This is a genomic window from Chryseobacterium ginsengisoli (assembly GCF_039542325.1).
GTDB lineage: Bacteria > Bacteroidota > Bacteroidia > Flavobacteriales > Weeksellaceae > Chryseobacterium > Chryseobacterium ginsengisoli.
Genome location: NZ_BAABHX010000002.1, coordinates 749728 through 807398 on the forward strand (window position 1 = coordinate 749728; position 57671 = coordinate 807398).

A 57671-nucleotide genomic window follows, 5' to 3' on the forward strand; every position below is an offset into this window, starting at 1 on the left:
TTACAGAAAAGAGCTTCGGAAAAATATCATTCTCCACTGAAATGGACAAATGCTGTTTGTTCGCATCCAAGAATTGAAGAAACTTATCTTGAAGGAGCAAAACGAAGAGTAAAAGAAGAACTGGGAATTGACGTTGAGCTTTCAGAAAAATTCGATTTCATTTATAAAGCGGATGTGGGAAACGGACTTTGGGAGCATGAATTAGACCATGTTTTTGTGGGAACCTTTGAAGAAGAATTTCATTTAAATAAAGATGAAGTGGATGAAGTAAGATACATTTCCCTTGAAGATCTGGACAAAGAAATGTCCGAAAACCCTGGAAACTTTACAGAATGGTTTAAGATCATTTTAGAAGAATACAAACACCATTTTTAAATTGATGAAGAAAATAATTCTAACATTATCTTTTTTTTTAGGATCTTTTGCATGGGCTCAGTCGGTTCCGACGAAAGTTTATGAAAACGACAACTACTCCATTACTCTTCCCGAAGGCTGGAAAGTAACGAATGACAGCGACATCATTAATATTTTCCCTAGTAATCAGATCGGGGCGATCACAATTTCAGAATATCACGACCTGAATCTTCCGAAAACGGAAACCAAGAAATTCATTCTTGCGCTTTATAAATCTTCCGACGACGAAAAGAAGATTAAAAGTAAAAGCGGCAAAAAAGGCTACACAGAATATTTCTACGAATATCTCGACGAAAAAGAAAAGTTATTCTGGATCACAAAGGTTTTACAGAAAGATAAAGATTTGTTCCTGGTTACAATAAATTGCGAACAAAAATACTGGAACGGAAATTATGTAAAGCTTTTCAATGAAGCTTTTGACAGTTTTAAAATAAAGAAATAGAAATAAAATTTAAATATGAAGAAAACAGCATTGTACGACAAACATGTTTCTTTAGGAGCTAAAATCGTACCTTTCGCAGGATTTGATATGCCTGTACAATACTCAGGAGTTACTGAAGAACATTTCGCGGTAAGAGAAAAAGCAGGTTTGTTCGACGTTTCTCACATGGGACAATTTTTCATCGAAGGTGCAGGTTCTAAAGAACTTTTACAATTCGTTACCACAAATAATGTAGACGCTCTGGAAAACGGAAAAGCTCAGTATTCTTGCCTTCCAAACGAAAACGGAGGAATTGTGGACGACCTTATCGTTTACAAAATGGAAGACGATAAATATTTCGTGGTTGTAAATGCTTCAAACATTGATAAAGACTGGGATCATATTTCAAAATACAATACTTTCGGGGCAAAAATGACGAATGCTTCAGATGAGATGTCATTATTGGCAGTTCAGGGCCCGAAAGCGACTGAAATTCTTCAGAAGTTAACAGAAACTAACCTTTCAGAAATTCCTTACTATCACTTTACAGTTGGTTCTGTTGCTGGAGTAAATGATATAATTATCTCAAACACAGGTTATACAGGAAGCGGTGGCTTTGAGATCTATTTCAATAATGAATCTGCGGAAAAACTTTGGGACGCGATTATTGAAGCAGGTAAAGAAGAAGGAATTATTCCTTGTGGATTGGCTGCAAGAGACACTTTAAGACTTGAAAAAGGATTCTGTTTGTACGGAATGGATATCGACGATACAACTTCACCCATTGAAGCTGGATTAGGCTGGATCACTAAATTCGATAAAGATTTTGTGTCTAAAGATACTTTCGCAAAACAGAAGGAAGAAGGTGTTACAAGAAAATTAGTTGGTTTTGAATTAACGGATAAAGGTGTTCCAAGACACGATTATCCTGTTGTAGATGCAGAAGGAAACGTAATCGGTAAAGTAACTTCAGGAACTCAGTCTCCAATGAAAAAGGTTGGATTAGGATTGGCTTATGTCGATAAACCTTACTTCAAACTAGGTTCTGAAATTTTCATTCAGGTAAGAAATAAAAATATTCCTGCAAAAGTGGTGAAAACTCCTTTTGTATAGTTGAATATTCTTAAAATAAAAAAGCCGCCTTGTCTATATTGATAAGGCGGTTATTTTTTAGAAACCTTTTTTAAACCTCAATTGGAAATATATTTTACTTTGGATGCGCCATTTTCAATATTAAGGTTTAGTCTTTCAATTAAAAAACGGATATCCTGCAAAAAATTATTCTTCAGATATTTCTTTATTATATCATGTATCCCATATATTTTTTGGTAAAATTCAGGATTTTTCACTAATTCGGCTTCCAATTCTAGCAACTTTAACCGTAAAGATTTTATTTCGATAAATTTGTCATACTCTTTCCAAAAATCCAATAAGGTCAGATCAAGCTGTAACACCTTTTCAATTTGTCTTAGCAATCGTATTTCATCATCAAGTACATCAATAGCATCTTCACCTGTTATCACCGTATTTAATCCGTTTCTATGATCGAAATCGTAATAGCGTATCAATTCCGAATATTCAGATTGAGGCTCTTCAACATCAAAAACAAAATAAATTTCCAAACCTAAGCTCATTACTCATTCACACCAAAAAATTCCTGCAAAGCTTCAACATTTTTCTTATCATTCCCAACGAAAATTTTATCATCTGTGATAAAAACAGGGCGCTTCAAAAAAGTATAATGATCTAATAATAATTCCTTGAAATCCTTTTCTGTTAAAGACTTTGCATCCAGTTCTCTTAATTTAATTTGAGTAGATTTTTTACTGAAAAGCGACTCGTAAGATTTCGTTTGTTTGTACATTTCTTCCAACTCTTCTTTTGTGATCGGCTCTTTTTTAATCTCGCGAAGTTCCCAATCTGTAAGGTCGAATTTTGCTAAAATTTTTCTGCAAGTGTCACACGTATTAAGATAAAATACTTTTTTCATTATTATTTTTAAGTCTGTTATTAATTAAAATTCATCTTCATTCAACTTTCGGACTTCAAAAGTAGGATTTAATCCATTATTTTGAAAATTATTAAATACCTTTATTCAATCAAATTTTTAGTGGAAATGGAAAACAAACCTATTACTTTTCAGTTTATTTCGGAGCCTTCGGATGTCAATTATGGAGGAAATGTACATGGAGGAAGTGTGATGAAATGGATCGATCAGGCAGGTTATGCATGTGCAACGACCTGGAGCGGAAATTATTCCGTAACGGTCTACGTTGGTGGAATACGTTTTTATGAGCCTATTAAAATTGGGGAAATTGTAAAAGTAGAAGCACAGGTTATTTACACAGGTTCTTCGAGTATGCATATTTCGATCAACGTTTTTTCGAGAAATCTAAAACAGCCAAATTTCGATAAGAAAACTCATTGTATTATTGTTTTTGTTGCAGTTGATGAGAATGGTAAAAAACTTCCTGTCCCAAAATGGATTCCCGAAACCGAAGAAGAAAAACAACAGGAAAAATATGCAAAACGTCTGATGGAATTAAGAACGCAGATTGAAGACGAAATGAAACCTTTTTTATAGAATGCAGCGAAAAGACTTTCTCAAACTTTCTTCTTTAGGATTTTTAGGTTTGTATTCTTGTGGAATATCAATTTTTAAAAGCAATAAAAAAACGTTGGCAATTCAATTATATACAGTTCGAGACGCTGTTTCAGAAAATCTGGAAAAGACTTTGGAACGATTGGCAAATCTAGGTTTTACAGAATTAGAAATCTACGGTTATAGCGGAACTTTTTTTGGAAAAAACAGAAATGAATTTCAAGCTATTCTAAAAAATGTTGGTTTAAAAGTCATCAGCTCACATCACACCACCGGAATTCTTCACAAAGAGCAGGGAACTTTATTAAACAATTGGGAAAAATCTGTGGAAGATTTACAATTTGTCGGCTCAAAATATATGGTCTGTTCTTATCTTTTTCCGGAAGAGCGAACCATTGAAAATTATAAAAAACTTCCTGAATTACTTAATAAATCTGGAGAAATAACGAAAATGTCAGGAATCCAGTTTGCGTATCATAATCATGATTTTGAATTCGAAAAGTTTGATGATCAACAAAATATTTATGATTTTATCCTAAAAAATTCTTCATCAGATTTAGTTAAAATGGAACTTGATTTATATTGGATTTCCAAGGCTGGAATTGATCCGTTAATTTATTTTGAAAAATATCCGAAAAGGTTTCCCTTGTGGCATGTGAAAGATATGAAAGCCGAAACAAAAAACTTTGCAGAAATCGGAAACGGAACCATTGATTTTAAAAGAATTTTCGAAGCCAGAGAAAAAGCAGGTCTTGAGCATTGGTTTTTGGAACAGGATTCCAGTAATAAAGATATTTTTGAAAGTATCAAAATGAGCCGTGATTATATCATGAAAAACGATTTCTATTTAAAATAATACCTATATTTGTATCAAAGGAAATGGTGTTCTTCCTTACCCAACCGCTTTTCAAAAGCTGATGACGCCTGATTAAGAGATTATTAACAGTAATTTGATCAGGAATATTATGTCTAAAATTCAACGAAACTTTAGCTCAAAAACAAAACTTCACACAAGATTTTTCTTCAGAAAATATCCGGCTTTACCATATATTTTAAAATGGCTTTCTATAAGTCTTATCATCGGAGCATTAGTAGGAACGGCTTCTGCAGGCTTTTTACAGTCTTTGGAATGGGCGACAAATTTCAGAGAAAATCATATTTGGTTGATTGTTTTTCTTCCGCTTGCAGGTTTTTTGGTAGGGCTTTTATATTATTATTTCGGAAAAGATGTAGAAGGCGGAAATAATCTACTGCTCGAAAATATTCATGAGCCTAAGCAAATTATTCCTTTTAAAATGGCACCTTTTGTTTATTTAGGAACAATTATCACTCACTTTTTCGGTGGTTCAGCAGGTCGAGAAGGAACAGCTTTACAAATGGCAGGTGCAATTGCGGATCAACTGACAAAACCTTTTAAACTTGATCAAAATGAAAGAAAAATATTAATTATTTCTGCCATTGCAGCAGGTTTTGGCTCTGTTTTCAGGACACCTTTAGCCGGAGCCGTTTTTGGTCTGGAAGTTTTTTTAATCGGAAGAATTCGTTATAATGCGATTTTTCCAGCATTTGTTTCTGCAATTCTGGCAGACTGGACAACAAGTCTTTGGAATGTAAAACATACGCATTATCATATCGATTTTATTCCAAAACTTGAATTTTTGCCAATTTTATACAGCATTTTAGCAGGAATTGCATTCGGAATTTGTTCAGCTGCTTTCAGTAAACTTATTCATTGGATGGGTTCTGTTTTTAAATTAGAAATAAAATATCCTCCGTTTCGTCCTGTTATAGGTGGAATTATTGTTGCAGTCGCAGTTTTTGCGATGGGAACAACAAGATACATTGGGTTGGGAATTCCAACAATTTTAGAATCTTTTGAAAAGCAACTTCCACTATACGATTTTGCTTTAAAAATGATTTTTACAATAGTTACGCTTTCGGCTGGTTTTAAAGGTGGAGAAGTGACTCCTTTGTTCTTTATCGGGGCAACTTTAGGAAGCGCTTTGTCGTTATTTATTCCTCTTCCGTTTTGTCTATTAGCCGGAATGGGATTTGTCGCGGTTTTCGCAGGGGCAACCAATACTCCACTCGCTTGTATATTGATGGGAATTGAATTATTTGGTGCAGAATGTGGAATTTATATAGCCATTGCCTGTATTGTATCTTATTTGTTTTCAGGAAATAACAGTATTTATACGAAACAGAAAATCGGGGAAGCAAAAAACAGGAGATTTGAAAGTCTTAATGATAAAAGTTTTTCAGATCTGTAATTCAGGTATTTACAAATCTTCCACATCTTAATAAATTACAAAAACCTTCTGGAAGGTCCCAAAAGGCTTTTGCGTATTAAATGTGGAAATGTTTATTTCTAGTTGAAATAATTCTATTTGATTAGCAGGTAATTACCTGCGGACAAGCAATATAAGATGAGCAATACTTCGGACCTGTAACGGCTCCTGTACAACTGCAGCCGCATAATGACAAATCTGGAGTTCCAATTTTTCCAACTCCTCCAACGATGTTTTTAAGATCGTCTTTTCTAAGCTTCTTAGCGTTTTTTAAAATGTTGTTTTGCATTGTGATTTGATTTAGATTATAGAATAGTTTGGTGATTTTTCAAAGTTAAACAAATATTAATTATTCAACGCATAATTTAATATTAAATTTTATAATTTGTTTATTTCATTGAACTTATTAATATTATAACGCTGAATTATGTATAAATATTTCTTAAACAGTCATAATTATTCTGTAAATTCTAAATCCTTATCATGGGTTTCAGAGATCGTTAATGACGAATAAAAAGCCAAACCAAACACAATAATTCCAACAATGGCAGCACTCATAATCACCGAAACATCTTTCTTAAAAAAGTCAAAAGCAAATATCATCACAGGGACCAATCCACGAACCATATTCGGAACAGTAGTCGTTGCCGTATTTCTGATATTTGTCCCAAACTGTTCGGCAGCAAGCGTCACAAACATTGCCCAATAACCTGTTCCCAAACCTAACCAAACACAGAAAATATAATATTTTGTCTCTGAGTTTGTATTTCCAAAAAGCATAATGGCAACGCCGACAATTGTAAAAGTCAACATATAGAAAATTGCCATTTTACGGGATTTTAAAAGATGAGAAATGAATCCACTCGTAAAATCTCCTATAGAAATTCCTACATAAGCCCACATAATTGCTTTTCCCGGACTCACGCTTTCAATCCCCATTTCAGGAGCAAATTGGTTGGCTAAAACAGCTAAAATTCCAATACAATACCAAGTTGGCAACCCGATAGCAATACATTTTAAATATCTTATCAAACGATCTTTATTCGTAAAAAACGAAAGAAAATTTCCTTTTGAGACAGATTCATGTTCAATATTTTTATAAATCCCAGATTCGGAAACGCTGATTCTTAAAAACAATAAAAGAATACCTAAAACTCCACCTATGATGTATGAAATATTCCAACCTCCGGCTAATTCTACGGTTAACTGAGCAACAACGGCACCCATTAATCCAAAGCCTGCAACAACTGAAGTTCCAATTGCCCTTAAATTCTTCGGTAGACTCTCAGAAACAAGTGTAATTCCGGCTCCAAGTTCACCGGCAAGTCCAATTCCTGCAATGAATCTTAAGCCTGCATATTGATATACTAAATGTTCTTTTGGAAAATAAGGTAAAAATCCACAAGCAATATTTGCCAAAGAATATACTAAGATCGAACCAAATAAAACGGACAATCTTCCTTTTTTATCTCCGAAAATTCCCCAGAAAATACCACCAATCAATAAACCGATCATCTGAGCATTTAAAATAAATGTTCCGTCGACATCTGGATTTAAGCCTAAAGCCTTTAAACTCGGAATCCTCACAATACCAAACAAAAGAAGGTCGTATATATCTACGAAATAACCTAAAGCCGCAATAACGACAGGAATAGAAAAAATAAGTCTCATTTTTGAAGATAGAGAAAGTTCTTGCATTTTGGATTTTTAAATTTTGCTAAAAATAAAAAACCTTTCAATTTCTTGAAAGGTTTTTATGAATTATCTTTTTTCGATTATTATCTCGCAATATTCACAGCTCTCGTTTCTCTGATCACCGTTACTTTCACTTGTCCTGGATAAGTAAGTTCGTTTTGGATTTTTTCCGAAATGTCGTAAGATAACTGAGAAGCAACTTCATCATTTACTTTTCCACTTTCTACCATTACTCTCAACTCTCTACCTGCCTGAATTGCATAAGCTGAAGATACTCCTTCAAAGCTTAATGCTGCAGATTCAAGGTCTTTTAATCTTTGGATATAAGATTCCAAAACCTGTCTTCTTGCTCCCGGTCTTGCTCCTGAAATTGCATCGGCAACCTGAATAATTGGAGACAATAATGAAGTCATTTCAACTTCGTCGTGGTGAGCTCCGATTGCGTTAACAACCTCTGCATTTTCACCATATTTTTCTGCCCATTGCATACCTAATAAAGCGTGAGGAAGTTCAGATTCCTGCTCCGGAACTTTACCGATATCGTGTAAAAGACCTGCTCTTTTAGCCAATTTTACATTTAATCCTAGTTCTGCAGCCATTGTTGCAGCGATATTTGCTACCTCTCTCGAGTGCTGTAATAAGTTTTGTCCGTAAGATGAACGGTATTTCATTCTACCTACGATTTTGATCAATTCCGGGTGTAATCCGTGGATTCCTAAATCAATGATCGTTCTTTTACCAACTTCAATAATCTCCTCCTCGATCTGTTTTCTTGTTTTTTCTACAACTTCTTCGATTCTTGCAGGGTGAATTCTACCATCTGTAACCAATCTGTGAAGTGATAATCTTGCGATCTCTCTTCTTACCGGATCGAAACATGATAGAAGAATTGCTTCCGGAGTATCATCAACAATAATTTCTACACCTGTAACTGCTTCCAAAGCACGGATATTTCTACCCTCTCTACCAATAATTCTCCCTTTTACCTCATCAGATTCAATATTAAATACTGATACTGAGTTTTCGATAGCCTGCTCTGTTCCGATTCTCTGAATTGTCTGGATAACGATTTTTCTCGCTTCTCCTTTTGCATTCAGTTGAGCTTCTTCCATAATGCTCTGAACGTGCGCCTGAGCTCTTGTTTTCGCTTCTGCTTTTAAAGATTCTACCAATTCAGCTTTTGCTTCTTCTGCAGAATAATTAGAGATTTTTTCTAAAATTTCAACCTTTTTAGCTGTAGCAGTGTCTAATTCCTGTTGTTTTCTTTCTAAAATTTCTGTTTTTTTAGAATAATCTGCAATTTGCTTGTCCAGATCTTTTTCAAGTTTTCCTGTCTTGCTAAGCTCGTCATTCAACTTGTTCTCTTTATCCTTCGTTCTCTTTTCTATCTCCTGCATTTTCTTTTCACGAGCTTGAATATCTGCATCATGCTGAGATTTTAGCTCCAAGAATTTCTCTTTAGCCTGAAGGTTTTTCTCTTTCTTTATGGATTCCGCTTGTACGTTAGCTTTTTCTATAAGGTTTTCGGCATTCTTTTTTGCATCATCAATGATGAATTTTCCTTTAGTATTCAATGAGCTTTTAGAGAATAAAATCCCCGCTACAGCACCGACTACTAAACAAACAACGCCGATTATAACTTCTATCATAATTTATATTGAGTTTTAATTGTATTCATATCCTTTTAATTTTTTACATAAAAAAGCCCACAATAATCCAGGGATTGAGAGTAAACTCCTAATCAACACGATTTGAACTGATTTCCACTGTCTGTAATCCGGAGAACCGGCACGCCATTCACTGGACATTTGTTCGGTAATTGTTTAGCGTTGAGTTTACCTTAAATGTGTTAGAATTATTGTAGGCAGATCTGTTGGGAAAAAAAATCTATTTCCCTATTTTTCATTCAGCGATTGATTAATTTGTGTTAATCTTTCGTTGGTAGAATTTATTGTTTTATCGTAGTTCATAGACACCACTTCCGCATTGGTTCCCAATTTAAGGGCACACATTGCCAAAGCATCCTGTTTGTCTCTCACATCGAAGTTTTGTTCAAAATCTTTAATCATACTTTCAATCTGCTTCCCTACTTTACGCAAAGTTTCTTCCTCTGCTGCCGGTACGTTCAGCGGATACACCCTTCCTGCAATGTTGATGGTTATTCTTCTTACCTCCATTATAATCCACTGTTTTGAAGCTGCGCAATACAGAAATCTACTTCTTTTACCAATCTGTTGATGTGATTTTTCATCAATCTGTTATGCTCAGGATTTCCTGATATTGCTGAATAAAGTTTTATATTTTTTTGTTCTTCTGCTAATACCTGACTTTTTTTTCTTTCCTCATCATATTTCTTCTTCAGGTCTTCATGCTCAATACTTAATTCCGAGAACTTTTCAGTAAGATTTTTATAATTCTTTTGTAATAATAAAATCTTTTTTTCTAATTCTGAAAAATTATTTTCTAAATCTTGAAGCATTTCAGGTTTTGTATATTCTAACTATTAGCAAAAATAACAAAATATTAATACTAACAAAAATAAAACGGTCTATATTTTGACATCAAATAAAAAAGGAGACACAAAATGTATCTCCTTCTTGTATTTATAAGCTATTTTCTTATTCAAATTTCAATACGAAAAATATTGCTCTTGTCTGTAAAGTAGACATTGCAGAAGTCCAGTATGGAGGTGTAGTCGCATTATCTGCCACAATTTCATTATTCATAATGAATGTCCCTCTTACTGCAGGAGTCAGTTTAAACTTATTAAAGTAAAACTGGATTCCCATTTCAGCAGACCAAGCAAAGTTGTGTGTTGTTGATCTGAAAACCTGCTGCATGTTATCATCAGTAGAATCTGAATTCGACTGTAGATTTACGATATAGTTCACACCGGCTGCAACGTAAGGTCTTGAGTTGTACCATCTGTTTCCGTGGAATTCTAACAATACAGGAACGTCAACCAACGTAGTTTTGATCTCTCTTACTCTATCTTTTTCCGTTAACGGCATTGGAATAAAAGCATCGTTCGTCAAAGTACCTGCAGCATACTGGTCATTTGATTGTGTGTTGAAAGTCAACTGTCTCTGACCAAATTGTAACCCTGGTTCTAATCTTAAATCCAAGAAATCATTCAGTCTCCATTTTGCGATCAAACCCGCCCCGAAACTGTAGCTTTCTTTCGATGTAACAAGATTCTGATTATTATTCATACCATATCTAGGATTCAAAACGATACGGTAGTCTAGTCTGTTACCATTCAAATAAAAACCCCAACTGAATTTTTGCTCATCAAAGTCTTCCAACTTATCCATTCTGTTACGAGTTCTGAATTGCGCGTTTGCTAAAACTGCAACATTTACTGAGGCTAAAACCAGTGCTTTTAATAAAAATTTATTCATAGGTTACTTTGTTGCTTTATAAATTGTGGCTATACCTAAACTAAGTTTTTTATATTCAACTTTTTTAAATCCTGTATCTAAAAGAATTTGTCTCATCTTTTCCCCGAAAGGAAAAGCATTCACGGAATCCGGAAGGTATGTATACGCCCTGTTATCTTTGGAAACCAGTCTGCCGATGGCAGGTAATATATTTTTGAAATAAAACATATAAAATGGCCCTAAAAACCCCTCAACCTTTGAAAACTCCAGTATGTAAACACTCTTGTTATCCTTAACTACTCTTCTTAATTCTGCCAAACCTTTGGTAAGGTTTTCAAAATTCCTTACTCCAAATGCAACGGAAACAGCATCGAATCTATTGTCCTCGAAAGGCAACTTTTCTGCATCCCCCTTTTGCATGGAAATTTTGCCGTCTAATTTAAGTTTTTTTATTTTAATAACGCCAACATTTAACATTTGTTGCGATAAATCTAAACCAATTACTTTTGAACCTGTTCCCTTTTCAATCGTAATTGCCAAATCTCCCGTTCCTGTAGCCACATCCAGCACTTCCTGCGGATTATCATTTTTCATCCATTTCACCAAAGTATTTCTCCATAAAACATCAATTTTCAGAGATAAAACACGATTCAGAAGATCGTATTTTGGTGCAATATTGTCGAACATATCCTCTACCTGACTCTTCTTTGTAGCTTCAGAATTGTAGGGCGTAATTTTAGTAATATCTTTTGTCAAAACTTAAAACTTGTAATATTCTTTATAATAATTAAGGTAATCCTGTTTTCTGAAGATCTTTGATCTCGATTCTACCTGCTGAATGTTTTTGATCACTTTATCATAATCCTCATCCACATTGTAGTAAAAATCATCAGTAAATAATTTATTGAAGCGTCTTGCCGCTCCAAAATATGCTTTTCCGTCGATCACAGTCTTATCAAGCGCCAAAAGTAATGAATCTTTTTTAAGATTGTATCCATAATATTGATCATTGATATAATAATCCTGATGTGCAATATTAATTAAACCACGAATTTTATTCACTTCAAACGCAGAATCGAATAATAATTTTTTATTCTGGTCAAAAACTTTAATAGAATTTTTTCCTTTATTCAAATCTACAGGAACAGTCTGCCCTCCTGCAATAGTTCCTTCGGAGCCGTCATTTATTTTATAGTAAAATGTATTGGGAGTAGGATTATCTACCACATAAGAGTTCTTTTTCGCTAAAAAAAGGAAGTAGATCCCAAAGGCAACGATAAACGCCACAACTGCAATAAGTAAGCCTTTTAAGGACGGGTTGTTTTTCATAAGATTGTAAAGTACAATTTTTGCAAATTTAATAATATTTTTAATTCTTCGTTATTAATATTAATTATTAACTTTGCATCTTTAAAAAAAATCATATAAACGAATGCCGAATACGATCATTATTGGTTCTGGATCTTATCTTCCCAACAGGATTATTGGAAGAGACTTTTTTCTTGATTCAGAGTTTTATTCAGAAGACGGAGTGAAGATTGATAAACCTGCAGAGGAAACTATTGCAAAATTTGTAGAAATTACAGAGATAGAAAACAGGAGATTTATTGATGAAGATCTTTCAAATTCACAAATCGGTTACGAGGCTGCAAAGATTGCTATTGCAGACGCGAAAATAGATCAGGAAGAATTAGATTATATTATTTACGCAAGTAATTTCGGAGAAGTTACTGTAAACGGATACGCCGACTTTATGCCGACAATGGCTGCGAGAGTAAAGAACAAATTAGGTATCAGAAACAGAAAATGTATCACTTATGATATGCTTTTCGGATGTCCTGGATGGGTGGAAGCTATGATTTTGGCAGATAATTTAATCAAAGCTAAAGTTGCCAAAACTATTTTGGTAATCGGCGCTGAAACTTTAAGCAGAGTAACTGATCCACACGACAGAAACAGAATGATCTTTGCGGACGGAGCCGGAGCGGTAGTTGTAAAAGCGACTGATGAGGAAAATGTAGGAATCATTGCTCACAATACAATCTGTGACAACGGTATCGAACTTGATTATTTGGCAAATGGTCCTTCAATCAACAAGGATTCTGACCAGACTCGTTTATTTGTAAGAATGCAGGGTAGAAAAATATATGAATACGCTTTGAAAAATGTTCCTGCAGCTATTAAAGAAACTATCGAAGACGCAGGTCTTTCTATTGAAGATATCAACAAAATTTTGATTCATCAGGCAAATGCTAAAATGGATTATGCAATGATCGAAAGACTTCACAAGCTTTATGATGTGAAAGATTACGACCATTCTGTTTCTCCAATGACGATCCAAGACTTTGGAAATTCGTCTGTTGCAACAATTCCTACCATGTTTGATTTAATAATTAAAGGAAAAATGGAGGGTCAAACGTTTAAAGAAAAAGGTAACATTGTAATGACTTCGGTTGGAGCCGGAATGAACATCAATGCTATCGTTTACAGATTTCCTTAATAATATTAATTTAAAATATAAAAAAAGCACAGGGAAATAATTCTTTGTGCTTTTTTTAAACTTAATTATGCAAAGAAATTTTTTAATAATTGCGGTTATCTTCCTTTTTTTGGAAGTTTATATTTATCAGGCAATAAGAACTTTAACGGATAATTCCTGGATAAGAACCGGCTATTGGGTTGCTTCTTTACTTATTTATGGATTTTTCGCATACGAAATTATGCATTTTCAGAAGTCCGACAGAAGTACCGTGAGAATGCAAATAACCATTTCCTTATTTCTGATTTTTATTTTGCCTAAAGTTTTCATCGTTTTATTTTTATTAATTGATGATATTTTCAGAACGGGAAGTTATCTGATAGGATTCGCAAAACCGACAGAAAACTTTTTTCCGGAAAGAAGAAAGTTCTTAAGCTTGGTTGGATTAGGTTTGGGAGGCGTTCTTTCTGCCCTTTTCATCGATGGAATCACTTTTGGAAAATACCGTCACAAAGTGAGAAGAGTAAGAATAAACTTTACCAACCTTCCAAAAAGTTTCAAAGGCTACAAAATCATACAGATTTCAGATGTCCACAGCGGAAGTTTTTCTGATCCGAGTAAATTGGAACACGCGATTAATTTAATTAATGAGCAAAATCCTGATTTGGTTTTATTTACGGGAGATATGGTGAATAATGTAGCGGAAGAATTCAAACCGTTTATTCCACTATTTTCTAAAATAAAAGCGAAAGACGGGAAACTGGCTGTTCTTGGAAATCACGATTATGGTGATTACATAAATTGGGCTTCACCTGATGCGAAAAAACAAAATCTTGAGACATTAATCGACTACGAAAGACAAGCCGGATTCGATATGCTTCGAAACGAACACAGAATTATCGAAAAAAACGGCGAAAAATTATACATTCTTGGCGTTGAAAACTGGGGATTGAAACCTTTTCCACAATTCGGAAGATTAGACGACGCCTTAAAAGACGTTCCTAAAGATGCTACAAAAATATTAATGAGCCATGATCCCACTCACTTCGATTACGTTGTTAAAAAGCACCCAACAGACATTCATTTGACACTTTCGGGTCATACACACGGAATGCAGTTTGGTCTGGACTTGAAAAATGTAAAATGGTCACCGGTTCAGTATAAATATCCAAAATGGGCGGATTTATATGAAAGTGAAGGAAAAATGCTTTATGTAAACAGAGGCTTTGGAGTTTTAGGATATCCTGGAAGAGTTGGTGTTTTGCCGGAAATTACGCTTTTTGAATTGGCTTAGTTTAAAATAAATTGCGGTGGGTTTAAAGATATTTTTCAGAAAATATTTCGATAAGTGTATTTGAATCAACCGCATTTTCATCAAACCTTGTTAAAACTTCACGAACTTTAGGATATTCGTCTATAAATTCAAGGTTTTCGATTTCTTTTAAATTAAAATCATTCATTATTTTCCTAAAGAATTCCTCACCTACACCCCAGTATTTTATATACTTACTTTCGTCTACAAATATTTCTACAAGATTTTCATCATCATTATAAATCAATCCGAAATTGATAAAAGTATCCTGCGTAAGTTCTTTTTTATATTTACTTATAAATTCTAGTATCTCTGTTTTTTCATTATAATTTCCATAATTGAGATCAAAATCAATATGCCCAAATAAAACAGCAGCAACATCAGGAAGTGTTTTTGATAAAGCTAGAATTAAATTCCAAAGATTAGAATTATCTATATTTATTTCACAATAAAATTTGAAGCCAATCAACTCATTTTCAGCACTATTTTCATTTAATTTAAATGTATAGCCCTGAACGATATTTGCAGTTTTACATTCCTCCCATCTTTTTAAAAGCGAAGGATTATTAGGAATTTCATCTCTATTTAAAAACCTTATCGTTTTTGGTAATTCTAAATTAGATTTCATAGTTAAAATATATAATCTTTCATACGAGAAGTAGCCATCTCTTTCTCGTTGATCCAACTAAGAAGGGCATCTAATTTGTCCTCCATTTTTTTGCCCGAATTCAATCTTCTGTAAAAAGGAATATCAAATCGATATTTCTTAAAATCTGTAAACTGCCAAGAGTTTAGATAAATCAAAACAAACTCATCTTTCTTCAGCGTTTCAAAAACCATACTCTCATAATAATCCATTGGCAACATCTGAAACACAAAATCATTATATGGCAACTGACTGTAAGGAGAGATACTTTCAGGAACGATACTCAACCCATCTTCTTCGTTGATTTGTGTATCTCTTTTTAGGCGTTTAAACGGGAAAAGAATATTCGCATTATCGATGTTTGAAACATAATTAAATTCCATTAATTTCAAACTTTCTTGAGGCAGCTTAAAATCTTTTTGTCGAATTCCGCGGATCTGTTTTTCCAATAATTCCTGAACGAATTTCTTCGCATCTTCAATTTCCTGAAGACTGGAATTTTTATTATAAAAAGCAATTTCATGCCCTTGAGATGAAATTGCTTTTAATAGATTTTGAAGTTTTTCTACGATGGAAATTTCCACAAAAAAACTTGCTTTTGTATCGTGAATATCTAAAATTCTGAGAATAGCTTTCGTATTATCAATTGTGGTTTTCATCCTTTCTTCAACAGAAATTTCCACTCCATTTTTGCACTCAGCTTCAATCTCCACAATATTGAAAGTCAGCAAAACCATTTAAACTTAATTTTAGATAAAATTTATAATAAATTAAAAATCAGATGTTAAAATAATAATTAATTAAATATTAACTTTAAGTAATTAATTTTTATCTAATTTCACTTTAAGATTCTTGATCATATCTTTCGTCATTTCAGAAATTCCGAAATCGTAAGTCAATCCCCAGTCTTTTTTCGCTACAGAATCATCAATTGAAGCCGGCCACGAATCTGCAATCTGTTGTCTGAAATCCGGTTTATAATCAATCTCAAAACCTGGAATTTCTTTCTTAATTTCTTCCGCCAATTCTTTTGGAGTAAATGACATTCCTCCCAAATTATAAGACGAACGAACCGTCAAACTTTCTTTTGGAGCTTCCATTAATTTCAATGTTGCGTTGATCGCGTCGTCCATATACAACATCGGCATTCCTGTGTTTTCAGAAATAAAACTTGTATATTTTCCTTCTTCAATGGCTTCGTAAAAAATCTCAACAGCGTAGTCAGTTGTTCCTCCACCTGCAGGAGTTTTCCATGAAATCAATCCAGGATATCTTATACTTCTTACATCTACTCCATACTTGTCAAAATAATATTCGCACCATTTTTCACCCGCCATTTTAGAAATTCCGTAAACAGTAGTGGGATTTAAAACAACATCCTGTTCCACATTTTCCTTTGGAATTCCTTTCCCGAAAACAGCGATAGAACTTGGCCAGAAAATCTTTTGAATAAGCCCTTCTTTCGCCAATTCACAAAAATGAAGAAGAGGTTCAAGATTAAGTTTCCATGCAAAAATCGGCTGCTTTTCTGAAGTACCCGACAATAATGACGCCAAATGATAAACCGTTGTGATCTCATAATCTTTGATCACTTGTCTTACCAATTGCGTATTCGTAACATCCATTCTTTCATAATGTCCGGCAGAAGTGATTCCTTTTTGCCATCTGTCAAGCCCTGAAGCAACAACATTGTCCGCTCCTTGGATCTCAACAAGTCTGTTTGTAAGTTCGGTGCCGATCTGTCCTAAAGCACCAGTAATAAGTATTCTTTCCGTGTGGGATTCCATTTTTCTTTTTATTAGTTGATCGAAAGCAAAAATAAATATTTTAAAGCCTATCTTAAAACAAAATTGTAAATTCGATTATAAAATTTGCAAATGAAAAAGATTATTATTTCACTTATTCTATTTTCTCACACATTTTCAGCACAATACACTGATATTAATATTGTAAAAGAGGTTAAAGTTAAAAATAAAGGTGTCGTTGTTTCCGCACATCCACTGGCAAGTGAAGCGGGCGCAAAAATCCTGAAAATGGGAGGAAATGCTTACGATGCAATTGTCGCCACACAATATGCTTTAGCGGTTGTTTATCCACAAGCGGGAAATATCGGCGGTGGCGGATTTTTGGTTGGTGTTAAAAATAACGGTGAAAAATTTACATTAGATTACCGTGAAACTGCTCCACAAAAAGCAACTCACGATATGTACGTTGATAAAAACGGAAAAGCCAATACAGATCTTTCCCAAAACGGAAGATTGGCAGTCGGAGTTCCAGGAAGTGTGGCGGGATTTTTTGCTACATTGAAATATTGCAAACTTCCTATGAATCAATTAATTCAACCTGCGATTGATTTGGCAGAAAAAGGATTTGCCATAACTGATCAGGAAGCCGATTTACTAAATGCGAGTAAAGAATATTTCCAAAAACACAATCAATCCACAATTGTTTTTATTAAAAATATGCCGTGGAAATCGGGAGATATTTTAGTTCAGAAAGAATTAGCAGAAACTTTAAAATTAATTCAAAAATCAGGGTTAAAAGGATTTTACGAAGGAAAAACTGCCGAACTTCTGGTTTCTGAAATGAAAAAAGGAAACGGAATTATCACTTTGGAAGACCTTAAAAACTATAAAGTTGCAGAAAGGAAAGCCTTGGAATTTAATTATAAAGGAAATAATGTAGTTTCGATGCCTTTGCCTTCAAGTGGCGGAATTTTATTGGCTCAAATGTTGAAAATGGCGGGTTATGAAAATTTAGAAAAATATCAGCAAAACTCAACAAAAGCGGTTCAAATTATGGTCGAAGCCGAAAGAAGAGCCTTTGCCGACAGAGCCGAATATATGGGTGATCCGGATTTTATTCAAGACAAAACATCTTACTTAATATCTGATGAATATTTAAAAAATAGATGGAAAAGTTTCAGTTTTAATAAAGCAACTCCAAGCTCAGAAGTCGGGAAAATCATTAATCAACCTAAAGAGTCTACACAAACGACCCATATTTCCGTGATTGATAAAGATGGAAATGCTGCGGCTGTAACTACAACATTGAATGGATTATACGGTAGTAAAGTCGTCGTTTCGGGTGCCGGATTTTTCTTAAATAATGAAATGGATGATTTCTCCGTAAAACCAGGTGTTCCGAATATGTTCGGAGCTGTCGGAGGTGAAGCAAATTCTATTCAGCCTAATAAAAGAATGCTTTCATCCATGACTCCGACAATTGTTCTGAAAAACGGAAAACCTTATATGGTTGTCGGAACTCCAGGTGGAACTACGATTCCGACATCTGTTTATCAATCGATTGTAGATATTGTTGATTTTAAATTGAATGCTAATCTTTCCGTTAATTCTCCTAAATTCCATCATCAATGGCTTCCTGAAACCGTTGCTTTTGAAAAGAATTTTCCTGAAACTACCATTAAAGATTTAGAAAAATTAGGCTACAAATCCGAAAAATGGAATCAAATCGGAAGAACGGAAATGATTTTGATTGATGATAACGGAAATATTCATGCTGTTGCAGATGGTCGTGGTGACGATTCTGTGGCAGTTGAATGATTTAAATAAAAAGACATTATTAATAATGCTTTGAAAACCTCAGCATGACATTTCTAATACTAACTGTTTTAACTATTGACAGTATTTTTATAGCGTTGTCATGCTGAGCCTGTCGAAACATCTTAGAATAAAAAATAATTAAAGATTTAATTTCAGCGAGGCTTTCAGCCCCGCTGAAACTTTTCATGACTTCTATCATGTTTTAAAGCAAATTTTATTAATTTTCGCACTTTAAAATCCAATCTCTTTTGAAAACAAAAAAATTCTACCAACAGATTTATTTTCAGGTCATCATCGCAATTATTGCGGGGGTTCTTTTAGGCAGATTCTTTCCTGAATTGGGCGAAAAAATGAAACCTCTCGGTGACGGATTCATCAAATTGGTAAAAATGATCATTGCTCCCGTAATTTTCATTACACTGACTTTAGGAATCGCACACATGACAGATTTGAAAAAAGTAGGAAGAATTGCCATAAAAGCGATGATCTATTTTGTTACTTTTTCAACTTTAGCTTTAATTATAGGATTGATCGTCGGAAACATTCTACAACCCGGACACGGCTTAAATATTGATCCGGCAACACTTTCGGGAGACGTTTCACAATATCAGCAAAAAGCCCATGAAACAACTTTGACAGGTTTTATGATGAATATAATTCCCGAAACACTGTTCAGTCCGTTGGTTGGTGAAAATATTCTGCAGGTGCTTCTGGTTGCTATTTTAATGGGAGTTTCATTAGTTCTGACAAAGGAAAAGAGTCATAAAGTAACTGAATTTTTACAGGATCTTTCTACTCCAATCTTTAAAATTGTGCACATGCTGATGAAATTAGCCCCAATCGGAGCATTCGGAGCAATGGCTTTTACTATCGGAAAATACGGACTTCACTCTGTTTTAAACTTAATATTTTTAGTAGGAACCTTTTATATTACTTCTGCCCTGTTCGTGGTTTTAGTTTTGGGCGCAGTTGCTTGGTATAACGGTTTCAACATATTCAAATTAATGTATTACCTGAAAGAAGAGCTTCTTTTGGTTTTAGGAACAAGTTCATCAGAATCTGCACTTCCGGGAATTATGGAAAAACTTGAAAAAGCAGGTTGCACGAAGGCGATTGTAGGTTTGGTTGTTCCAACAGGATATTCTTTTAACCTTGATGGAACCAATATTTATATGACTTTGGCTTCATTATTTATCGCCCAGGCTTTAAATATTCATCTTCCGATCGAGAAACAGATTATTTTACTTTTAGTAGCTATGTTAAGTTCAAAAGGAGCAGCCGGAGTTACAGGAGCCGGTTTTGTGACTTTAGCCGCAACTTTAGCTGTCGTTCCCGAAATTCCTATTGCAGGAATGACTTTGATTTTAGGAATTGATAAATTTATGAGTGAATGTCGTGCTTTAACAAACGTTATTGGAAATTCTGTAGCAACTGTAGTCGTAGCAAACTGGGAAAAACAGTTGGATAAAAATCAATTACAATATTGTCTGGATCATCCGAATGAGATTGAGAAAAAATTGGAAGTTTGATCTTAGAAATTATATTATTTTTCAGATGCTTCGAGAGCCTCAGCATGACATCGCTAAAAACAAACTGCAAAAATAGTTAGTATTAGAAATGTCATGCTGCGGCTCTCGAAGCATTTTGAATTATTATTTTAATGTTTATATTTTTGTTTTAACTTAAATTTTGCAGACAAATATCCTAGCCCCGATTGTAGAGGAAATCCTTTTTTGAAAAAAAAGATTGCAACGAAAAGCGGGAAATAGCTCCTGAAAAAATGATGAATAGCTAATTTTTAATGACCAATAATAGATTCTTCCTTCGTCAGAATGACAATATAACTGAATCGTTTTGAAATTATATCAGAATAGTTAAACTTGCAGGCTGTACTTTAACGTGAATTGGTGATTTTATTTTGTTGAATTCGCCATCGAGATGCCAGTTTTTGGTATTTACCTTGAATTCTATTTCAGAAACCGGAAGATAAGTAACGTAATCGTCGTCTTTCAATTTTTTTGTGAACATTCTGAATGCAAAAAGCGCTGAATACGTCAAAGGAAATTTTTTCACCAAAACCATATCGACCAAACCATCACTTTTGCTTGCTTTCGGAGCGATGTATGCATTGTTTCCGAATTGACGTGTGTTGGCGATATTCAGCATTAAATATTTGCCATTGTATTGCTGATATTGTTCATCAAAGAATTTAACCTTAATCGGTTTATAATTGAAGAATGTTTTCAGGGAAACTTTAATGTAATTTTTGAATCCGCGATCTGTTTTTTCGAATTCTTTTACCACTTTTCCGTCAAATCCGGTTCCGGAAACGTTGATCGAAAGTTTATCATTAACCGTGAAAGTATCAATCTTTCTGGAATTTTTTGCTTTAATTTTTTCTAATAATTCATCAAGATTCTTACTGAATTGCGTCTCATTGGAAAAGCCATTTCCGGAACCTGCCGGAAAAATAGCCAGGATCTTTTCTGTATTGATCAAATTCTTTGCAACGGTTGAAATTGTACCATCACCTCCGATCGCCACAAAAATATCTACATCATTAAAATGTCTCTGAATAAACTCATCCGTTCCGGGAATAGATTCTGAAATGTAATACAGAGGATCTTTCACCTTAGTTTTCAGTTCATTGAGAAACGGCTGATAGTTTTTCTTCGCCGAAAAAGGATTGATGATAAAGGCTACTTTTTCCATTGTTACAAAATTAAAAAATGCTTCCACATTTGGAAGCATTAATATTAATTAATTTTCATTCTTTCTTTAAAATCTGTTTTTAAATTTTCAGATAAATCATCCCACGAAATCGGAACAATAATATCTCCAATGTCATAATTTTCAGAAATCTCGTTCATATTGTAATGAAAGTACAAGTTATTATCATCAAAATAAAAGTTTTCCGTCACAGGAATATTTGCTGATGACAAAATTGCATAACCTTTCTGATCATATTTTTTCATCTGCTGCATCATTGTTGTTTTTTCCAGATTCGTCTTTAAAAGTTTCGAAATTTCTTCTTTTGAAAGCGATACAATATCAGAAAGTTTCAATTTTTTATTATTTCTAAGATCAAAAACCCTTTCCTGATAATGATATTGGTCTTTTTCTCCTCCTTCAAACTGATTGTTATAATATTGAATATAGAGATAATCGTTTTTGTTCATTTTAAGATCCATCTGCGAAACATATTGCCAATCATCCTTAGATTTTATATTTGAAAGTTTTTTTGATTTAAGCTGACCATACAAATTCTTCTTTTCGTCTTGTAAAAATTTCTTTAATCCTTCTTTTGAATAATCGATGATGTTTTGACCCGAATAAATCTCTTTCAACAATTTTTTATTTTCCAAATCCGGAAACCAAAGTAGTTTCGAAGAATATTTTATCATCAAAGAATCGGAAATTTTTAAGGAATCTTCTTCAATTACTGAATCTATCTTAAGATTGGAATAACTGTCGGCTGTCGAATTTTTCTTTTTTACTCCAATCTCTTTACAGGCAAAGGTTATCATGAGCAAAATAAATATCCATACAAAATAAGGTCTTTTCATCGATTATGTGTCTAAGTGAAGTGTTCCTTATAGATCTCAAAAAATGTTCCAACTCATTAAAAAAGCTCCCAAATCGGAAGCTTTATATTGTATCTAATTGATATTCATTCTCTTTTTAAATTCAGGAGTTAAAGTTCCTTTTAACTCTTCCCAGGAAATCGGAATTGTAATATCTCCTGCTGCAAAAGCTGTGATTTCGTAAGGACTGTAATGAAAATACAGATTTTTATCATCAAAATAGAAATTTTCCGTCGCAGGAATTTTATCAACAAGAAGCATTTCAGAATTATTTACTTTCCCATTTTCGTCGGTTGTACCACTGTTGACGTTATTAATATTTTTCATCAGCAATGTTTCGAGTTTGTTTTTCGGCATCGAAGTAATATCTTTTAGCTCAACTTTTTTATTATTCTTTATATCAAAAACCCTTTCCGAAAAACCATAATTATCATGTGCTCCTCCAGAATAAGATCCCCACGAATATTCAATATGCATATAATCATTCTTGTTGAAAACAAGCTCCATCCCTGAACTTTCATACCATTCCTGTGCAAAGCTTATATCTGAAATCCAATCTTTGCTGTCATTTTTAATAGATGTAAAATAGTCTGTTTTATCTTTCTGTAAAAATTTTTCCAAACCTTGTTTAGACCAGTCTTGATTTCCTTTTATTTTAAAATAAATACTGTCTAAAAGCTGTTTATTTTTTATCGTCGGGAAGACTAATAATTTAGAATCAAATTTTGCAGTCAGAGAATCTGCAATTTTCGTAGAATCTGCAATATTTACAGAGTCTACAATAAATTTTTCGGGTTCAGAAATTTCAACTTTATCAGAGCTTTGAGTATTTTTTTCAGTCTTATTACAAGCCGAAATAGCCAATAATGAAGAAAGTGCCAAAACCGCAATCGTATTTTTCATAATTTTAATTTTCCTTCTTATATACAAAAACCATTCAAAAAATGAATGGTTTTATAAATATTTTGAAATTTTATCAACTTTCTTATTTCTTCACTAAGCTAATTACCTGATTTTCCTGTTTTGAAGCCACTCCCCAAATCTGTTTGAATGCAGGATAATATTCTTTCGGATAATTCGGACTCAGAATCTTCGTTGTAGAAGTAGCTTCCAGTTTATTTCCTTTCTGCTCTACAATATAGCTGTATTCAATTTCCTTATCATCGGTAACGATTTTTTTGCTTTTCGGCATTTCTTCGATTACATAACCTTCAGGAATTTCCAAGATAATTTTCTTAACTCTGGTGAAAGGTGAAGTAAAATCGATCATATATTTTCTTTCCTCAGTCTGATCAAACTCATTTGAATTTTTATTTAAAAACAACATCGGATTGATGATCATTTTCTTCCCTATTTTATCAATCAAATTCTCAGAAGAAAATTTCATTGTACTTTCAAAATCACCGTTTTCCAAAACTTTAGAATCAATATTTGTAAAATCTATAGCGAAGTTTTCTTTATATTGTTTCTTGTATTTATCAGCATTATCATCATAATTTTCTTTTGCAAACATTGCATAAGTTCCCGTATCCTTATCAGAATATGTTCCCGAAATGCTTCCGTCATCATTAATTTTCGCTTCAGCCGTTAAGTATGTAAAACTTGTTTTAGCATTTACCATCGATAATTGCTGAACTTTTTCTTTATTAATTAAAATACCAAACTGATTCCAGTCTCTCGGAGGCAACTGATCCATCGAAGATTGCTTTGCTGTCGCGTCATACAAATGAAAACCGTCTTTTGTCTGGATTGCAGCAATTACTAAGTTCATGTTAGAAATATTCGGAGATGCAATATTTATCAAACCGTTGCTTACCGTAGAAATCGTCAATGGATCCGCTTTAATTCCTGCTTCACGAAGCATCATTACAAGAAAAAGATTGATTTCCGCAGCATTTCCAGTCTTTGTTTCGAGCATTTTTTTGATGCCGTCTTCAGTGTATAGTCCTCGGTCTTTATTCCATGTGAAAGTATTTTTAACATAATTGAAAATGGCATTTGCTTTCTCAATCTCGTCAGAAATTCCGGCAATATTTGCAGGCATATTTTCTTTTGCCAGCTTGGTTTTCTTTAATTCTCCTCCAAAATCATCATTTTCATAAAGTCTTTGTTTCACCTGTTCCCAAGATGAAGAATATAGTTTCAGTTCTCTAAAATTCGTTGAATGAAGTTCTGCACTTATTTTTGTCCTGTAATTTCTGTCATTATTTACAAACTTTTCAGCTTTGAAACCCTTCAAATTTTCATAACCGAATCTGTATGTTCTATAATTCATCCCATACATTGTTTTTTCGTCAACTTCCCTGTATTTTGGATTCAAAAACCCTGTGTAATTAACGTTATATGCAATATTTGACGGGCTGTCCAAAACATATTCCGTATATAAAGAAGGCGTATCGGATTCAATAAGAATTTCAGGAATAATGAATAAAAAAGGTGAAGTTACCTCATATTGATATTCAATGACAGAGCCGTTTTTCACGTTTGGAAAAGCAAATTTTGTAATTGAATAGTTTTTACTTTCCTTACTTTTATATTTCGAACTTTTATCAACTTTTGTTGCCACAGAAGCTCCATTTTCCAGATTATAAGTAAAAGCTTTAATCTTCGAAATCGTTTCCTGATCGCTTCCGCTCTGATACAAAGGAATTTCAAGATTCAACCAATCTTCCGCTTTATCTTTATCGTAAATTTTGATTCTATAAAAAGCCTTTTTGATAAGATTTCCTGTATTATAATCAATATTAAAATGTAAAGATTTATATAAAATTTCCGCCGGTGCATTTTCATCCAAAGCCGATTTTTGCTTTGACAAATCTGCCTCATTGAATTTGGGAGGCTCTAGAAATTCATGCTTTTGTGCATCAATAAAGATAAAATTCATTGAGCAAAAAGCAATCAATATTATTTTTTTCATGTTAAATTTTAGAAATTAAAATTTTTGAGTTGTCGATATTAATTGTTTTTTTTCTGAAATTGATATAATCGTTGTATTTTTCTTTCGGATAAAGACCTTTATTAATTCTTATGGTTCTGTTTACCTTTAATTCTTCTCCATTTTTCACAAAACTTAGTTTGTATGTGCCGAATTCAGAATTAATATTAACATTTTCCGGAAGTTCTTCAATTTTAAAATTTTTAGGAATCGCAAAATTGATTTCATATTCGTCTTCGAAAGATTGTCTTAATTCAAAAGGTAACTCCCTGTTTTCTTCTGTTTTATAAACATTATTTGAATAGATCGGAACCGCTCTGAAAATAATACTACTTCCTGCATTTTTAGAATAATTGTTTGCTTTAAAATCAAGATCGAATTTCGCAACCGCATTATCTTTATCATTCAGGAAATTTTTCATTTCAACTTTTTCAAAATGTAAAACGTCCAAGAGGTTTTTCACAGCTTCATTCCTTTCTTTCGGAGACATTGTCGCCAAAACCAGATTGTTGTCGTACTGAATCCCCGTAAAAGAAAAATTGCCTTCCCCGGAAATGCTGTTATCTTCGTTAAGATTGATCTTAAGAAACTGTTTTTCTTTACTTTGATCGGCTGTATAAACCGGAGTATCAATCAATTCAATTCCATTTTTTCTTATAGAAAGTACATTTCTATCTGTCGTACTATAACTTAAATGGTTAAAAGCAATCTGCTGAGAAGTGTTTTCCAGCCAAATATTTCCCTTTTCTGTCGGAACCATCAAAATTACATGATTTCCTCCCATTTTTGGAAAATCTTTATCAAATGAAACAGGCGAAGAACTCGAATTTATCACCGAATAATACGAAGGAATTCCTGCCTCATCCAACAACGTTTTCATGTAATTGGTCAAGCCTTTACAATCTCCATACCCTTTTTTCTGAACTTCATCCGGAAGCATCGGTTGCCAACCGCCAATTCCCAACGCAACGAAAATATATCTCGTTTTTGTCTGCATATATTGATAAAGTTTTTTTACTTTTTCTTCAGTTGTCCCCTGTAAGTTCAAAGCTGCAACTTCGGCTTTAATGGAAGGCGTCGACAAAGAAACAGGCTGTAAAATACTGCTATAATACCAAGATCCAAAGTCACTCCAACTATTGATATTTCCCTGTTTTCCTTCTAAATTGAATTTCGTTAAGGCAAAACTTACTTTTGGTAAAATTTTTACAGGTTGAGGAACCAAAAAGGCATCATCAATCGCAGAAACATTTTTATAGCTGTAAATTCTTTCTCCTGCGCTATCACTTTCTGTAGCCGAAGCGTAATTGTATTTTGAAGGATAGGTTTTTGTTTTAAGTTCGATTCCTGATTTGTTAATTATTTTGAGCTGAGCTTCTTCCAGCGAAATATTAGCTGATCTGAAAGGCACAAAATCCGGCAGAAAAATAGTATTTTCATCACTAATCTGGTAAGAAAATTCGACAGTGTAAGGATATTGAGTCGGAGTGTACGACAAAGCCATTATTCGATGATTCGAGTAAAATGTTCCTTGATTATTATTAGCAAAATCTCCAAAATCAGACTTAGAATACGATTTTATTTTTTTTCCTGATTCGTCATAAATATTAACTTTGATATCCGAGATATTATCTCCTTTCTCATAAGGAATCAAAACCTGTGCATCAGAATCCCCATCTTTATTAAGAACTGTAGTTACCGTATAATATTGATATCTTATATCATCAATCTTATTGATCTGAATTGTCGTAAAATCTTTTCTGATAACCGCATCCGCATTTTTTTTCAGATTTTCAGGAATCGCAGAAGCTGGGAAGCTTTGAGCGTAATACAAAGAAGCCATCGAAAGCGCTCCAATACAAAGTATTTTCATCATGGTTATTATAATTGAGCAAAAATAATGAAAACATAATCTATATAAAAGTTAAATTTTATAGAAAAAGGCTTCAAAAAAATGAAGCCTATATCGTTAAATTTTAACCAAACTTATTACTTGATTTTCGCTATCTGAGATAATTTTCCAAATTTGTTTGAAAAATGGATAATATTCTTTAGGATAATTCTGACTTGCAACATCTATTTTTGAAGTAACAATAAGTTTATCATTTACAACTTCAATATTATAATTGAATGATATTTCTTTATCATCTGTCTGAATTTTTTTCGGCTTCGGAAGATCAGCAACTTTATATCCGTTTGGAATTGTAATCTCTACTTTTTTTTCTCTGGTAAATGCCGAAATAAAATCTATCTGATTTTTTCGCTCTTCTTTTTGATCAAATACTTCATTTCCCACATTAAGAAATAATAAAGGATTGAAAATAATCTTGTTTCCTACAATATCTATTAGACTATTACTAGAAAATTTCATATTAGACTCAAAATCTCCGTTAGTAAGTAACTTTGATTCTACATCTTTTACGTTTGTAGCAAAATCTGTTTTAAAAGATTGATTGTATTTATCATGATTAATATCATATTCATCATATGATTCAATCGCGTATAAACCATTTTCTTTTTGACTGAAAGTTCCTGTGATCTCAGAATTATCAAGATTAAGATTTGCTTTAATAACTAGATCTTTTTTGCTAATATTGATATTTGAAAACGATAAATCTGTTCCTTTTTTATCTTCTAATAGAATTCCGAAATCATTCCAATCTCTTTCAGGAAGTATATTTACTTTAGAATTAAAAGATGTTGCATCATAAAAATAGATTTGGTTATTAATTTTGACAGAAGCCAAAACCATATTCAAATTATTTAGATTTGGAGATAGTATATTTAATACTCCATTATCAACCGTAGAAATTAATAAAGGATTTGCCTCTAATCCAGCATCTCTCAAAAGTGCAATCAATGTCAAGTTTACATCCGCAGCATTTCCTGATTTTAATTTTATAAATTGCTTCAAACTTTGACTGGAAATAATACCATATTCTTTATTCCATTTATAATTATTTTTCACAAAACTAAAAATCTTATTTGCTCTTTCTAAAGGGTCATAGAATTTTTTTATTTCATCAGGAATTATATCTTTAACATTACTTTTTAAAAATCCACCAAAATTATCATTATTCTTTAGTCTATCAGCTACTTTATTCCAGTTTTCGGCTGTATCATAAATGAAATATTTTGTTGTATATTTATTTAATTCGGGCTTTAATCGGGTTTTATATCTATCACCATCTTTTATAAATAATTCTGTTTTTGAAGATGTCAAATTTTCATAGCCGAAACGATAAACATTAAACGCTCCCCCTACATGTTCTTCAGTATTAATGAGACTGTATTTTGGTTTTATAACATTTGATCCTGTACTATTAAAAGTATATGTCATCGTATCTGGATATTCAAAATTATATTCTTGGTACACAACAGGAATATTATATTGTAATTGGTATGCTAAATTAAAAATATTGTTAATTTCTAGTTTATAATTGTATTCAATTACGGATCCATCTAGAACGTTTGGAATAGCTAATTTGTAAACTTTTAATCCTTTTACAAAATTTTCTTTCAGTTGTTCTCTCTTATCAATTATTGTTTTTTCAACCTTGTTATTTAAATAGTTATAAACTATTACTTGAAAGTCTTTAATACTTTCCCCGTCTCTTATAGGAATTTCAATATTTAACCATTCTTCAGAATTTTTTTTCTCATAAATCTTAATTTTAGAAAAAAACTTTTTTTCAACCAAACGCTCAGGAGAAACAATATAACTTATACTATTATATAGAATTTCAGCAGGTGCATTTTTTTCAATTGTAGAATTTACTTTTTTCAAATCTGCCTCATTGAATTTAGGATAAGACATAAATTTATGTTCTTGTGAAAAACATAAGTTGAATAAGAGTATAAAAATAGGACTTAGTTTTTTTATTGATTTCATAGTTTATCGAAATAGTTGTGTTTAAGATTTTTTAGACATTAAAATTTTAGAATTATCTGCATTTAGAATTTTTTTTCTAAAGTTTATATAATCGCTATACTTTTCTTTAGGATAAATACCTTTATTTATCTTTATGGTACGTTTTACGATTAATTTGCTTTCTTGTTTCTCAAAAGTTACCTGATAAGAACCAAATTCAGAATCTATATTCCCATTTTTCGGAATCTCTTCAATATAATAATTTGGAGGTAATTCATATATAATTTCTGATTCATCAGAATATGAAAGTTTGCTTTCAAAAGGCAATTCTCTGGTTGAATCTTCATGATAAGTACTTTCTTTATAAATTGGCACTGCTCTGAAAAGGTAACTACTTCCTACTGGTTTTGAATAATTTAAGGCTTTAAAATCTAAATTAAAATCAATAACAGCTAAGTTTTTATCATTATTAAAGTCCTTCATTTCAATATTTTCAAAATCCAATGTAGAATATACTTTCTTCATTACATCTGTTTTATCTTTTTCAGGAAGTAATAAATACATCAAATTAAAATCATACTGAGCTCCTTTATAAGAAAACTTACCTTTTCCTGTAATTGACTTATCCGGATTTAATTGAATATATAAAGCTTGCTTTTCTTTATTTTCTTCAGCTGAAGAACTGGGCGTCTGAACAATATCAATTCCATCAGGTTTTACCATAAGAACATTTCTATCAGTCGTGCTATAACTCAAATGATTAAAAGCAATTTGTTGAGATGTATTTTCCAACCAGATATTTCCTTTTTCTGTCGGAATAGTTAAAATAACGTGGTTTCCAGCCATTTTTGGAAAATCTTTATCAAAGCTGATTGGTGAAGAATTAGAATTAATAATAGAGTAATAAGATTTTATTCCAGCTTCAGTCAAAAGGGTTCTCATGTAATTAGTAAGTCCCTTACAATCCCCATATCCTTTTTTTTGAACTTCGTCAGGAAGCATCGGTTGCCATCCTCCGATTCCCAACGCAACAAAAATATATCTTGTTTTGTTTTGCATGAATTGATATATTTTTTTTACTTTTTCTTCGGTTGTTCCTGACAAATTTAAAGATGCTATTTCAGCTTTAATTTGTGGCGTAGAAACAGAAACAGGAGTAAGTAAATTTTGGTAATACCAAGTTCCAAAATCCTTCCACGATACTATATCTCCCTGTTTTCCTTCAAGATTAAATTTATCCAATGAAAAACTTACTTTTGGTAGTACTTTTTGAGGACTTGGAACCAACTGTCCATTATCTATTGCTTGAATATTTTTATAAGTATACATTTTATTTTCACCATTTGATTTTGCATCTACCGAAGCGTAATTAAATGGTGACTCATATACCTTTGAACGAAGATTAATACCCGATCTATTTGTAATACTATAGTTGCTTTCTTCCAACGCAACATTATATTCGTAAAATGGAATAAAATCAGGAATAAAAACGGTATTTTCATCACTTAGTTCATAGCTAAATTCCACTGTATAAGGAAAACTCGAAGAGGTAAACGGGAGAATAAGCATTCTGCTATCCGAATAAAAAGTTCCTTGCGGATTTGCTGCAATATCTGTAAAATCACTTTTAGAATAACTTTTTATTTTTTTCCCGGATTCATCATAGACAATAACTTTAACATTAGATACATTATCACCTTTTTCATAAGAAATTCTAGGTATAGAATAAGGAATTGCATCTTTATTAAGAATTGTCACAATAGACGATTTTTTATAAACTATATCGTCTATTTTATTGATTTCAACCGCAGTACTTTCCTTTCGGATTACAACACTTGCGTTTTTTTTCAAATTTTCCGGAATAGAAGAAATGGGATAATTCTGTGCATAATATAATGAGCCTATAGTTAAAGCTCCAATACAAAGTATTTTCATCATAGTTATTAAAATTGAGCAAAAATAATTAAATCTTAATAACTGTTAAAATTAATTTTTATTGTTTTTGAAAATATTTCATAAAAAAAGACTCCATTTCTGAAGTCTTTTAATTTTATATGTAAGAAATTTAATTATGCATCGATCTTAGCATATTTAGCATTCTTCTCGATAAATTCTCTTCTTGGCGGAACCTCATCTCCCATCAACATTGAAAAAACACTGTCTGCTTCTACTGCATTGTCAATCGTTACCTGCTTCAAGATTCTGTGCTCAGGGTTAAGAGTTGTTTCCCAAAGTTGTTCAGGATTCATCTCTCCAAGACCTTTATAACGTTGAACCTCAACGCCTTTTCCATCAGGAGACATTTCTAAAGTAAATTCTTCACGCTCTTTTTCGTTGTAAGCATATACTTTTTTGTTTCCTCTCTTTAATAAATACAAAGGTGGTTGAGCAATATAAATATATCCGTTCTCAATCAATTCTTTCATATATCTAAAGAAGAATGTCAAAATCAATGTAGAAATGTGAGATCCATCAATATCGGCATCGGTCATGATAACAACTTTATGGTATCTTAACTTAGCCATATTCAACGCTTTACTATCTTCTTCTGTTCCTACAGAAACACCTAAAGCCGTATAAATATTTTTGATTTCTTCGTTATCATACACTTTATGAAGCATTGATTTCTCAACATTCAAAATTTTACCTCTTAACGGAAGAATAGCCTGAAAAAATCTGTCACGACCTTGTTTTGCCGTTCCACCTGCGGAATCTCCCTCTACAAGGAATATTTCAGATTCTGCCGGATTTTTTGATGAACAGTCAGATAGTTTACCAGGAAGACCGGAACCTCCCATTGGAGATTTTCTCTGAACCATTTCACGAGCTTTTTTCGCAGCCTGTCTTGCTTTTGCAGCCAAAACAACTTTCTGAACGATAATTTTCGCTTCATTAGGGTTTTCCTCTAAGAAATTAGTCAACATTTCACCTACAATCTTATCAACAGCACCAGAAACTTCGGAATTTCCTAATTTTGTCTTAGTCTGTCCTTCAAACTGAGGTTCCATTACTTTTACAGAAATCACGGCTGTTAATCCTTCACGGAAGTCATCTCCTGTAATTTCTACTTTTTCTTTTGCTGGAAGTCCAAGTTCATCAGCATACTTTTTCAAAGTTCTCGTTAAAGCTCTTCTAAAACCTGCCAAATGCGTTCCACCTTCATGTGTATTGATATTATTTACATAAGAGTGAAGATTTTCGTTGAATGATGTATTGTAACGCATCGCAACTTCAACAGGAATATCATCTCTTTCACCTTCCATGAAAATTACATTTTCCATGATAGATTCACGGCTGCCATCAATATAGGCAACAAATTCTTTTAACCCACCTTCAGAATGAAAAATTTCTGATCTGAAAGACCCATCTTCCAATTTTTCTCTTTCATCTGTAAGTGTAATTGTAATTCCTTTATTTAAATAAGAAAGCTCTCTTAAACGAGTTGCCAACGTATCATAATTATAAACCAATTCTGAGAAAATAGTATCATCCGGCTGAAAGAACTGCTTGGTTCCTCTTTTGTCGCTGTGCCCTATTTCTTCAACCTGAGTTTGTGCTTTTCCTTTAGAATATATTTGCTGATAAACGTTTCCGTCTCTGTAAACAGTTGTAACCATTTCGTTGGAAAGTGCATTCACACAGGAAACCCCAACTCCGTGAAGACCTCCGGAAACTTTATAAGAATCTTTATCAAATTTACCTCCTGCTCCGATTTTGGTCATTACAACCTCAAGAGCGGATTTTTGTTCTTTTTCATGGAAGTCAACGGGGATACCTCTACCGTTATCCATAACTTCAACTCCGTTTCCTTCCTTAATAGCAACGAAGATCGTGTCGCAGTATCCTGCCAAAGCCTCGTCAATAGAGTTATCTACTACTTCATAAACCAAATGATGGAGACCTCTAACTCCCACATCACCAATGTACATTGAAGGACGCATACGTACGTGCTCCATCCCTTCCAATGCCTGAATACTACTAGCTGTATATTGTTTCTGACTCATATCAAATATTAAAAATCTTGCTGTATGCAAAGACTTACAAATATCGTGATTTTTTTCGAGGTATGAAAGTTAAAATATGTCAAAAAAAGATAGATTTTTCCACAGAAATCGGAAATATTTTATGTTAAAAAATATCAAAGTTAAAGCCTATTATTTAAATCCATACTGTTGTAAATCATACCGAGCATCTCTAATTTATCCTTACCTTTATTACACAAAAATTGATATTTATGGACGACTTTCTTGCAGCTCGTGCACAAATGGCGATGTCACTCGGTTTTCACATCATTTTCTCTTGTGTTGGTATGGTAATGCCTTTTCTGATGGCTTTCGCTCACTGGAAATATTTAAAAACAAAAAACGAAGTTTACAAAGGACTCACAAAGGCTTGGAGCAAAGGAGTTGCCATTCTATTTGCTGTCGGTGCGGTTTCCGGAACGATGCTTTCTTTTGAGCTTGGACTTCTCTGGCCAAACTTTATGAAACATGCAGGTCCGATTTTCGGGATGCCTTTTTCTCTGGAAGGAACAGCATTTTTTATTGAAGCCATTGCCATCGGATTCTTCCTTTATGGATGGGACAAATTCAACAAATGGTTTCATTGGTTTTGTGGATTTTTGGTTGGCTTAAGTGGATTAGCTTCCGGAATTTTAGTTGTTGCAGCAAACGCTTGGATGAATTCACCTGCCGGATTCGATTATGTTGATGGACAATATTTAAATATAGATCCTATTAAGGCGATGTTTAATGAAGCTTGGTTTCCACAGGCTTTACATATGACGGTTGCTGCTTTTTGTGCGACAGGATTTGCGGTTGCAGGAGTTCATGCTTATTTAATTATGAGAAAAAAGAATGTTGAGTTTCATACGAAAGCATTCAGAATTGCAGCCGGATTTGCATTAATCGGAGCATTCGGAGCTCCTTTAAGTGGTGATGTTGCTGCAAAATCCGTTGCGAAAAGACAACCTATAAAATTAGCTGCAATGGAAGCTCATTTTGAAACAGAAAAAGGCGCATCTTTTGTAATTGGCGGAATTCCCAACGAGAAAAAAGAAGAAATAAAATATGCTATAAAAATTCCAAAGGTTTTAAGCTTTTTAGTGAGTAATGATTTTAATTCTGAGGTTAAAGGATTAAAGGATTTCCCAAAAGACGAATGGCCTCCAATTGCGGTTGTACATTATGCTTTTCAGATCATGATTTTCTTTGGAGTTATAATGATTATTATAGGAATGGTTTATTTATATGCAACATTTTTCAAGAAAGAATGGCTCACTAAAAACTGGCTTTTAAAGACATTTTTATTCGCAACACCTTTTGGATATATTGCTTTAGAAGCAGGTTGGACAGTAACAGAAGTTGGTCGGCAACCTTGGATTATTTATGGAATCATGAGAACTGCAGACGCTGTAACGCCGATGCCGGGAATTCAATATTCGTTCTACTTTTTTACAGCAATTTTTGTTTCATTATCATTAATAATTGTGTTTCTTTTGAGAAGACAGATACAGATGGTTCCGAAACTGTATGATCCGACCGATGCTCAGTTTAACTCTAAAAACAAGAAGTCATGATTTACGTAGTTATAGGTTTTCTTTGGCTGTCGATTTGCCTTTATGTGATTTTAGGAGGAGCGGATTTCGGAGCTGGAATTGTAGAACTTTTCACAAAAAAAAGAGCACGTGATAAAACAAAGGAGATCATGTATGAATCTATTGCTCCAGTTTGGGAAGCAAATCATATGTGGCTGATTATTGCCATTGTAATTTTATTTGTCGGTTTTCCTGAGATCTACACTACTCTTTCTACATATTTACACATTCCGCTGGTTTTGATGTTAGTAGGAATTATCGCGAGAGGAACGGCATTTACATTCAGACATTATGATGCTGTAAAAGATGATTGGCAACATGTTTATACTCAAATATTTTATTTTTCCAGTTTGCTGACTCCATTTTTCTTGGGATTAATTGCTGCTGCAACGGTTTCACATTCTATCAATCCAGATGCGACGGGATTTTTAGATTTGTATATTTTCAGTTGGCTAAATTGGTTTGGTGTTACAGTTGGATTATTTACAGTTTCAATCTGTGCTTACCTTGCTTCAGTATTTGCTTTGAGAGAAACAACCGACCGATTGCAATTAGGTTTAATGATTAAAAAATCTAAACAAACAATGATTTTTGTTGTCATTACAGGACTTTTGGTATTTACTACAGCTTATCTTTCAGATATTCCTTTATTAATGTGGGTTTTCTCGAAACCTTTAGGAATCATGGCTACATTTTTTGCAACCATTTGTTTATTATTGATTTTAAGAGCAATGAATCGTCGAAAATTGCTTCCTGTGAGAGCTTTAGCGGGGTTTCAGGTGATTATGATTTTGGTTGCAGCAACGTATCAACACAATCCGAATATTATTTTATTTGGAAATGGTCAACATCTTTCATTATTAGAACATGTTGCAGCTCCGAAAACAATTTCAGCTTTGGGATGGGCTTTGATGTTGGGTTCTTTATTTATTCTGCCGTTTTTGTTTTATCTGATGGCTTCATTTAGTAAGCAGAGAAGATAAATTAACTTTAAAATTGTCTTAAAAATAAGTGATTTCAGATAAAGAATATAATTTGCAGGATTTTGAGATGATTAGTCTTGAACCTTATGTTTACAGACTTTTCAAAAATGAAGATATACTTTTAATGGAAGTTACCTGCGGAAGTCATGGTTTGTGGCAAGTATGGATCAAACTTAATGAAGAAGAAACTTTGCTTTATAAAAATGAAGGAGAGCTTGGTCTGAAAAAAACAGCAAAATTATTCTCCCAAAATTGTTATAATCCGATTTACCACAGAAGATATATAAAGGTTAATGAATAAATTAAAAATTCTATTTTTTAAGCAAAACTATTTCAACCCTTCTGTTTTTGATAAAATCGCCTTCGCCACGTTCCGGATAAGCAATAGGATTAAGATGTCCTTGTCCGGTTGCTTTTATTCGCTTCGGATTTATTCCCTGTTTTTCGAGAAATTCTTTGATTGCGTTTGCTCTTGTGAATGAAAGATTGAATGTTTTTAAATCAAGATCTTCCCCATCAAAATTATCGTAATCACAACAAATATGACCTTGTAATTCAATTTCCATTGTTGGATTATCTTTTAAAATATTAGCAAGTTGAATTAATACTTTATCACCTTTCGGAAACCACACATGACGACCTCCGACAAAATTAACATTGGGAAGCAAAAAAGTATCCTTCACTTTTATCTGAGAAACACTTTTACTAAAAAAACTGGCAAAAGATTTTCCTGATTTTATTTCTTCTGCAGAAATTATTTTATCTATAAATATATCTACCCTTCTGTTCTTTCCGCGAAGTTCTTCTGTACTGTTGTCATTGATCTGTTTCTCTTTACCTAAACCTATAACACTTTCCAGTTTTATATTATTTCCGACCTTTTCCTGTAAATACTTATTGACTGTATTTGCGCGATTTTCAGATAGTTTTTTATTGTAGTCTGAAGTTCCTGAGATATCACAATTTCCGAAAATTCTAAATTTTAAATTACTTTTTAAATGAGTCAGGCTATCTAATTTTTTTTCAGATTGCTTATTTAGTTTATAGCTGTTATATTCAAAATAAACAGAAGTAAGCATTTGTGCTTTAAAACTGGCACAAAAGAAAATTAATAACACAAAAATTTTCATCTTATTTAGTTTTTTAATAAACGGAAAACAAGCAGAAATAGTTTGTCATATTTTTGAAAAAGTTCCGGCGGAAGCTTCGCTTCCGCCGGAACTAAATTATATTGAAATGATTAATTTAAACCAATTTCATCAAAACATTTTCGTCGATTTTTTCAACTTTTACCAAATTATTTTTAGTTAAAGTTTTTGAAGCTTTGTCCCATTTCTTTCCTGAAAGTTTAGATTGATCTTTCACTTCAACAAGAGAAATTTGTTCTCCTGATTTTAATATTTCAAGAATTATTTTTTCATCTTCACCTAATTCAATCTGAGGAACAGTTTTCTCAGGCTTCATTTGAGGGAAGAATAATACTTCTTGAATTGATGCATTATTCGTTAAGAACATAATTAATCTGTCCATTCCGATTCCCATTCCTGAAGTTGGTGGCATTCCGTACTCAAGAGCTCTTAAGAAATCTTCGTCAATAAATTGTCCTGCTTCATCATCTCCTTTTTCAGATAATTTCAGCTGATCTTCAAAACGTTCTCTCTGATCAATCGGATCATTAAGCTCAGAATATGCATTCGCGATTTCTTTACCGCAAACCATTAATTCAAAACGCTCTGTAAGACCTTCTTTGCTTCTGTGTTTCTTTGTAAGAGGTGACATTTCAACCGGATAATCTGTAATGAAAGTCGGCTGAATGAAGTTTCCTTCACACTTTTCACCAAAAATCTCATCGATTAATTTTCCTTTACCCATCGTTTCATTCACATCAATTCCGATAGATTTAGCAAAATCGAACAATTCCTGTTCTGTTTTTCCTGTAATATCGAAACCTGTATATTTCAAAATAGCTTCTGTCATAGAAACTCTTGCGAAAGGCGCTTTGAAGCTTATTTCCTGATCTCCAAATTTCGCATTTGATGTTCCATTTACCTGAATTGCACAGAATTCCAACAATTTCTCGGTGAAATCCATCATCCAGTTGTAGTCTTTGTAAGCTACATAGATCTCCATTACGGTAAATTCAGGATTGTGCGTTCTGTCCATCCCTTCATTTCTGAAGTTTTTCGAGAATTCATAAACACCGTCGAATCCACCCACGATCAATCTTTTCAGATATAATTCGTTTGCAATTCTTAAATATAAAGGAATGTCTAAAGCATTGTGATGCGTAATAAACGGTCTTGCCGCAGCTCCACCAGGAATCGATTGCAAAACAGGCGTTTCAACTTCAAAATATCCTGCATCATTAAAGAAAGTTCTCATCGCGTTGAACAATTTTGTTCTTTTTACAAAAACTTCTTTTACATGAGGATTCACCAATAAATCGACATAACGTTGTCTGTATCTTAATTCCGGATCTGTGAAACCGTCGTGTACTACTCCATTTTCATCGGTTCTTGGTTGTGGAAGCGGACGTAAAGATTTAGTTAAAATAGTAAAGTTTTTAACCAAAACCGTCTTTTCACCAACTTGAGTCGTGAACAATTCTCCTTCAATACCAATAATATCTCCTATATCTAAAAGGTGTTTATAAACTTCATTATACAAAGTTTTGTCTTCACCTGTACAGATCTCATCTCTGTTAAAATACACCTGAATTCTGCCTGTAGAATCCTGTAATTCAGCAAAAGAAGCTTTCCCCTGAATTCTTCTTGACATTAATCTACCTGCAATCTTAACCTGTTTATTATCAGCGAAATCCTGTTTTATAGATTCTGTAGTATCTGTAATTACGTATTCATCTGCAGGGAACGCATTGATTCCCATTTCAACAAGCTTGTTCAGCTTTTCTCGTCTAATGATTTCTTGTTCTGATAATTGCATTGTATCTATTTAAAATAACGTGCAAAAATAGTGAATTTTGAATTGATGGTCAACGGCTTTTTTCAGAAATCTCATTTATTTCATATAAAATTCAATTCAGAGGATGATTTGAATTAAAATTATGAAAACCAATCTTTACGATTTTATTGAGGAACAAAAGTCCAAGCTAATATTCTGCTTATTTTCTGACCTTGAGCCATATCAATCGTTTTGATTTCTACTGCTTTTAGTTTTTTCAGAAGCGAAGTAAGCTTAAACAAATTATCTTTTTTTGAAACCAGACAGGTAAACCAAAGAACCTGTGACGAATACAAAACACTTTCATTGATCATTTTTGAAATAAAAGCCAGTTCGCCACCTTCACACCACAACTCAGATTGTTGTCCACCAAAATTAAGTAAAGGCTTTTCTGTTTTCGATTTGTTAAGATTTTTTGTTTTTCTCAGATTTCCCTTTAAAGCAGATTCTTCAGAATCATGAAAAGGAGGATTACACATAGAAAATGCAAACCGTTCTTTTGGTTCAATTATATTTTTAAATATATGATCAGAATTTGATTGAAGCCTTAATTCTATTAAAGATAATAAATCAGGATTATGGTCTATTATTTTCTGAGCATTTTCCAAAGAATCTTTATTAATATCCGTTCCCAGCATTTTCCAACCATAAGATTTACCGGCAATTAAAGGATAAACAAGATTTGCCCCTGTTCCAATATCTAAACCTTTTACGGAAATACCTGTTGGAATTTCATTCTGCTGTTCGGCTAATAAATCAGCAATATAATGCACATAATCTGCCCTACCCGGAATTGGAGGACAAAGATTATTCTCGGGAATATCCCAGCTCTTCACATTATAAAAATGCTGCAATAAAGCTTTATTAAGTAATTTTACGGCTTTCGGAAGACTAAAATTAATCGTTGCCGTTTGATAAGAATTGATAAAAACATAATGTTTCAGTTCCGGCACACAAGAAATAAGCTTATCAAAATCATAAGGATCACGATGCAGATTTCTTGTGTGTAAACTGGATTTTTCGGTAGACATTTTCTATTTTTTCTTTAATGTCAGAATATATTCTACCATTTTTTTTGCATCTTCTTTAGACACTTGAGGATGAGCAGACATCGGAACGCCTCCCCAAACTCCACTTCCGCCTTCTATGATTTTGGAAGCCAACAGTTCAATATCTTTATCAGAATATTTACCTGCGATTTCCTGATAAGAAGGTCCTACCATTTTCTCATTTACCGCGTGACAGCCGGAACAATCAAGAGTTTCAATAATTTGATCTCCCATAAGATTGCTTTTTGCAGACTCTGAAATTGTTGTTGTTTCAGAAGAAGTGGCGTCAACCGGAGTATTTTCTTTTTTAGAACAGGAAAAGATCAGCAAACCGAAACATCCTGTTAAAAATAGTTTTTTCATTATTTTTTAGCCTCTGCAGAATCAGTTTTAGGCGCTTCAGTTGCCGGTGCAGGGGTTGCAGCAGGTGTTTCTGTTTTTTTAGCGGTAGAATCTACTACAGTTGGAGCATCCGGTTCAGGTAACATTGTGTTGCTGTCCTGTAAATCATGATTAGGCTTTTTTGAGCAGTTAACCACTAATAAACCTCCGATAAATGCTATTGCTAATACTTTTTTCATTGTTTTCTAATTTGCTGACAAAAATATAAAAAATAAGCTTTCAACCTTATGATAAATATCCATTTTAAGTATATTTTTATTTAAATTTCCTAATTCAGAATAATTATATTTAAGAAGCAATCTATTTCTGAAGAATGGGCTGAAAATCTTTCTCAATAAAAATTTAAAACCAATCTTTATATAATTGTACCTGAAATAAATATTTTAAGTTTTTTTATTTTCGAATTTTTTGCTTTTTGTATTAAAAAAATATTTACATTTGTCCTATGTTTAATAAGAGCAACAATAATTGGTGGTGGCTTTCAAACTCTTCGTCGGGTCTGAAGTTATTGTCATGTTGTTAATTTATCTACATCAGGAATAATAAAAATAATATATAAAGACTTTGACGGATACCGTTGAAGTCTTTTTTTGTTTAAATCAAATTTTAAAATAAACTGCAAATGTTCAGTAAAAAAATAAAAATAAAAACCGTTTCCAAAAAAACATTGGGAGATCTTCAGACCCCGATGAATATTTACCTGCAGATTCGGGATAAGTTCAGGGATACGATTCTTTTGGAAAGTTCTGATTCCAAAAATATTGACAATAATTTTTCTTTTATTGCTGTTAACGCTGTTGCAGGAATTGAAATTAAAAATTTAAATGAATTTGAAATAAAGCTTCCCCGAAAAGAACCTATCAAACAGTTTATTATTGAACATAAAATAGCAGATGTTTTCGAAGAATTTTCCAATATATTCGAATGTGAAAAGACCAATGATCCTGTAGAAGAAACCGCACAAAGTCTTTTCGGATATACAAGTTTCGAAGCCGTTCAGTTTTTTGAAAATATAGCATTCAAAGCACAAAGTCCGGAAGTTGAAATCCCGATTCTTCGTTACAGATTGTATCAATATGTTATTGCCATCAATCATTATAATGATGAAATGCATATTATTGAAAACCAGATTGAAGATGTAAAATCGGAACTATATTTATTGGAAAGTCTGATTAAAAATCAAAATTCAGTTATTTATCCTTTCGAAAAAAATGGAAAAGAAACCTCCAATATTACTAATGAAGAATATATTGATCTTGTAAAAACGGCTCAAAAGCATTGCATGAGAGGGGATGTTTTTCAATTGGTTTTAAGCAGAAGGTTTGAACAGAAATTCAAAGGTGATGAGTTCAATGTTTACCGTGCTTTGAGAAATATCAATCCTTCTCCATACCTTTTTTTCTTTGATTACGGAAATTATAAATTATTTGGTTCAAGTCCTGAAAGTCAATTAATTATTAAAGATAACAAAGCAACAATGCACCCGATTGCAGGAACTTTCAAGAGAACAGGTCATTTTGAAACTGATTTACAATCTATTGAAGAATTAAAAAATGATGCAAAAGAAAATGCGGAACACACGATGTTGGTGGATTTAGCCAGAAATGATTTAGGAAAACTGGGCAAGAATGTAACGGTTACAAAATTAAAGGAAATCCAACTTTTTTCTCATGTGATACATATGGTGAGCGAAGTTACAGCCGATTTACCGAAACAAACAAATCCTTTTGAAGTGGTTGCAGCAACCTTTCCGCAAGGAACTTTAAGCGGTGCACCAAAACATAAAGCTTTACAGTTAATCAATAAATACGAAAAAGATTCCCGTGGATATTATGGTGGTTGCATCGGAATGATTGGATTAAATGGAACTTGTAATCAGGCAATTATGATACGAACTTTTTTAAGTAAAAATAATACGCTGTATTCTCAAGCCGGAGCCGGATTAGTTGCAAAATCTAATCCTGAAAGCGAATTGCAGGAAGTCAACAATAAATTGAATGCTCTGAAAAAAGCAGTGGAAAAAGCGGAGAAATTGGTTGAAAATTATTAATAATTAAAACAGAAAAAAATGAACAACAATATAAATCAAACAAAAGTCTTAGTTTTCGACAATTACGACAGTTTCACATACAACTTGGTTCAAATTATTGAAAGAATTTTAGATATAAAAGTTGATGTCATGAAAAACGACGAAATTACTTTACAAGAAGTCAATAAATACGATAAAATCATTCTTTCACCGGGTCCCGGAATTCCTGAAGAAGCCGGAATTTTACTGGATTTGATTAAAGAATATGCTCCTACGAAAAGTATTTTGGGCGTTTGTTTGGGTCAACAAGCCATTGCAGAAGCTTTTGGAGGAAGTTTAATCAATCTTTCTGAGATTTTTCATGGAGTGGCAACTTCTACCGATTTTGTAAAAAATGATACTAAGATTTTCAAAAACCTTTCTAGCGGAATGGAAGTCGGAAGATATCACAGCTGGGTTGTAAATCGTGAAGATTTTCCCGAAGAACTGGAAATCACAGCGGTAGATAAAGATGGAATGATCATGGCTTTGCAACATAAAACATATGATGTTCATGGTGTTCAGTTTCATCCTGAAAGCATTTTAACTCCACAAGGAGAAATTATTATTAAAAATTTTCTTCTGAATTAATTAAAATCTTTAAAATTTTCACAAATGAAAGAAATCCTGGAATATCTTTTTAATCATCATACTTTGTCAAAATCTGAAGCAAAGGCGATTATGATTGAAATTGCTCAAAATAAATTCAATTCTACAGAAGTTACGGCTTTTATGACCGTTTTTCTGATGCGAAATATCACTTTGAAAGAACTTGAAGGTTTCCGTGAAGCCCTTCTGCAAATGGCAGTTCCCATGAATTTGGATGCAAGTGATGCTATCGATATTGTCGGAACTGGTGGTGATGGAAAAAATACGATAAACATCTCAACATTATCAAGTTTTGTCGTTGCCGGAGCCGGACAAAAAGTAACCAAACATGGAAATTACGGTGCTTCAACCATTACCGGATCATCCAATGTTTTGGAAGAATTAGGTTATGAATTTAAAGTTGATTCAGACAGATTACAAGATGATCTTGAAAAAGCCAACATTTGTTTTTTACATGCTCCTTACTTTCATCCGGCTTTGCAGTCTGTTGGTACATTGAGAAAATCTTTAGGTCTCAGAACTTTTTTCAATTTGCTCGGACCACTTGTGAATCCTGCAAAACCTCAGTTTTCAATGATTGGGGTCTATAATTTGGAAATTGCGAGAATTTATCAATATTTATTACAAAAAGACGACCGTCACTTTATTCTTGTTCACGGAATGGACGGTTATGATGAGATAAGTTTAACCCATGACAGCAAAATTATCACAAAAAAAGGTGAAGAAGTATACTCAACTGAAGATCTAGGTTTTGATTCTATTACTCATGAAAGTATAAAAGCTGGCGAAACGCCTCACGAAACAGCAAAAATTTTCAGAAATATTCTTCACGGAAAAGGTACGGAACAACAAAATTCTGTGGTTTTGGCAAATGCTTCCGTTGCGTTGTATCACACGGATAAATTTGGCAGTTATGACGATTGTCTTTTGTTGGCTCAGGAAAGTTTATACGGAGGAAAAGCTTTAAGAAGTCTGGAATTGCTTTTAGAATAACGGATTATGATTTAAAATAATTGCGCCTCTGTCATTCAGAACGAAACGCAGTGAAGTGAAGAATCTATAAACACAACCATTTGATGAAAACAATAGGAACTCATAATTATTATGTGTACATACTGACAAACTACAATAAAACTGTTTTATATATAGGTATGACTAATAACTTAAAAATTAGACTGCATCAACATAATAACCCAACAATAGAAGATAAAATACATTTTACAACAAAATATAAATGCTTCCATTTAATTTATTATGAACATTTTCAAGATGTTGAACAGGCAATTTTTAGAGAAAAACAAATTAAGGGATATTCAAGAATGAAAAAAGATAAGTTAATCCATGATTTTAATCCGACTTGGAATTTTTTGAATGAAACGATCGAATAGATTTCTCATTTCACTCCGTTCCATTCGAAATGACAATACGAATGTCTTAAAAAAAAATGAAAATGAATATTTTAGATAAAATCATCCAAAGAAAAGCAGAAGAAGTTTCAATCTCAAAATCAAAAACTTCTGTTCAGGAATTGAAGGATTCTGAGTTTTTTGAAAGAAAAACTTTTTCATTAAAAGAAAATATAAAAAGTAAAATCGGAATTATCGCTGAATTTAAAAGGCAATCTCCATCGAAAGGAATCATTAATGATAAAGTTTCACCTTTGGAAGTTGTTTCGGCTTATGAAAGTTTTGGAGCAAGCGGAATTTCAATTTTAACGGATAAAGATTTTTTCGGAGGAAATTTTGAAGATATTTTAAGTGTAAGAAATGCTATAAATATTCCGATTCTGCGAAAAGATTTTATGATCGATGAGTATCAGTTTTATGAAGCAAAAAGTATCGGAGCTGATGTTGTTTTACTGATTGCAGCTTGTCTTTCACCTCAACAGGTTCAGGAATTTACAGAGCTTTCTCATGAATTAGGTTTAGAAGTTTTACTGGAGATTCATACGGAAGAAGAACTGCAACATTTTAATCAAAAAATAGATTTGGTTGGAATTAATAATAGAAATTTAAAAGATTTTAAAGTTGATTTACAGCATTCTGTGAATTTGAAAAACCAACTTCCAAACGATGTTTTGTCCGTTGCAGAAAGTGGAATTTACAATATTGAAGATTTTAATTTTTTAAAGGAAAAAGGGTTCGATGGGTTTCTGATGGGAGAATATTTTATGAAACATGAAAATCCGGGTAAAAAATTCGAAGAATTTCTTTCAATCTAGCAATATAATAGTTTATCAATTTAACAATGAACATACAACAACCAAAACTCAAAGTCTGCGGTTTAACAAGATTAGATCAAATTCAAGAATTAATTTCTATGAATACAGATTTTCTTGGTTTTATTTTCTATGAAAAATCGCTCAGGTATGTTTTGAATCATTTGAGTTTGGAAGAAATTTTAAAAATTGAACATCAAGGAAAAGTTGGAGTTTTTGTCAATGAAAGTATTGATAAAATTGTTGAAATAAGCCAAAAAGCTAATCTGAATTTCATTCAGCTCCATGGTGATGAAGATGAAAATTTCACTCTTGAATTAAGAAAAAAATTAAATCCTGAAATTGAAATTATTAAAGTGATAAGAATTGGAGTCCAAAAATCGGAACAAATTCAAAAGACAATCAACCAGCAATCAACAACGATCAACTATTTATTATTTGACACAGATTCAACAGCTTTCGGAGGAACGGGACAACAATTTGACTGGAATTTATTAAACGAAATAGAAATTCCTCTACCCTATTTTTTAAGTGGCGGAATTTCTTTGGATAACATTCATCAACTATCAACTATTAAACATCAACCTTTTTCTTTAGATATTAATTCTAAATTTGAAATTGAACCTGGAATGAAAAATTTAAACCAGATTGAAAAATTTAAAGAATTATATATCGTGAAAAATTCAGAGGAAATTCTTTGAGAATTCAACAAAAAACATAAAAAAAACAAAACATTGAAAAAGTATTATTCGAGAAAACTCAAGCTTTTAAGACTTAAAAATTTAAATCTTGAGTCGTTAAGAAAATCTGTTCGCAGAGCTTTATTTTCTCAAAAATTCGAAAACGAAAAAGTAGAGAATTTGCACAAACTTGTCTCCGAAAATGACAGCAATATAGAATATTGGTATCTTGGTGGTCTATTGAGTGATTTCATTGATATCATTAAAAATTTCAACCAAAATGATGTTGAATATTTTTTCGAAACCATTCACTATTGGGACAGCTATCATTTGGTTGTTATTGCAGATAAATTACTTGACAGCAATGTAAAAGCCAGTGTAAAATATGATTTTGGAATCGTCTATTGTAAGATTTTTTGTCTGTATGAGAAATTTGATTCTTATTTTTTAATTGATAATCTGGAGATTGCTGTTAAAATGTATGATTCTAAATTAGACTTAACTATTTTAATTGATCTGACTACAAAAATTCAGTTATTATTTCAGAACGAACAGATCAACAAACAACAATTTGATTATAACCTTTCATTTATAAATACATTACAAAATGAATTATAAAAACCCCGATGAAAACGGATATTACGGAGAATTTGGAGGTGCATTTATCCCCGAAATGCTCTATCCAAATGTAGAAGAATTACAAAAAAACTATCTTGAAATTATTGAATCAGAAGATTTTCAACAGGAATATCAGGATTTGTTAAAAAATTACGTTGGACGGGCAACTCCTTTATATTTTGCAAAAAATTTAAGTCAAAAATATAATACTCAGATTTACTTAAAAAGAGAAGATCTCAATCACACCGGAGCTCATAAGATCAACAATGCTTTGGGACAGGTTTTATTGGCAAAACGACTCGGCAAAACTAGAATTATTGCAGAAACCGGAGCTGGACAACACGGCGTTGCAACCGCTACAGCCTGTGCTTTATTAGGTTTAGAATGTATTGTTTACATGGGCGAAATCGATATTCAGAGACAGGCTCCAAATGTAGCGAGAATGAAAATGTTGGGCGCAACAGTCATTCCTGCAACTTCAGGTTCTAAAACACTGAAAGATGCTGTAAATGAGGCATTAAGGGACTGGATTAACAATCCAATTACAACACATTATGTGATTGGAAGTGTGGTTGGTCCGCATCCTTTTCCCGATTTGGTAGCGAGATTTCAGAGCATTATTTCAAAAGAAATTAAAGAACAACTTTTCGAACAAGTAGGAAGACAAAACCCTGATTATGTGATTGCCTGCGTTGGTGGGGGAAGCAATGCAGCAGGAACTTTTTATCATTTTGTAGATGAAGAAAACGTAAAAATCATTGCCGCAGAAGCTGGAGGTTTTGGAATTGATTCCGGGAAATCGGCAGCGACAACTTTTCTGGGCACTTTGGGTGTTTTACATGGAAGTAAAAGTTTGGTTATGCAGACAAAAGACGGTCAGGTTATTGAGCCTCATTCGATTTCTGCAGGATTGGATTATCCGGGAATCGGTCCTTTTCATGCCAATTTATTTCAAGAAAAACGTGCCGAATTTTTCAGTATTAATGATGATGAAGCGTTGGAATCTGCCTTTGAATTGACAAAATTGGAAGGAATTATTCCGGCTTTGGAAAGTTCTCATGCTTTGGCGATTTTAGATAAGAAAAAATTTAATAAAAATGATGTTGTTGTCATTTGTCTGAGCGGTCGTGGTGACAAGGATATGGAAACGTATTTGAAACATTTATAGAATAATTTGGGCGATAATTTCCGTCTTCCACTCCCGCTTTTTTGTTTCGCTTTGCTACACAAAAAGAGCTCCGTTCAAGCCGGATCGCACATTTGACTTAGAAACAACCTTTGTCATCCGAAGAATTGAGGAAATCTAAATATTTTATAATTAAAGATTTCTCACTACATTTTATTTCGTTCGAAATGACAGGATTAAAAAGAATTTTAAAATGAAAAAACTCAACATATACTTCACAGCGGGAATTCCACAATTGGAAGACACTGCCGAAATCATAAAACTTATACAAGATTCCGGAGCGGATATGATAGAAATCGGAATGCCTTATTCTGATCCCGTTGCAGACGGACCAGTCATTCAAAAAGCTCATGAATTAGCTTTAAAAAACGGAATGACGATTGAAAAACTATTCTCTCAATTAAAAACCATTAAAAACGAAATAAAAATTCCTTTGATTTTAATGGGTTACATCAATCCAGTTTTAAGTTTCGGATTTGAAAATTTCTGTAGAGAATGTTTTGAAAGCGGAGTTTCGGGATTAATTATTCCGGATTTACCACCTATTGAGTTCGAAAAAAATTATCAGAAAATTTTAGAAAAATATAATTTAAATTTCACGTTTTTAGTAACTCCGGAAACTTCAGATGAGAGAATTTTATATTTAGATTCTTTGAGCTCAGGATTTTTATATGCTGTAAGCTCCTCATCTACAACAGGAAATGAAAATGCAGTTTTAAAAAATGAAGACTATCTTTCAAGATTAGCTTCTCTTCAACTTAAAAATACTATCATGATCGGTTTTGGAATTAAATCAAAAGAAGATTTCGAAAATGTGACCGAAAAAGCAGACGGCGGAATCATAGGAACTGCCTTTGTGAATATTCTACTGCAAAATAGAGATTGGAAGAAAAACGCAATAGATTTTGTCCATTCTATCAAAGCATAAAAATCACTAAATTTGTGTATCAAAAAATGGTATGAACACACATCAGAATAAAGTAGTAGAATTTGAAGATTTAGGCGTAAAAGAATATCAACCTTCATGGGATTATCAGGAAAAACTGATGAAAGATATTATCGATACCAAAATAAAAAATCGCGATTTACCTGCAGAACAACATATTACAACTTCCAATCATTTTCTTTTAGTGGAGCATCCTCATGTTTACACGCTTGGAAAAAGCGGTCATGAAGAAAATATGCTTGCCGGAATCGATAAACTAAAAGAAATCGACGCGACTTTTGTAAAAGTAAATCGTGGCGGAGATATTACCTATCATGGTTACGGACAAATTGTCGGCTACCCTATTTTAGACCTTGAAAATTTCTTTACGGATATTCATAAATACATGAGAAATCTGGAAGAAGTGATCATCAGAACAATTGCAGAATACGGCTTAAAAGGAGAACGTTCTCAAGGTGAAACCGGAGTTTGGCTTGATGTAGGGAAACCTTATGCAAGAAAAATCTGTGCAATGGGGGTAAAAGCTTCTCGTTGGGTGACTTTGCATGGTTTTGCATTGAATGTAAATACAGATATGCGTTATTTTGAATACATCATTCCTTGTGGTATTAAAGATAAACAGGTTACTTCTTTAAAAAGAGAGCTGGAAAGAGAATTGACTCCCGAAGAAATGGAAGATATTAAAGCTAAGATCAGAAAACATTTTGTGGAAGTTTTTGAAGCGGAATTGGTAAATAAATAAATCTTTTCAAATGTCTCAAAGTTTTGGAGATCACTTAGAAATCCCTCTCAAAACAAGGATTTATTTAAAAGTTTCAGCTATATTATTTATTGGTTTTATAATTCTTCGTGAAGTTTTTTATGGTGATGAAATTAGAAGAAAGATGTTGTTGGATGAAAGGCGAAACGCTACTGTTGTGGATATTTATAGAGATAGAAACGAACACAATTTTACCTTTGTAAAATACTCTAATGGTAAAAAAGAACTTTTAGATTTCCAATATAAAATTGGAGACTCTGTCTCGAAAAAGAAAGGTGATTCAATTGAATATATCTTCAGGAACAAAAAAATTATTAAAAATAATTGGCTTAAAAATTATCTAAAAAAATAAAACCATTGTAAATTACAGTGGTTTTTATTAATCAATAAAATATACTTTGAAAAACTTTATAATCTTCATCATTACATTTTTTACCTGCAGCAACTTCTATTCTCAAAACACCTACGCATTTTTCGGATCTTTTAATAGAGATAAAAATTTAGAAGGAATTTTCGTTTACGAATTAGACACAATAAGCGGAAAATTATCAAAAATCACGACTTTTAAAGGTATTTTAAATCCGTCTTTTCTTACCGTATCTCCAAATGGAAAATATGTTTTTGCTTGTACAGAAAGTAAAACTGAGAATGGCGGAAGTGTAAGCAGTTTTGAATTTAATCCTGGAAAAAAATCTTTAACCTTTATCAATAAACAAAAAAGCGGTGGTGAAAATCCCGTTTATTTAACGGTTCATAAAAACGGAAAATGGTTGGTTAATGGAAATTATACAGAAGGAAGTGTTTCTGTCTATCCGATTTCAGAAGACGGAAAAATTGAGCCTTATGTTCAGAATTTTCAATTCTCGGAAGGAAGTGTAAACCCCGACAGACAGGATCGTTCTCATATTCATTCGACGGTTTTTTCTCCTGATTTTAAGTATATTTTTCTGCCCGATTTGGGCTCAGATAAAATCCGAAGCTATCAATTTGAAACTGACAGCAACGAACCATTAAAAGCATCAGAATATCCTTTTACTCCGACAACTTTAGGAAGCGGACCGAGACATTTTACCTTTCATCCCAATGGAAAATTTGCTTATTGTATCGAAGAAATGGGAGGTGCAGTAAGCGTCTATTCTTACGAAAATGGAAAACTGAATAATCTTCAAAGAATCAATACACATTCCGAAAAATATAAAGATGATTTTGAAAGTTCTGATGTTCATATTTCGCCTGACGGAAAATTTTTGTATGCTTCCAATCGCGGAAAGGAAAATAATATTGCCATATTTTCGATTCAAAACGACGGAACATTAAAAACAATTGGCTATCAATCCGTAAAAGGAAAACATCCGAGAGTTTTCGGACTTGATCCTAGTGGAAAATTTTTAATTTCAACAAATGCAGGAACTGGAAATGTCGTTGTTTTTAAGAGAAATTCTGAGACAGGATTATTGAAAAAAGTTGGTAAAAAGATTAAAATTAAGAATGTTTCTTGTGTGCAGATAAGAAAATATTAGTTAAAATTATCTCGTCACAGAGCCACTTTTCTTAAAAGCATCAACAGACTGATAAGAATCATTCTTCTCCTTTTCTTTTTTATCTGAAATTAAAATCCCGAAAAGATGATCGATTTCGTGCTGGAAAATCACAGCCGTAAAACCTTCCACAATTTCCGAATACTTCTGTCCTTTCAAATCAACATATTCCAACTGAATTACTTTACTTCTGTAAAACTGATCTCTAAATTCAGGAATCGATAAATCACCTTCCGGACCAAGATTCTGTAGTTCCGACCTCCAAACAATGACAGGATTGATGAAATATTCTAAAGGTTCTCCTGCCTTATCAAAACGCTGAACCCAAATAATTTTTCTGTTGATTCCCACTTGCGGCGCTGCAATTCCTACTCCACCGTCGGTTGCCGTGAGAGATTCCTTCATTCTTTTAACCAAAATTGCTGCATTTTTATCAAGCGGATCGATTTCTGTGGAAAGACTTAATAATGTTTTATGTTGATTTTCATCCGTCGTCTGATAAATCGGCAATGCAGAATTCTTATCGCCTTGATTGATGATTGAAATTTCACTTGAAGTCAGTTTCTGAGCATTGATAAAACCGATGAAAAGAATGAAGAGAAAGGATAATTTTTTCATTTTGAATAAAAAATATAAACAAATATAGCCAATGTCTTTTAAACATAAAGTTTGTCATTCTGACGAAGGAAGAATCTATTTTACATTTAGTAGATTCTTCACTACGCATTGCTTCATTCTGAATGACAAACTTTTCGCATAAAAAAAAAGCTAAAGCCCGTTTATATTTATAGAAATATCATATTTTCTAATAAGTTTTCGTCATATCAATCGGAATAATCAGATTGAAATCTGTCGGGATATAATCTTTTTCAGGAACTTTTAATTCAGGATCTTCTGTTTCAAAAACAGAAATGACTGCCATTTTCAGGTTCGGATTTTTCTGTTTAATATACCAATAAATTCCGCCGAATTCTTTGCTATGATAATTTCCGTTGTAATGAATAAAGGTTTTTCCAGCCTGAATATTTTTCAGGATAGATTCCGCCATTGTTGCATCTTTTGTTGCCTGAGCTGAAATAAAATTCATCACCTTTGTTCCGTCTGCGTGATCACCCATCATGGTTTTCATTTCAGGATAACCTGGAGTGTCCAACGTTACTTTTATGGGCAACTGAGCGATGTAAGTTTTCTCTTTTGCAGATAAATTATTCAAAGATTCCAACCCTTCTTTTGAAGTTTGAGAAGCATATTTTCTGGGAATATTCGTTGCGATGAAATTCAGTTTTTTATCTTTAGCAAAATCAACCAACGGTTTGTAATCTGTTGTAAAATTATTCCATAAACGCGCTGAATCTTTCAATGTTTTTGCATCAAATTTTCCACTTAAATATTGGTTTAATTGAGACTGATTATCTCTTTCAAACATTTCTGCTCCCAAAATAAGCTGTCCATTTTTTTGAGCAAATAAAGCTTCCGTAATTTTTAACTGAAGCCAATGATTGATCGAACTGTTATGATTTTCGCCAAAGAAAACCACATCATAATCAGCCAAATCTTTGACTAGTTTTTCAGTTTTAATTTCCTTTCCTTTTTTATCATAAAATTGATAGGCTTTGAAATTCTGCGCACTTAATGAACAGAAACAGACAAGCAATATCGCTATGAAAATATTTTTCATTTTTATTTTAATTTATTTTTTAAACACAGATGACAAGAATGTTTTCACAAATATCACAAATATACTTTATTTAAATATTTTGTAAAAAGGCTTCGAGAACCTCAGCCTGACATTGTAGATATTAAATTATTACTTAAATCCTTAAGAAAGATAGTATTAGCGTTGTCATGCTGAGGCTCTCGAAGCATCTAAAACAGTGTAAAACAATTTAATAAAAAAGCCGCCTTGAAGAAACAAAACGGCCTTATAAAAAATCATCTAACTATTTATTTTTCCAACTCAGCTACAAGATCTTTCCATTCTTGTAACTCAGGAATTCCGGGTTTTCTTTTTCCGAAGAACTGAACGATGAAATCACCTTCTTTGTTGAATACTTCGATAGCTGTAACTTCTCCGTCTTCAGTTGGTTTTTTCACGATCCATGCTTCGGCAATTTTCGTGACATCAAGGTGTAAGTTGAAATCAGGATCCATTACGTTGAACCATTGTTGGTGCCACATTACTTTTTTCACGTTTCCTGTATGGATCTGGATAATTCCTCTGTTTCCTACGAAAATCATGATCGGAAGTTCTTTTTCAGAAGCATCTTCCAAAACATTTACCACTTTTGCATTGTCGATTTTCTGTGTGAATCCTTCCGGAGCCAATCTCAAAGCCTGAGTTCTGCTTACTCCGAATTTTCTCGTCATCATGAAGAAATCGTGAGTATCTTTCAATTCCGCCCAAGCTTTTTGGAAACCTTCAACATCAATTTCAGAATCAGCTTTTTCAGGAGCTTTTGGAGCTACCGTTTCAAATTCGAAAGCAGGAGTCTGATCTTCCGCCTTGAATTTTTCAACAATTGTATCAAATCCAGCTTCGTTGCTGTCTTTTGTTAAATAAATTTTATGAAGAGCCAATCCGTCTTTTCCGAAGAACTGTAAGCTTTTTCTATCACCTTCCACTACTGCAAAAGAAAATTTCCAATGATTAAGGAAAATTCTCAAATCAATATCTTCACCTACGAAAAGTTGTGCATGAGGACTGCTGAAATCACCATTAAGGTAAGTTCCTTTTCTCTCATGAACACACTCGTCATTACGTGTAAGAGCCATTACTTTTCCTAATTGCTCAACATCCGTTAGAATATCTTTAAATTCAGGTTTAAGAACTGTAACGCCCTCTCCTACGTTTGTTGCCAATAATTCTGCTTCGCTTACGCCAAGCTGTTCAGCTGCATTTCTAATTCTCAAATGCGGATTTTCAGCTTTCAGAGCTTCCCATTTTTCCTTCAAATCGTTTACTAATGTGCTCATTATTTTATTTTTTTATGGTTAAAACTGTATAATTTCTTGTAATTGTTTCGTCTCCTGTTTTACTTTTCACCTGTTCTTCTTTTTCGGATATTTTCATTCTTTTAAAATAACTTTTAGAAACGGTTTGCTCCATTTCATCCGTATTATACAAAGTAAAATCGAACTGCGTGAAAGGTAATTTTTCCATGAAATCCCTTTGTCCAAAAGTCAGAACAAAGGTTCCATTGTCTTTCAGAACTCTGTAGATTTCATTCAAATATTCAATCGGTTGCTCCCAGAAATAAACCGTGTTTACGGTAAATATTTTGTCGAAAGTTTTATCTTCAAAAGGTAATTTTGTTCCTTCATACAAAACAAATTCAGCATGATCTTTAAATTCTGCATTTAATCTTTTGGCTTCATTATGCATTGTTTCGGAAATATCAATTCCTGTATATTTTACGTTTTGAGCTTTATTTAAAATACTTTTAACATGACCGGCATTTCCGTGACCGATCTCAAGAATCGTTTCATCGTCTTCTATTAAAAGTGTTTTAATGCTTTCCAGCGTCATTCCGATGTTGGTCGCATTCATCATTTCGCCGATCTCAATTCCTTTTTCTCCTTTCGGATTGGCAAGATTTTGAGCTAATATTTTTAAATCTTCTTTCTCCATATTATCCAAAAATAATCATTGGGTTACTAGTGATCGGATGGTCGCAAATGGTACACGGAAAGTTGTATGCTTCACTAATGTTTTCTGCAGTAAAAACTTCCGTTGGCGTTCCATATGCGGAAACCTTCCCCGATTTCATCAATAAAATTTTATCTGCAAATTGTGCTGCCAAATTCAAATCATGAAGAACAACAATCGCAGAATTAGCTTGTTTAGTGAAATTTTTAATAATTTCTAAAGCTTTATACTGATGTTTTATATCTAAATTGTTTAATGGTTCGTCAAGAAAAACGAGTTTATGGGCAATTTCGTTCTGTAACTGTGCCATCACTCGCGAAAGATGTACACGCTGTTTTTCACCACCCGACAAAGTATTATATTCTCTGTCTTTCAAATGATAAACATCCGTTTGATACATCATATTATTCATCGCTTCATGGTCTTCCTGTCTCGGCTGAGCATCGAAATACGGATAACGTCCCATCATTACGACATCTTTCACCTCAAGCGGAATATCATTGCTGTTGTGTTGAGAAAACTTCGATTTGTGTTTCGACAGATCTCTTATTTCCCAATCTCCAATGTTTTTATCTTTAAATAAAATCTGATGTTTAGATTTCACTTCATTCGCTAAAACACTCAATAAACTTGATTTTCCGGCTCCATTCGGACCTACAATTGCTAAAAATTCACCGTAGCCTAAATTAACATCCACAGAATCCAGAATATGGAATTCTTTGTGTTTATAACTGATCTGATGCGCCTTTATCATTACAATGATTTTTTAAATTTAATTAAGATCGCGATAAAAATAGGTCCTCCCATTAATGCTGTTAAGATTCCGATCGGCAATTCCGAAGGCTCTACAATACTTCTGCTGAATGTATCTGCAGTTAATAATAAAATACTTCCGCAAATCGCTGACAAAGGCAAAATAAAAGCATAATTTGATTTAAATAAAAGTCTTAAAATATAAGGTACAATAAGACCTACAAAACCAATCGTCCCCGAAAATGCGACAGAACTTCCCACCATTAATGCTGTAATAATAATGATCTGTTTCTTTAATCTTTCTACATTAATTCCTAAATGCTGTGCATCTTTTTCGCCCAACATCATCGCGTTCAATGCTTTGCCTTTTGGAAGTAAAATGATATAAGAAATGATTAAAACAATTCCTAAAATAATGTTCTTTGTCCATGTTGCAGCCGCCAAACTCCCTAAATTCCAGAAAGTTAAATCTCTCAACTGATCGTCTTTTGAAATATAGATCAAAAAACCTGTAATTGAGAAACCGATTGCTGTAATCGCAACTCCGCTCAATAACATCATAACAACGTTGGTTTTTCCTCCACTCGTGGAAATCCTGTAAACCAGCAACATTGATAATAAAGAACCAATAAAAGCAGAAATACCTACCAATGAAAATTGTACGGCTTCAGGAAGATACTGTTTGAAATGTCCTCCTAAAACAATCGCAATAGCAGCAAGTAAAGTCGCTCCCGACGTCAATCCTATTAAATCTCCTGTCGCTAAAGGATTTTTGAACAATCCCTGCAAACCTGTTCCTGAAACGGCAAGCATACTTCCGATAAGAATTGCCATGATAATTCTGGCTGCTCTTACGTCCCAAACTACATATTTATCACTCAATGATAAACTCTGATCTCCTTTAATTACTTTTCCTAAAACTTCAAACGCAGATTTACCACCAAAGTCATAAACCCCTGTATTAAGAGACCATACTGCTATAATGACAAGCAGTATGGCACTTATTGTAATGTAAAAGTATAATTTACTTTGTGCTTTCAACTAAAAGTTTGTTTAATCCTACTGCAGCCTCTCCTAATCTTGGTCCGAAACCAGAAATTAGACCTCCATCCATTGCGATGATCTTTTTGTTTTTACCTGCGTTTGTCTGAAAAACACCCGGCATTTTTAGTGCGCCTTCGTTACCTCCTGCACCTTCTAATCCGCTTGTGAAGAAGAATAATACATCAGGATTTGCTTTTACAACTGCTTCTGGAGTCAATGGTTTGAAATCTTCGAAATCAGTTACTGCATTTTGGCCACCTGCAAGACCAATCAATGCATCCATCGGAGTTTTTGTACCTGAAACCATCAACATGTTTCCTCTTGCGTAGATGAACAATACTTTTGGTTTTTTAGCAATTGGCTGAACTTGTTTTAAATCAGCATCGATTTTATCATTAAGTTTCTGATAATCTGTATTTCCGATCGCTTTTGCAACGTCTGCAATTAATTTTTTAGTTCCGTCAACCGTAAATTCCTGCTTAAAAGTCTCAGTTTTGATTCCTGAAGCCTTGATTTTCCCCATTAATTCAGGGTTGATGTCTTTATCAGAAGCTAAAATCAACGTTGGTGAAACTGCCATAATTGGCTCAATCGTCATTGATCTCATGTGACCTAAATCTTTAGCCGTAGCTTTCAAAGATTCCGGATAAGTACTTGTAACATCGGTTGCAACGATTTCTTTTTCGTGGCCTAAAGCAGCTACGATTTCTGTAATTCCGCCATTAAGTGTTACAATTTTATTATTAGATTTTGGTGTTTCAGAACTAACTTCTGTTTTATTTTCAGTTTTAGCACCTTCTTCTTTTTTGCAAGAATACACTGCCATAAGAACAGAAGCTGCAAGAATGAATTTTTTCATGATATACTATTATTTGACTTTATAAAGGTTTGTATTCGAACTGAGGTCTTCCTCTTTCGCCTGTTGTGCTTGTAAGTCTTGTGAATCTTAATTTGAAGTAATATCCTTCCGCATCTTTAATAATATAAAAACGATCACCGTAAACCTCAAGACCATTTGTCCCTACAGGATTTCTCCAGTTTGCACCGATAATACGCTGATTATTGTAAATAAACTTAGTAGCATCAATATCCGAAGCTTTAAAATTATTGTAAGCTTCGATTCCAGAGCCCGGTGAAGGAATTACCACTTCATAAGCTCCTACTCCCCCAACATTATTGGTTGTTACGAAATCTGCATAGATATAACTTCCGGCACCTGTAATAGTATTTGTAAACACTGTAAAACAGATATCCCATTTCTTTCTTTCAGGCTGAATTGTTACTTCTTTATTATTTTTTAAGCTGGCAAAATTGAAATTATAGGTAGAATTTTTAGCAATTGTTAATTCTTTATGTGATGTAGCTCCCACTTCTGCATACTTTACCATGTATCCGTCACCAGATCTTACAATCTGAACCTTCAT

At 33.1% G+C, this 57671-nt stretch carries 59 protein-coding genes and 1 riboswitch (2 of these 60 only partly in view); of the genes, 25 read left to right on the forward strand and 34 right to left on the reverse strand.

The window, feature by feature from the left end; all coding sequences use genetic code 11:
* The 3 genes in view from idi to gcvT are tightly spaced (at most 15 nt apart) and all read left to right on the forward strand, a layout consistent with a single transcriptional unit that may run on beyond the window.
* Positions 1-375, forward strand: partial view of an isopentenyl-diphosphate Delta-isomerase gene (idi, locus tag ABD940_RS08430; RefSeq protein WP_345202316.1) — the 3' portion only. It extends 135 nt beyond the left edge of the window; the window shows 375 of its 510 coding nt (coding positions 136-510); its start codon lies beyond the left edge, outside the window; the stop codon is at positions 373-375.
* Positions 376-379: 4 nt separating this feature from the next.
* A complete protein-coding gene (locus tag ABD940_RS08435; protein ID WP_345202318.1) occupies positions 380-856 on the forward strand; it encodes a hypothetical protein in 477 nt (158 codons plus the stop codon).
* Positions 857-871: 15 nt separating this feature from the next.
* Positions 872-1948: a glycine cleavage system aminomethyltransferase GcvT gene (gcvT, locus tag ABD940_RS08440; protein ID WP_345202320.1), complete on the forward strand. Its 1077-nt coding sequence runs from the start codon at positions 872-874 to the stop codon at positions 1946-1948.
* A gap of 77 nt (positions 1949-2025) precedes the next feature.
* On the opposite strand, the gene ABD940_RS08445 is transcribed toward gcvT, so the two are convergent.
* On the reverse strand, positions 2026-2469 hold the full coding sequence (locus tag ABD940_RS08445; RefSeq protein WP_345202322.1) for a hypothetical protein: 444 nt from the start codon (positions 2467-2469) through the stop codon (positions 2026-2028).
* Complete coding sequence (locus tag ABD940_RS08450; protein WP_345202325.1) at positions 2469-2825, reverse strand: arsenate reductase family protein; 357 nt, start codon at positions 2823-2825, stop codon at positions 2469-2471. Before ABD940_RS08450 ends, ABD940_RS08445 begins: the two co-directional genes overlap by 1 nt.
* Before the next feature lie 126 nt (positions 2826-2951).
* On the opposite strand from ABD940_RS08450, the gene ABD940_RS08455 reads away from it, so the two are divergent.
* The 3 genes from ABD940_RS08455 (at position 2952) to ABD940_RS08465 (ending at position 5707) form a co-directional block, all read left to right on the forward strand.
* Positions 2952-3419 (forward strand): acyl-CoA thioesterase, encoded by a 468-nt coding sequence (locus ABD940_RS08455; RefSeq protein WP_345202328.1) that lies wholly within the window; start codon positions 2952-2954, stop codon positions 3417-3419.
* 1 nt (position 3420) lies between these two features.
* Complete coding sequence (locus ABD940_RS08460) at positions 3421-4293, forward strand: sugar phosphate isomerase/epimerase family protein (RefSeq protein WP_345202330.1); 873 nt, start codon at positions 3421-3423, stop codon at positions 4291-4293.
* A gap of 10 nt (positions 4294-4303) precedes the next feature.
* Positions 4304-4371, forward strand: a riboswitch (Fluoride riboswitch).
* A gap of 31 nt (positions 4372-4402) precedes the next feature.
* A complete protein-coding gene (locus ABD940_RS08465; protein ID WP_345202333.1) occupies positions 4403-5707 on the forward strand; it encodes a voltage-gated chloride channel family protein in 1305 nt (434 codons plus the stop codon).
* Between the two features lie 121 nt (positions 5708-5828).
* On the opposite strand, the gene ABD940_RS08470 is transcribed toward ABD940_RS08465, so the two are convergent.
* The 8 genes from ABD940_RS08470 to ABD940_RS08505 form a co-directional block, all read right to left on the reverse strand.
* A complete protein-coding gene (locus tag ABD940_RS08470) occupies positions 5829-6014 on the reverse strand; it encodes a hypothetical protein (RefSeq protein WP_345202335.1) in 186 nt (61 codons plus the stop codon).
* Positions 6015-6181: 167 nt separating this feature from the next.
* Positions 6182-7423: an MFS transporter gene (locus ABD940_RS08475; RefSeq protein ID WP_345202337.1), complete on the reverse strand. Its 1242-nt coding sequence runs from the start codon at positions 7421-7423 to the stop codon at positions 6182-6184.
* 80 nt (positions 7424-7503) lie between these two features.
* A complete protein-coding gene (rny, locus tag ABD940_RS08480) occupies positions 7504-9069 on the reverse strand; it encodes a ribonuclease Y (protein ID WP_345202340.1) in 1566 nt (521 codons plus the stop codon).
* Between the two features lie 246 nt (positions 9070-9315).
* On the reverse strand, positions 9316-9597 hold the full coding sequence (locus ABD940_RS08485) for a cell division protein ZapA (protein WP_345202343.1): 282 nt from the start codon (positions 9595-9597) through the stop codon (positions 9316-9318).
* Positions 9597-9899: a hypothetical protein gene (locus ABD940_RS08490; protein WP_345202345.1), complete on the reverse strand. Its 303-nt coding sequence runs from the start codon at positions 9897-9899 to the stop codon at positions 9597-9599. The genes ABD940_RS08485 and ABD940_RS08490 overlap by 1 nt, the downstream gene beginning before the upstream one ends.
* Before the next feature lie 139 nt (positions 9900-10038).
* Positions 10039-10821 carry a type IX secretion/gliding motility protein PorT/SprT gene (gene porT / locus ABD940_RS08495; protein WP_345202348.1) on the reverse strand — a complete coding sequence of 261 codons (783 nt, stop codon included), beginning with the start codon at positions 10819-10821 and terminating at the stop codon, positions 10039-10041.
* Positions 10822-10824: 3 nt separating this feature from the next.
* A complete protein-coding gene (ubiE, locus tag ABD940_RS08500) occupies positions 10825-11556 on the reverse strand; it encodes a bifunctional demethylmenaquinone methyltransferase/2-methoxy-6-polyprenyl-1,4-benzoquinol methylase UbiE (RefSeq protein ID WP_345202350.1) in 732 nt (243 codons plus the stop codon).
* Between the two features lie 3 nt (positions 11557-11559).
* A complete protein-coding gene (locus tag ABD940_RS08505; RefSeq protein ID WP_345202353.1) occupies positions 11560-12129 on the reverse strand; it encodes a hypothetical protein in 570 nt (189 codons plus the stop codon).
* Positions 12130-12232: 103 nt separating this feature from the next.
* Between ABD940_RS08505 and ABD940_RS08510 the strand changes: the two genes are divergently transcribed.
* Together ABD940_RS08510 and ABD940_RS08515 are read left to right on the forward strand one after the other, a co-directional pair.
* Positions 12233-13300 carry a 3-oxoacyl-ACP synthase III family protein gene (locus tag ABD940_RS08510; protein ID WP_345202356.1) on the forward strand — a complete coding sequence of 356 codons (1068 nt, stop codon included), beginning with the start codon at positions 12233-12235 and terminating at the stop codon, positions 13298-13300.
* A gap of 67 nt (positions 13301-13367) precedes the next feature.
* Entirely contained in the window at positions 13368-14573 is a 1206-nt protein-coding gene (locus tag ABD940_RS08515; RefSeq protein ID WP_345202358.1) for a metallophosphoesterase, read from the forward strand.
* Positions 14574-14595: 22 nt separating this feature from the next.
* On the opposite strand, the gene ABD940_RS08520 is transcribed toward ABD940_RS08515, so the two are convergent.
* From ABD940_RS08520 to ABD940_RS08530, 3 genes are all read right to left on the reverse strand, one after another.
* Complete coding sequence (locus ABD940_RS08520) at positions 14596-15219, reverse strand: hypothetical protein (RefSeq protein ID WP_345202361.1); 624 nt, start codon at positions 15217-15219, stop codon at positions 14596-14598.
* 2 nt (positions 15220-15221) lie between these two features.
* Positions 15222-15974: a polysaccharide deacetylase family protein gene (locus ABD940_RS08525; RefSeq protein WP_345202363.1), complete on the reverse strand. Its 753-nt coding sequence runs from the start codon at positions 15972-15974 to the stop codon at positions 15222-15224.
* A gap of 84 nt (positions 15975-16058) precedes the next feature.
* Positions 16059-17024, reverse strand: a complete 966-nt coding sequence (locus ABD940_RS08530) for an NAD-dependent epimerase/dehydratase family protein (RefSeq protein ID WP_345202365.1) — start codon at positions 17022-17024, stop codon at positions 16059-16061.
* 90 nt (positions 17025-17114) lie between these two features.
* Between ABD940_RS08530 and ggt the strand changes: the two genes are divergently transcribed.
* Positions 17115-18800 (forward strand): gamma-glutamyltransferase, encoded by a 1686-nt coding sequence (ggt, locus tag ABD940_RS08535; RefSeq protein WP_345202368.1) that lies wholly within the window; start codon positions 17115-17117, stop codon positions 18798-18800.
* Positions 18801-19048: 248 nt separating this feature from the next.
* The gene (locus tag ABD940_RS08540; RefSeq protein WP_345202370.1) at positions 19049-20329 is read left to right on the forward strand and encodes a dicarboxylate/amino acid:cation symporter; all 1281 of its coding nucleotides are present in this window, start codon (positions 19049-19051) and stop codon (positions 20327-20329) included.
* 331 nt (positions 20330-20660) lie between these two features.
* On the opposite strand, the gene ABD940_RS08545 is transcribed toward ABD940_RS08540, so the two are convergent.
* From ABD940_RS08545 to gyrB, 8 genes are all read right to left on the reverse strand, one after another.
* A complete protein-coding gene (locus ABD940_RS08545; RefSeq protein ID WP_345202372.1) occupies positions 20661-21512 on the reverse strand; it encodes a diacylglycerol/lipid kinase family protein in 852 nt (283 codons plus the stop codon).
* A 44-nt stretch (positions 21513-21556) separates the two neighbouring features.
* Complete coding sequence (locus tag ABD940_RS08550; RefSeq protein ID WP_345202374.1) at positions 21557-22366, reverse strand: DUF3298 domain-containing protein; 810 nt, start codon at positions 22364-22366, stop codon at positions 21557-21559.
* 93 nt (positions 22367-22459) lie between these two features.
* Entirely contained in the window at positions 22460-23287 is an 828-nt protein-coding gene (locus ABD940_RS08555) for an RsiV family protein (protein ID WP_345202376.1), read from the reverse strand.
* A gap of 82 nt (positions 23288-23369) precedes the next feature.
* Positions 23370-25301 (reverse strand): transglutaminase-like domain-containing protein, encoded by a 1932-nt coding sequence (locus ABD940_RS08560; protein WP_345202378.1) that lies wholly within the window; start codon positions 25299-25301, stop codon positions 23370-23372.
* Position 25302: 1 nt separating this feature from the next.
* Entirely contained in the window at positions 25303-27195 is a 1893-nt protein-coding gene (locus ABD940_RS08565; RefSeq protein ID WP_345202380.1) for a DUF3857 domain-containing protein, read from the reverse strand.
* Between the two features lie 93 nt (positions 27196-27288).
* Positions 27289-29136, reverse strand: coding sequence for a DUF3857 domain-containing protein (locus tag ABD940_RS08570; RefSeq protein ID WP_345202383.1), 1848 nt, complete (start codon positions 29134-29136; stop codon positions 27289-27291).
* Positions 29137-29232: 96 nt separating this feature from the next.
* Complete coding sequence (locus ABD940_RS08575) at positions 29233-31128, reverse strand: DUF3857 domain-containing protein (protein ID WP_345202386.1); 1896 nt, start codon at positions 31126-31128, stop codon at positions 29233-29235.
* 131 nt (positions 31129-31259) lie between these two features.
* A complete protein-coding gene (gene gyrB, locus ABD940_RS08580; protein ID WP_345202389.1) occupies positions 31260-33194 on the reverse strand; it encodes a DNA topoisomerase (ATP-hydrolyzing) subunit B in 1935 nt (644 codons plus the stop codon).
* 230 nt (positions 33195-33424) lie between these two features.
* Between gyrB and ABD940_RS08585 the strand changes: the two genes are divergently transcribed.
* From ABD940_RS08585 to ABD940_RS08595, 3 genes are read left to right on the forward strand one after another with little or no spacing between them, the layout of a single operon-like run.
* Positions 33425-34768: a cytochrome ubiquinol oxidase subunit I gene (locus tag ABD940_RS08585; protein WP_345202391.1), complete on the forward strand. Its 1344-nt coding sequence runs from the start codon at positions 33425-33427 to the stop codon at positions 34766-34768.
* On the forward strand, positions 34765-35769 hold the full coding sequence (locus ABD940_RS08590) for a cytochrome d ubiquinol oxidase subunit II (protein WP_345202394.1): 1005 nt from the start codon (positions 34765-34767) through the stop codon (positions 35767-35769). The genes ABD940_RS08585 and ABD940_RS08590 overlap by 4 nt, the downstream gene beginning before the upstream one ends.
* A 28-nt stretch (positions 35770-35797) precedes the next feature.
* Positions 35798-36070 carry a hypothetical protein gene (locus ABD940_RS08595; protein ID WP_345202396.1) on the forward strand — a complete coding sequence of 91 codons (273 nt, stop codon included), beginning with the start codon at positions 35798-35800 and terminating at the stop codon, positions 36068-36070.
* 10 nt (positions 36071-36080) lie between these two features.
* Here the strand turns inward: ABD940_RS08595 and ABD940_RS08600 are convergent, their stop codons facing one another.
* The 5 genes from ABD940_RS08600 to ABD940_RS08620 form a co-directional block, all read right to left on the reverse strand.
* The gene (locus ABD940_RS08600) at positions 36081-36899 is read right to left on the reverse strand and encodes an OmpA family protein (protein WP_345202399.1); all 819 of its coding nucleotides are present in this window, start codon (positions 36897-36899) and stop codon (positions 36081-36083) included.
* Positions 36900-37014: 115 nt separating this feature from the next.
* Positions 37015-38712, reverse strand: a complete 1698-nt coding sequence (gene lysS, locus ABD940_RS08605; protein ID WP_345202401.1) for a lysine--tRNA ligase — start codon at positions 38710-38712, stop codon at positions 37015-37017.
* Between the two features lie 143 nt (positions 38713-38855).
* Entirely contained in the window at positions 38856-39761 is a 906-nt protein-coding gene (gene rlmF / locus ABD940_RS08610; protein WP_345202404.1) for a 23S rRNA (adenine(1618)-N(6))-methyltransferase RlmF, read from the reverse strand.
* A 3-nt stretch (positions 39762-39764) separates the two neighbouring features.
* Positions 39765-40142, reverse strand: coding sequence for a c-type cytochrome (locus ABD940_RS08615; RefSeq protein WP_345202407.1), 378 nt, complete (start codon positions 40140-40142; stop codon positions 39765-39767).
* Positions 40142-40360 carry a hypothetical protein gene (locus tag ABD940_RS08620; RefSeq protein WP_345202409.1) on the reverse strand — a complete coding sequence of 73 codons (219 nt, stop codon included), beginning with the start codon at positions 40358-40360 and terminating at the stop codon, positions 40142-40144. The genes ABD940_RS08615 and ABD940_RS08620 overlap by 1 nt, the downstream gene beginning before the upstream one ends.
* Before the next feature lie 443 nt (positions 40361-40803).
* Between ABD940_RS08620 and ABD940_RS08625 the strand changes: the two genes are divergently transcribed.
* The 12 genes from ABD940_RS08625 to ABD940_RS08680 all read left to right on the forward strand — a co-directional run bounded on the left by ABD940_RS08625 (position 40804) and on the right by ABD940_RS08680 (position 50786).
* Positions 40804-42231, forward strand: a complete 1428-nt coding sequence (locus ABD940_RS08625) for an anthranilate synthase component I family protein (RefSeq protein ID WP_345202412.1) — start codon at positions 40804-40806, stop codon at positions 42229-42231.
* Between the two features lie 18 nt (positions 42232-42249).
* Complete coding sequence (locus ABD940_RS08630; RefSeq protein WP_345202414.1) at positions 42250-42840, forward strand: anthranilate synthase component II; 591 nt, start codon at positions 42250-42252, stop codon at positions 42838-42840.
* A 24-nt stretch (positions 42841-42864) separates the two neighbouring features.
* Positions 42865-43851: an anthranilate phosphoribosyltransferase gene (gene trpD / locus ABD940_RS08635; protein WP_345202416.1), complete on the forward strand. Its 987-nt coding sequence runs from the start codon at positions 42865-42867 to the stop codon at positions 43849-43851.
* A gap of 83 nt (positions 43852-43934) precedes the next feature.
* Positions 43935-44246, forward strand: a complete 312-nt coding sequence (locus ABD940_RS08640) for a GIY-YIG nuclease family protein (RefSeq protein ID WP_345202418.1) — start codon at positions 43935-43937, stop codon at positions 44244-44246.
* Between the two features lie 62 nt (positions 44247-44308).
* The gene (gene trpC / locus ABD940_RS08645) at positions 44309-45079 is read left to right on the forward strand and encodes an indole-3-glycerol phosphate synthase TrpC (RefSeq protein ID WP_345202420.1); all 771 of its coding nucleotides are present in this window, start codon (positions 44309-44311) and stop codon (positions 45077-45079) included.
* Positions 45080-45105: 26 nt separating this feature from the next.
* Entirely contained in the window at positions 45106-45777 is a 672-nt protein-coding gene (locus ABD940_RS08650) for a phosphoribosylanthranilate isomerase (RefSeq protein WP_345202423.1), read from the forward strand.
* Between the two features lie 33 nt (positions 45778-45810).
* Positions 45811-46374: a hypothetical protein gene (locus ABD940_RS08655; RefSeq protein WP_345202425.1), complete on the forward strand. Its 564-nt coding sequence runs from the start codon at positions 45811-45813 to the stop codon at positions 46372-46374.
* Positions 46364-47542, forward strand: coding sequence for a tryptophan synthase subunit beta (gene trpB / locus ABD940_RS08660; protein ID WP_345202427.1), 1179 nt, complete (start codon positions 46364-46366; stop codon positions 47540-47542). The genes ABD940_RS08655 and trpB overlap by 11 nt, the downstream gene beginning before the upstream one ends.
* 211 nt (positions 47543-47753) lie before the next feature.
* Entirely contained in the window at positions 47754-48488 is a 735-nt protein-coding gene (trpA, locus tag ABD940_RS08665) for a tryptophan synthase subunit alpha (protein ID WP_345202429.1), read from the forward strand.
* A gap of 31 nt (positions 48489-48519) precedes the next feature.
* Positions 48520-49248 (forward strand): lipoyl(octanoyl) transferase LipB, encoded by a 729-nt coding sequence (lipB, locus tag ABD940_RS08670; protein WP_345202432.1) that lies wholly within the window; start codon positions 48520-48522, stop codon positions 49246-49248.
* Positions 49249-49258: 10 nt separating this feature from the next.
* Positions 49259-49618, forward strand: coding sequence for a hypothetical protein (locus ABD940_RS08675; protein WP_345202434.1), 360 nt, complete (start codon positions 49259-49261; stop codon positions 49616-49618).
* Between the two features lie 46 nt (positions 49619-49664).
* On the forward strand, positions 49665-50786 hold the full coding sequence (locus tag ABD940_RS08680) for a lactonase family protein (protein WP_345202437.1): 1122 nt from the start codon (positions 49665-49667) through the stop codon (positions 50784-50786).
* 6 nt (positions 50787-50792) lie between these two features.
* Here ABD940_RS08680 and ABD940_RS08685 read toward each other — a convergent pair whose 3' ends face one another.
* The 8 genes from ABD940_RS08685 to ABD940_RS08720 form a co-directional block, all read right to left on the reverse strand.
* The gene (locus ABD940_RS08685) at positions 50793-51422 is read right to left on the reverse strand and encodes a peptide deformylase (protein WP_345202439.1); all 630 of its coding nucleotides are present in this window, start codon (positions 51420-51422) and stop codon (positions 50793-50795) included.
* Positions 51423-51609: 187 nt separating this feature from the next.
* A complete protein-coding gene (locus tag ABD940_RS08690) occupies positions 51610-52482 on the reverse strand; it encodes a ChaN family lipoprotein (protein WP_345202441.1) in 873 nt (290 codons plus the stop codon).
* A gap of 266 nt (positions 52483-52748) precedes the next feature.
* Positions 52749-53777 (reverse strand): hemin-degrading factor, encoded by a 1029-nt coding sequence (locus ABD940_RS08695; protein WP_345202444.1) that lies wholly within the window; start codon positions 53775-53777, stop codon positions 52749-52751.
* A 4-nt stretch (positions 53778-53781) separates the two neighbouring features.
* Positions 53782-54432: a class I SAM-dependent methyltransferase gene (locus ABD940_RS08700; RefSeq protein WP_345202447.1), complete on the reverse strand. Its 651-nt coding sequence runs from the start codon at positions 54430-54432 to the stop codon at positions 53782-53784.
* Between the two features lies 1 nt (position 54433).
* Positions 54434-55204, reverse strand: a complete 771-nt coding sequence (locus ABD940_RS08705) for a heme ABC transporter ATP-binding protein (protein WP_345202449.1) — start codon at positions 55202-55204, stop codon at positions 54434-54436.
* Positions 55204-56244, reverse strand: a complete 1041-nt coding sequence (locus ABD940_RS08710; RefSeq protein ID WP_345202452.1) for a FecCD family ABC transporter permease — start codon at positions 56242-56244, stop codon at positions 55204-55206. Before ABD940_RS08710 ends, ABD940_RS08705 begins: the two co-directional genes overlap by 1 nt.
* A complete protein-coding gene (locus ABD940_RS08715) occupies positions 56228-57106 on the reverse strand; it encodes a heme/hemin ABC transporter substrate-binding protein (protein ID WP_345202455.1) in 879 nt (292 codons plus the stop codon). Before ABD940_RS08715 ends, ABD940_RS08710 begins: the two co-directional genes overlap by 17 nt.
* 19 nt (positions 57107-57125) lie before the next feature.
* A protein-coding gene (locus ABD940_RS08720; RefSeq protein WP_345202457.1) for an HmuY family protein crosses the window boundary here: on the reverse strand, positions 57126-57671 show its 3' portion. 540 nt of this gene lie beyond the right edge of the window; 546 of the gene's 1086 nt are visible here — the last part of the coding sequence; its start codon lies beyond the right edge, outside the window — the gene reads right to left on this strand; its stop codon occupies positions 57126-57128.

What these genes read in the sequence shown, in the direction of transcription:
- ABD940_RS08520 (WP_345202361.1), bottom strand. Translation starts at nt 15,219, where the DNA reads ATGAAATCTAATTTAGAATTACCAAAAACGATAAGGTTTTTAAATAGA.
- ABD940_RS08560 (WP_345202378.1), bottom strand. Translation starts at nt 25,301, where the DNA reads ATGAAAAAAATAATATTGATTGCTTTTTGCTCAATGAATTTTATCTTT.
- lipB (WP_345202432.1), top strand. Translation starts at nt 48,520, where the DNA reads ATGAACACACATCAGAATAAAGTAGTAGAATTTGAAGATTTAGGCGTA.
- ABD940_RS08530 (WP_345202365.1), bottom strand. Translation starts at nt 17,024, where the DNA reads ATGGAATCCCACACGGAAAGAATACTTATTACTGGTGCTTTAGGACAG.
- ABD940_RS08450 (WP_345202325.1), bottom strand. Translation starts at nt 2,825, where the DNA reads ATGAAAAAAGTATTTTATCTTAATACGTGTGACACTTGCAGAAAAATT.
- ABD940_RS08690 (WP_345202441.1), bottom strand. Translation starts at nt 52,482, where the DNA reads ATGAAAAATATTTTCATAGCGATATTGCTTGTCTGTTTCTGTTCATTA.
- ABD940_RS08640 (WP_345202418.1), top strand. Translation starts at nt 43,935, where the DNA reads ATGAAAACAATAGGAACTCATAATTATTATGTGTACATACTGACAAAC.
- ABD940_RS08510 (WP_345202356.1), top strand. Translation starts at nt 12,233, where the DNA reads ATGCCGAATACGATCATTATTGGTTCTGGATCTTATCTTCCCAACAGG.
- ABD940_RS08585 (WP_345202391.1), top strand. Translation starts at nt 33,425, where the DNA reads ATGGACGACTTTCTTGCAGCTCGTGCACAAATGGCGATGTCACTCGGT.
- ABD940_RS08695 (WP_345202444.1), bottom strand. Translation starts at nt 53,777, where the DNA reads ATGAGCACATTAGTAAACGATTTGAAGGAAAAATGGGAAGCTCTGAAA.
- ABD940_RS08650 (WP_345202423.1), top strand. Translation starts at nt 45,106, where the DNA reads ATGAACATACAACAACCAAAACTCAAAGTCTGCGGTTTAACAAGATTA.
- ABD940_RS08575 (WP_345202386.1), bottom strand. Translation starts at nt 31,128, where the DNA reads ATGATGAAAATACTTTGTATTGGAGCTTTAACTATAGGCTCATTATAT.
- ABD940_RS08675 (WP_345202434.1), top strand. Translation starts at nt 49,259, where the DNA reads ATGTCTCAAAGTTTTGGAGATCACTTAGAAATCCCTCTCAAAACAAGG.
- ABD940_RS08505 (WP_345202353.1), bottom strand. Translation starts at nt 12,129, where the DNA reads ATGAAAAACAACCCGTCCTTAAAAGGCTTACTTATTGCAGTTGTGGCG.
- ABD940_RS08620 (WP_345202409.1), bottom strand. Translation starts at nt 40,360, where the DNA reads ATGAAAAAAGTATTAGCAATAGCATTTATCGGAGGTTTATTAGTGGTT.
- ABD940_RS08570 (WP_345202383.1), bottom strand. Translation starts at nt 29,136, where the DNA reads ATGTCTTATCCTAAATTCAATGAGGCAGATTTGAAAAAAGTAAATTCT.
- ABD940_RS08545 (WP_345202372.1), bottom strand. Translation starts at nt 21,512, where the DNA reads ATGGAAAAAGTAGCCTTTATCATCAATCCTTTTTCGGCGAAGAAAAAC.
- ggt (WP_345202368.1), top strand. Translation starts at nt 17,115, where the DNA reads ATGAAAAAGATTATTATTTCACTTATTCTATTTTCTCACACATTTTCA.
- ABD940_RS08460 (WP_345202330.1), top strand. Translation starts at nt 3,421, where the DNA reads ATGCAGCGAAAAGACTTTCTCAAACTTTCTTCTTTAGGATTTTTAGGT.
- ABD940_RS08435 (WP_345202318.1), top strand. Translation starts at nt 380, where the DNA reads ATGAAGAAAATAATTCTAACATTATCTTTTTTTTTAGGATCTTTTGCA.
- ABD940_RS08685 (WP_345202439.1), bottom strand. Translation starts at nt 51,422, where the DNA reads ATGAAAAAATTATCCTTTCTCTTCATTCTTTTCATCGGTTTTATCAAT.
- porT (WP_345202348.1), bottom strand. Translation starts at nt 10,821, where the DNA reads ATGAATAAATTTTTATTAAAAGCACTGGTTTTAGCCTCAGTAAATGTT.
- ABD940_RS08550 (WP_345202374.1), bottom strand. Translation starts at nt 22,366, where the DNA reads ATGAAAAGACCTTATTTTGTATGGATATTTATTTTGCTCATGATAACC.
- ABD940_RS08475 (WP_345202337.1), bottom strand. Translation starts at nt 7,423, where the DNA reads ATGCAAGAACTTTCTCTATCTTCAAAAATGAGACTTATTTTTTCTATT.
- gcvT (WP_345202320.1), top strand. Translation starts at nt 872, where the DNA reads ATGAAGAAAACAGCATTGTACGACAAACATGTTTCTTTAGGAGCTAAA.
- trpC (WP_345202420.1), top strand. Translation starts at nt 44,309, where the DNA reads ATGAATATTTTAGATAAAATCATCCAAAGAAAAGCAGAAGAAGTTTCA.
- ABD940_RS08615 (WP_345202407.1), bottom strand. Translation starts at nt 40,142, where the DNA reads ATGAAAAAACTATTTTTAACAGGATGTTTCGGTTTGCTGATCTTTTCC.
- ABD940_RS08700 (WP_345202447.1), bottom strand. Translation starts at nt 54,432, where the DNA reads ATGGAGAAAGAAGATTTAAAAATATTAGCTCAAAATCTTGCCAATCCG.
- trpA (WP_345202429.1), top strand. Translation starts at nt 47,754, where the DNA reads ATGAAAAAACTCAACATATACTTCACAGCGGGAATTCCACAATTGGAA.
- lysS (WP_345202401.1), bottom strand. Translation starts at nt 38,712, where the DNA reads ATGCAATTATCAGAACAAGAAATCATTAGACGAGAAAAGCTGAACAAG.
- ABD940_RS08485 (WP_345202343.1), bottom strand. Translation starts at nt 9,597, where the DNA reads ATGGAGGTAAGAAGAATAACCATCAACATTGCAGGAAGGGTGTATCCG.
- ABD940_RS08625 (WP_345202412.1), top strand. Translation starts at nt 40,804, where the DNA reads ATGTTCAGTAAAAAAATAAAAATAAAAACCGTTTCCAAAAAAACATTG.
- gyrB (WP_345202389.1), bottom strand. Translation starts at nt 33,194, where the DNA reads ATGAGTCAGAAACAATATACAGCTAGTAGTATTCAGGCATTGGAAGGG.
- ABD940_RS08455 (WP_345202328.1), top strand. Translation starts at nt 2,952, where the DNA reads ATGGAAAACAAACCTATTACTTTTCAGTTTATTTCGGAGCCTTCGGAT.
- ABD940_RS08555 (WP_345202376.1), bottom strand. Translation starts at nt 23,287, where the DNA reads ATGAAAAATACGATTGCGGTTTTGGCACTTTCTTCATTATTGGCTATT.
- trpD (WP_345202416.1), top strand. Translation starts at nt 42,865, where the DNA reads ATGAAAGAAATCCTGGAATATCTTTTTAATCATCATACTTTGTCAAAA.
- trpB (WP_345202427.1), top strand. Translation starts at nt 46,364, where the DNA reads ATGAATTATAAAAACCCCGATGAAAACGGATATTACGGAGAATTTGGA.
- ABD940_RS08465 (WP_345202333.1), top strand. Translation starts at nt 4,403, where the DNA reads ATGTCTAAAATTCAACGAAACTTTAGCTCAAAAACAAAACTTCACACA.
- ABD940_RS08600 (WP_345202399.1), bottom strand. Translation starts at nt 36,899, where the DNA reads ATGAAAATTTTTGTGTTATTAATTTTCTTTTGTGCCAGTTTTAAAGCA.
- ABD940_RS08565 (WP_345202380.1), bottom strand. Translation starts at nt 27,195, where the DNA reads ATGATGAAAATACTTTGTATTGGAGCGCTTTCGATGGCTTCTTTGTAT.
- ABD940_RS08490 (WP_345202345.1), bottom strand. Translation starts at nt 9,899, where the DNA reads ATGCTTCAAGATTTAGAAAATAATTTTTCAGAATTAGAAAAAAAGATT.
- ABD940_RS08590 (WP_345202394.1), top strand. Translation starts at nt 34,765, where the DNA reads ATGATTTACGTAGTTATAGGTTTTCTTTGGCTGTCGATTTGCCTTTAT.
- ABD940_RS08525 (WP_345202363.1), bottom strand. Translation starts at nt 15,974, where the DNA reads ATGGTTTTGCTGACTTTCAATATTGTGGAGATTGAAGCTGAGTGCAAA.
- rlmF (WP_345202404.1), bottom strand. Translation starts at nt 39,761, where the DNA reads ATGTCTACCGAAAAATCCAGTTTACACACAAGAAATCTGCATCGTGAT.
- rny (WP_345202340.1), bottom strand. Translation starts at nt 9,069, where the DNA reads ATGATAGAAGTTATAATCGGCGTTGTTTGTTTAGTAGTCGGTGCTGTA.
- ABD940_RS08715 (WP_345202455.1), bottom strand. Translation starts at nt 57,106, where the DNA reads ATGAAAAAATTCATTCTTGCAGCTTCTGTTCTTATGGCAGTGTATTCT.
- ABD940_RS08630 (WP_345202414.1), top strand. Translation starts at nt 42,250, where the DNA reads ATGAACAACAATATAAATCAAACAAAAGTCTTAGTTTTCGACAATTAC.
- ABD940_RS08445 (WP_345202322.1), bottom strand. Translation starts at nt 2,469, where the DNA reads ATGAGCTTAGGTTTGGAAATTTATTTTGTTTTTGATGTTGAAGAGCCT.
- ABD940_RS08705 (WP_345202449.1), bottom strand. Translation starts at nt 55,204, where the DNA reads ATGATAAAGGCGCATCAGATCAGTTATAAACACAAAGAATTCCATATT.
- ABD940_RS08515 (WP_345202358.1), top strand. Translation starts at nt 13,368, where the DNA reads ATGCAAAGAAATTTTTTAATAATTGCGGTTATCTTCCTTTTTTTGGAA.
- ABD940_RS08470 (WP_345202335.1), bottom strand. Translation starts at nt 6,014, where the DNA reads ATGCAAAACAACATTTTAAAAAACGCTAAGAAGCTTAGAAAAGACGAT.